Origin of the sequence: Sedimentibacter hydroxybenzoicus DSM 7310, assembly GCF_013403245.1 — a bacterium.
GTDB lineage: Bacteria > Bacillota > Clostridia > Tissierellales > Sedimentibacteraceae > Sedimentibacter > Sedimentibacter hydroxybenzoicus.
Genome location: NZ_JACBNQ010000017.1, coordinates 1 through 57,671, shown reverse-complemented (window position 1 = coordinate 57,671; position 57,671 = coordinate 1). Strand labels below are relative to the sequence as shown.

The window sequence follows — 57,671 nt, the reverse complement described above, 5'->3', positions numbered from 1 at the left end:
TCTACCGGTGGATTGGCAGCTCCCCAGAACAATCCCAGCTGTGCTGTCCAACGGCTTCCCGGGTTGTGATATTCAGCCCATGGCTGTGGAGTATTCGGAACCACATGCTGATTGTTGGCTCCTATAATATCACTCATCATATATTCATTTAATTTAAGCCATTCTTTAGCATTTTCATCTGCCAGGTGTACAGCTCTCTTTCCGATTATACCTATTGCCTTTAAATTTTTTGCACCTAATATTCCTCCATGTCCTCCGGCTGAGTGATTAACCGAATTAACTATTGATGCTAAATTCCTTTGTTTTTCACCTGCCTGACCTATTGCTGCAATACAGGCTTCCTTACCCATTATATCATTGATTGCCTTAGTGGTATCTACCGTGCCTTTTCCCCACAAGCTGCCTGCATCTTCAATAGACACTTTATCATCTTCTATTCTCACCCATACAGGAGATTTGGCTGCACCTTCAATTATAATTGCATCATATCCCGCAAACTTCATCCATGGTCCGAAATTTCCTCCCATATGACTGTCTGTGATAGCATGATATGGATTTGTAGGTGCTAATGATGTAATGTTTGTTCTTCCGCTGCATGGAGCCGCAGTACCGGTAAGAGGACCTACAGCAATTACAACCTTATTAGCCTCATCAAAAGCTTTTGTACCTTGAGGTACCTCATCAAATATAACTTTATATCCAAGTCCGGCTCCGCCTACTAAGTCTTTATATTTCATTGAGTCTTCAACTGTAATATTACCGGTAGTCAAATTAACCCTTAATAAATTCCCTATCCATCCTGTTACTTTAGCCATTATTCTTCCTCCAATCAAAATTTATTTAAATAATTATGATACTAAATAACCTTTTCTTCTAACTGTAGCTTCAAATTTTTCCCAAGGTATAACCCTTAATGCTCCTGTTATGCAATTATCCGCACAGGCACCGCACAAAATGCATTTTGTCGATTTATTGGTTTCGGAATCAATTGTAGGCATATTCCATGGACATGCCTGAGTACATGCTCCGCATCCGATGCAAAGATCATCATCCACAGTCCAGGCTTTTGTTGTTTCGCTTTGGTTTATAGCCTGCTTCGGACATGCAGCTGCGCATTTAGCATCCTCGCATTGATGACATGTTTCCGGTGTCATTAAAAAGTTTCCGAAATATCCGTTCTCATGGCGATAATTATCCGTTATTTCTTCCCCGTAATTAAAATTCCTTGCTATTTTTACTCTTGATATCAAAGGATGAATTTTTTCGTCATTTGTTACTGTACAGACCATTTCACACCTTTGGCAGCCTGTGCATCTGTTAGCTTCAGCAACAAGTAATCCTGCAGGAGTTACAAATGCCTGCACACTGTCAACCGGTTCGTCCTCATCCCCGGTAGTTTTCGAACAGCCTATCAGATTCAGGACTGAAGTCGTAACTGCAACTCCGGCAATACTTTTACCGCTCACCTTTAAAAATTCACGTCTTGTCCTTACTTTATTGATAAAATTATCAATTTCTCTTTCAAACATAATTATTCTCTCCCTTCAAAATAGATAATACAAAATTTTCAAATATTCCCTAATTGTCCTCAATTTTTTCGTCGGCAGAATTATCTGTCTTGTTTACACTACTTTTAAATTCACTAATAGATTTTCCAAGAGCCTTGCCTATTTCCGGTAATTTTGAGGGTCCAAAAATTACCAATGCTATCGCTAAAATTAAAATTAGTTCTCCTGGTCCAAATTTGCCCATTTTTATACCTTCCTTTCAAATTAATATATATTTTTTTTAATTTATGGGTTTTGTTCTGATTCTACTTCTATCCATTCGGCGATTGAACGCGCATGTGCTTTCTTCATAAACTCATCTGAGTACAAATATATGGCATCGTTAGATGCTTTGACCTCTTTAATATCCTCATATTCTTCTTTTCTTTTCAATTGATTATAAACTTTGAAAAACTCATCCTTAGACATATTAAAGGGAGCTTTTCTGAAAAGATTGACGCTGGTTGGTCTCGGATAAATTCTTGATTCTTGTCTGACCGTATCGACAATCATTTTAAAAAAGTCTTTTTCCTCTGCTGTTATCATAATATTGGCATAATTTGGGGTTATAAATTTTTCAGAATATAAATATATTTTTTCTTTTCCTTTATACATAATTATATCTGAAAAGTCTTCCCTTAGCCTGAGCTCTTCTATGGTTGGTATGATATCCTCCACCTCTACAGACAGTGGCTCCTCCAGCAGCTCCTCACCATTTACCAATTGCCCCTCAGAAGACTTGTCTCTTACAAAGTTACCGATCAAAGCAACTATATCTTTAACTTCTTCAGCTTCGTCTAAGCTAATAGGTTCCGCCTCATTACCATTCTCGCTATCCCCTGTTATATTAAACTCATAACTCATACAACTTATCCCTCCAAAATCATAATTGTTAATTATAAAACTAACAATTAAACGAATTGTAACATATTAATGCAGAATAATCAATACTTAGTATTTTATTCAATACATTTTTATGTAATCTAAGAAGTGTATATAACTAAAAATGAATAAATTTTTTAGTTAATTATTTTCGTTATACTTAGTAAAATATAACGAAAATCAAAAAACATCCGTAGATGTTTTCATACTTACATTATTAACAACAGTAAAGGTTCCACTTTAGCACTCCATTTCATATACAACTACATATGTATAAATATGCAGTTTCATTGATTGAGTATTTCCTCAGTTCAGAGATTTTTGACAGCTTTAATCCGCAATTGATATATCCAACACAATAATTGGCACATAAGCAGATGACCCAAATCTTTGATTTGGTGTCAGTCGCTTATACTGTAAGTGAAAAAATTAAGGATACAAACTGTTTTGTTTGTATCCTTATATATTTAGCTGGTTTCACTGATACCTTCATTTCTGCCTTCGTTAGAGCCTTCACTTTTTATTTTCCGAAGCAAATAAACATATTTTCTTTCCGCGGCTTCTATATTATATATGGCATAATCCACTAAATCCGGTTCACTAACATTTTCAAAAATGTTTTTAGCTTCTTCCCATTCCTTTTTTGCATTTTCTAAACTAGCATATAAATCTTTTTTTTCGTCGACATCCTTTTGTACTTTAAATAAATCTAATATACCTTTTACTTCCTTACCCGATACGCTGCTCATGGAAAAACCTCCTATCTATACTATTATAGACAGTTGATTTCCTTTTTATTCATGGTTATATAAATATTTCCGCTTCTTTTCTTTTTATAAATTGGACTTCCAATTCATATTTATGATTTAAATAATCCATATCATCAAAATATTTTGCTTCAGTTGGGCATTTCTTAATACATGCGCAGCACTTGATACAAATTCCGTTTAATACAGCCACATCTTTAAAATCAATACTTCCCATTGGACATGCCTCTGCACATATCTTACAGTCAATACAATTTTCATTTGTCTTTGGAGCAACTTTTCTAATATCAACAAAATTACCGCTTTTATCTTTAGGCCTATAATAATCTCTATAGGGGTTACTTCCTTTTACTTTAACATCATCAAAATTTCCTTTTGATATTTTATCGTATATTTGATCCGAAAAATTCTTAACTACTGACATGTCCTCATCATCAGGTCTTTCTTTTGCAAGAATTTTTGAAAATGAATGTTCTCCTATAAATGCTCCGGCTGCTATAACTCTGAATCCATTATCAGTAAGTATATCTCTTGATTCTATTAATGCGTCATCATAATTTCTATTGCCGTAAACTACTACGCAAACAGCCAAAGCTCCATTACCTTTGACATTATTTAAATATTTCAATAAGACATTGGGCACCCTTCCGGCAATAACGGGTACACCAAAAACAACAAGATTATCACTACTGAATGATTGCCCGGTCTGTCTGTTTTTAATATTGGTAAAATCAATATTCGTAATGTCTTGTTTTTCAAATTTATCTTTTAAGGTGTCTGCAATTTTTTTTACAATTTTTTCGGTGGTTCCTGTCGGACTGAAATGCATTGAACAAATGCTCATATCTTTACCCATCATACTAATTTAAACCCTCATATTCACTTCTAAGCATTGAATAAACCTTTTGGTCCAAAAATCCTCTTTCAGATTTGTAATTTTGTCTTAGCACTCCGTCACAATGAAGTCCTGCGTTTTCATAAAGCTTAATTCCGACAACGTTATCAGGATATACGTCCAACCAAAATTTATTAAATTTCAAATCTTCAAAAGTGTATCTTATCAATGCATCCAATACTTCCTTACCATATCCCTTACCTTTAACAGTAACAGCAATTCTTCTCAACTCAAATCTCTCAGATTTGTAATCTAAATAATTTAAAGCAAAGCCAACCGTTAAATTATCTTCCTTCCTTTTAAATATCAACAGCAAATAATCCTTGTCCATAATTTCATTTAAATGCTGTTCATATGTACCCTGCCATATAAAATTGCGATTATCCTCATGGTTTTCCATTTCCATTATATCTTTTATGTCTTCTTCTCTCGCCTCAATTAAATTTAAGTTAATAGTTTCTATCATACTCTTCCCCCATTATATTTGGTAATTTCATTATACATAGAAATTTTTCATCTTTCAACTTAAAGAATAAATCATCACAAATATGGAAAAAATATTTACAAAAAAGGAGGCAATATAATGAGTAAAGGTAATGGAAGAAAAAGCAATACAGGCAAAGGAAATGATATGGATAAGTTTGATGGTGCTTGTAATGGTATAACCAATGACTCTAATAAATTATATCCGAATACTTACCCGAGAAAGCCGAGCGCACTTGAAAGTAAAGCAGGAAATTTCAAATATACCAACCCAACAAACAAGGACATAAAAGAATTTAAAAACAAAATAAAATAATCAATCTATATAAAAACCACATGCAATTTGTATGTGGTTTTTTGTTACATTATTTATTCCCTTAGAATTTTAATAGTGATATAATAAATACAATTAACTAAACACAATACTAATTTAGTTTTTGATTTTAATGAATCTCAATATAATGTCAATGATATAGTTTACGGCTATACAGCAGAAAATATTACCTTAAATTGTTTTGCACGAAGAGTTTCAACCTCCATTTTTGACGTTATAGTTGACCCGGCATATATGTATGGGATGCCTGTTTATCATTCCGATTCATCTTCAGGTGAATATACTGTAAACTGCTTACTAAGGATACGGAAAGAGTGTTGACAAGGGCATTCTTGTTTGATAACAGAGAAAATAAAGATACTGAAATGGCTCAGATCTACGATACCCTCATGTCAAATATGAATATTATAAACACAGATTCAACCTTAGGAATAACCTTGCTGGATTTAGATTTTGATGAAACTCCCGAGCTCCTTGTGACCAGGTATTCAACAGATGTGGGTGTAAACTTTGGAAATGTCGATAACGAGGTTGCGGATGTTGATATTTACAGAATTGAAGATAATAAACTCATATATATAGATACACTTTATAACTATCATACAGTAATATATGACAGAACCATATACGAAATCATATAAATTTCCACTAACCGAACGCATGATGAGCTACAACATTGCCTACCTAGTTGATTCCTTTTATTTAGGTTCATATAATCCCAGTAAGCAGTATTTTGAATACAGATTTTTAGGTGATTATGCAAAGCCTGTTATATATCTGTATCCGACAGTTCAAACCGATGTATCTGTCAAAATCGAGCTTCAAGGTAGATTGACCTGCACATATCCTGAATATAACAACGGATGGAACGTCACTGCAAATCCCGACGGCACACTTATTAACAAGACCGACGGACGTGAATACTCATATTTGTATTGGGAAGGCAAGGGCAATGCAATTTGGGATTTATCAAAGGGCTTTGTAGTAAAGGGAGAAGATACGATTGAATTTTTACAGGAAAAGCTTGAATATCTCGGATTAACCACAAGAGAACTGAATGAATTTATTGTGTATTGGCTGCCGTTGATGAAGGAAAATAAGTATAACCTAATAACCTTCCAGACAACTGCATATGAAAATAATGCAAAACTTCACATTACACCAGAGCCTGACAATATTCTGAGAATTTTCATGGCATACAAAGCATTAGATAATTATATCGAAATTCCTGAACAGCAGCTCAGCACTTTTAACAGAAGCGGTTTTTCAGTTATTGAATGGGGCGGCACAGAAATAAAATAAAGCTAAAGGGGAGGGGCCTTAAAAGCCTCTCCCCTTAAATACTTCAATATATTATATCAATATAATAATCTATTAACTCATATATCCAATCTTTCAGATTACTGAACCTGAATCCTAATTTCTTCGCTTTACTTGTATTTATACTGTATTCCGGCTCACAATTATAAGGTGCCTTTTCACCGTCTTCCGATAAAACAGGTTCTTTGCCGGTTTTTTCTGTAACATACCCTAATATTTCTCCTATAGAAATAGTACAATAAGAGCTTCCGTTAATGGGGCCTGAATAATCTTTATCAGCGAGAAAAGCCATAAATTTACCGGCTTCATCCGACCTGATAAATCCCATCTGACAATCAATATTATCTATGTACATTGGTATTTCTTTTATAACATGCTCGACATAAAAATATAGTCTTTTTGTATAATCGCCTTTTCCGATAACAAATGGATATCTTACGGCAATTGCATTTATGTAATTGTAATTCTGCCATAGTGCATACTCTGCATGTCTTTTAGCTTCATCATACGTAAAATCTGTTCTCGAACACCAAATAAGCTTTTTATGCAATGTTTGAAACTCTTCCTCCATTGTATCCAAATGCTTTTCATAGACTGAAGTACTGGACATCATGATATACTTATTACAATTTATAACATCTAATATGTATTTTACGTCATTTGAACAATAAGCAAGATTATCATATACCACATCGAAATATTTTCCTGATAGCGAGTTTTTCACACTATCAGAATCTGTCCTGTCAAAAACAATTCTTGAAACCTTGTCTCCATAATTGTCTTTTGTAATACCTCTCGTTGCAATTGTTACATTGTGTCCCTGTGCCAGCAGCTCTTCGACAAGATAAATTCCGAAATATCTTGTTCCGCCAATTACCAAAATATTCATAAACATTCCCCCAAATTATATACCAACGGCTTTACTTCTTCTTTCCATAAGAACAACATCATGCCATATGCCATTTTCCATTTTTCCAAGCTTTTCTCTTATTCCAATTACTATGAAACCACACTTTTTATGTAATTCTATACTTGCAGTATTTTCTTTGATAATTCCAGATTGTAAAGTCCAAAAACCATTTTTCTCTGAAGCTGATATAAGTTTATTTAATAGTTCCGTTCCTATACCGTATCCACTATACAGCTTCTTTATATAAATGCTCACTTCCGCTACACCGGAATAAACAGGTCGTTTTGAAGTAGGGCTGAGAGCTGCCCATCCTAGTATCTCATTATTCAAAATTGCAACTAACCTGCATGAGCTGATATGGTCTTGATTCCACTTCTCCCAAGATGGTAAATCGAATTCACCTTGAAAGGTTGCTAATCCTGTTTTTATTCCTTCTAAATAAATATTTTTTACTTGCTCCCAATCAGATGATTCCATTTCCTTAATTTCATATTTCATAATTACCTCTGATTTTCCGTATCAGTTTTGTTCTGTTTATTACCATATTTCAGAATTAAAGATACCATAATTGCAGAAGCAATAAGAGATACTGTATTTGTTATAAGAAAAGCCTCACCACTGCCGTTTAACACAAGATTTATAGCATATATCTCCATTAACAGAATTCCGGTAAACATCATAGAAAATGTTTTTAAATTTAAATCCTTAGCGGATTTTGTCCTTAGTATCTGAATAATCTGAGGTATTTGTCCAAAGGACATAATTGCTCCCCCAATAAGCTGTAACGCGTCAAAAAACATATTAATTCCTCCTGATACTGCTGATATTACATTGCTATTGATTTTATTAAAGTGTTATCCAATATCTTTGAAAAATCTCACCATCACTTATATCCTCAGAATCAAGAATACCTCCGTTATTGATTACTGTCTTGGATGAGCCGATATTACTTTTAGAACAGGTTATCAATACCTTTGACAATCCTATTTTTTCACATTCTTTTAGGGCAAGTGACAGCATCAATGTGGAATAACCTTTTCTTCTTTCGCTTGGTCTTATCCCATAGCCGATATGTCCACCCCTATATGCTAACGCTTCATTCAATCTATGTCTTATATCTATGGCTCCGATTAATCTACCATCATTCACTAACCAATAAGTTGAGCTCTCAACAAATCCGTCAGGTAATCCGACTCCATTACTCCAACCGTTCAACTTATCTACCATCATGTCAAAATCCGTACTGTCAAGATTTAAAGTCCAAGGTATAAGCTCTTCCTCCGATTTTTCCCATTCAGAAAGCATATCTAAATATTCATCCTTATAATTAGTACAAGGTTTTATTAATATAACGCTTTTCTCCATATCGTTATCTCCATCATATAATTTCATTTAAATCTTCACTCTCCCTCATTAAATACTTCCAACAGTCAAGTTAATTTTTCCTGCTATTCTTTCTTCTTTTTATTTTCCGAAAATATAATAACCTCTCATTTGTTCTTATCATAAACCATTCTCAAGATGCACATGCTAATCCAATTAATTGTAATATATATACTAATTTTTTTCCACTAATAATTTTTCTGCCAGTAATACTAATAAGCAATTATGGTGAACTCCATCACCTTTTTTAATTTCAAAATAAAAAATGAATAATTTATAATAATATATATTATTAAAACTTTTTTAACTGTATTATAGTCTAAATAACGTAACACATTAAGATGTACATCAATATTAAGACAGGTGAAATTCGTGCGAATCAGTTCAAAATTAGAAAAACAATTAGAAGAATATGTTGTTGAAAACAAAGAAAAACATTACAGGATAGCATATAGTTATGTAAAAAATACTGATGATGCTTTGGATATTGTTCAAGAATCCATATTTAAAGCTTTAATATCTTTAAACACTTTAAAGAATCCTGAATTTATGAAAACTTGGTTTTATAGGATATTGGTAAACTGCTCATTGGATTGTATCAGGAAGCAAAAAAAGATAATAACTTTAGACAATGAAGTTTTATATTCTTATATCGATGAAGTCAATGATACATATACAGATATAGATTTACACAAGGCACTTGACGAGCTGCCTGACAGCTATCGCAGTATTATTATATTAAGATTTTTTGAGGATTTAAAAATAGAAGAAATTGCTGAAATTCTTAATGAAAATATTAATACTATCAAAACCAGATTATATAAATCACTGGATAAATTGCGAATTAAAATGAATGATTGATTTAGGAGGATTAGCAATGAATGATAAAAAAATAAATCAACTAAAAAATGAATACATGAGTATACCTATCCCTGCAGAATTAGAATTTAAAGTTAAAAAATCGTTAAAGGAAGGTAAAAAAGCTATGAACAAAAAAATTTATATTAAAAGATTATTGGCAACTGCAGCTTCGGCAGCCGTTATTGCAATATCTTTTACAGTAGGAATAAATACAAATGAAGCGTTGGCAGAAACCTTATCGGATATACCTGTTTTGGGTGGTATCGTAAAGGTCTTGACTTTTAAAGAATACAAATTCAGCGAAAAAACTTACGATGTCGATATCGAAACGCCGGCATTAGATGGATTGGAAAATAAAAGCTTGCAAAACAGCTTAAATGAAAAATATTTTAACGAAAATAAAGAATTGTATGAGCAATTTATAAATGATATGAAAAGCTTAGAAGAAAATGGCGGTGGGCATATGGGAGTATCAAGCGGATATGTCGTGAAAACCGATACAGATAAAATATTGTCCGTAGGTCGCTATATTGTAAATACAGTAGGTTCTTCATCAACTACATTTAGATATGATACAATAGACAAGAAAAATGAAATTTTAATCACTCTTCCAAGTCTTTTTAAAGATGAAAGCTATGTTGATATAATCAGCAGCAATATAAAAGAACAGATGGTGGAGCAGCATAATAAAGATGAGAACAAATTTTATTGGGTTGAAGGTATAGAAAATGAATTGGCAGAATTATTTGAAAAGATATCAATAAACCAATCCTTTTATATATCATCAAATGGAAAATTGATAATTTCTTTCGATAAATATGAAGTTGCTCCGGGTTATATGGGAGTAGTAGAATTTGAAATACCTACAGAGATATTGAAAAATATTTTAGTAAGCAATGAATATATTTATTAAATTTATACGTTGAACAAAAAACTGTTTCGAACTTATAATTATTAGGTTGAAACAGTTTTTTATATGCACTTTACTTCTTGTGAATCCTTCAATTATTTTCATAAACAGAAAAATCTCCTACAATAGCTGTTTTCATAATTATATTTCATAATTTCAAACTTTGCAAAATATTTGAAATTATTTTAACCTGCCAGCTGTCATTTGTTGTGCCACCAATAAATTCATATAAGCAGACGACCCAAATCTTTTGTCTTGGTGTCGGTCGCTTTTACTGTAAGTATAATAAAAGTTCTCAATTTGTAATAATGAGCTTACATCACCTTGAAAAAAGGTTTCATATTTAAATATCTCATTTTCATAAGTATAATCCGAAAATAAATTATCCTGACAATTCAACAAATGATTCCCTCTTGCTTCCTTCAGAAATTTATAGATTTCCCCGGATGATACCTTTTCATCCTGATTTACGTATCCTACATAATCACATGACCAAACAGGAGTATTACCACCTTTTTCATATACATACTCTACACCGCTATAAGGATTAACACCCCTGTAAGAGTCCGTAAATATCAAATCATCTATTTCTATTTTGAAATCCCAATCATATAATTCAGATTTAACATATGGGTTATATTCAGAATTCTTTTTTACATAGCATTCATATCTGCCTTTTATTAATGCTTTTATTAATTTAACCTCAGAAATCATAGCAATACCTCTCATTTATATCTTATCATAGACCATTATCAAAATGTACAAGTTAATTTCATTAATTTTAATACATATACTAATTTTTTTCCACTAATAGTTTTTCTGCCGAATAATGAATTCCGATTGCACCTAACGGTGCAGTAATTAGTATAGATAAAACTGCAATAGCTAAAATTACATCTCCTGACTCTACTCCCAATGATAATGGAACTGCGCCCATTGCTGCCTGAACAGTAGCCTTAGGTAAATATGCAATAACACAGAACAATCTTTCCTTCCAATTATATTCTGTTCCTGATAAGGAAATTATTACTCCTATTGAGCGACCTGTCAGCCCTATTAATATTATGACAATACCTATTCCACCTGCTTTTAATGCAACATTTACATCTACCAGTGCTCCTACCAATACAAACAGCAATACTTCCGCTAATACCCATATTTTATTGAACTTATCAGCCAGACGCTTGCCAATGTCAGATATTCTTTCAGCAATAACAAATCCGATTGCCATTACTCCTAACAGTGAAGCAATTTGCAGCTTAGTCTTTAATACAATTTCTAATTGATTAAGCAGTATGGAGAATCCAAGAACCAGCAGTACCTTTTTTGTATCACGGATGTGATATTTTTTAAAGATTACTATGAGCACAAATCCTATAATCACTCCGGTAACAATACCTAATATGATTGATACAGGTATACTTAACAATTGCACACCTATGTTGATGTTTGAACCGCTGTACAATCCTAAAAAAACACTGAATATTGTAATGGCAAAGACATCATCAATGGATGCCCCTGCCAATATCAAGGCGGGTATCCCCTTTTTAGTACCAAGATTATTTTCTATTAATCCAAGCATGGCCGGTACTACAACAGCAGGGGAAACAGCAGCAATAATGAAGCCCAGCATTCCACCCTGACTAAATGTAAATCCCAAAAAGTACATCGATGCAGCGGCAATAAACAAACCCTCTATGAGTCCTGGTATGCAGCTCATCTTCAATGCAGTTATACCAATCTTTTTTAAATCATCCTTATCAATTCCAAATCCCGCTCTTAATAAAATGATAATCAAAGCAATTCCCCTTAAATCTGCTGATATTTTAAGCATATCCTCCTGAAGCAGATTAAAACCATATGGTCCTATAAGAACCCCCAATATTAACATTCCTATCAACCCAGGCAATTTCAATTTCTCGAATATTTTTCTTGCCGGTAATCCCAATAATAAAATTACTGCTAAGCTTGCAGCCATAAAATCAACTCCTATGTCAGTCACAAAAAAACTCCCACAGAGATACACTGTATCCTGTAGGAGTCATTAGCACTATGCGATTATGGTGAACTCCATCACCCTTTATTTAGTTTTACTAATAGATTATAGTATGGAATATATTATATGTCAATGAAAATATACACCAATTTATAAATACATAATTTTTTCATAATTTGACACGAAATCATCTATTATCCCCCTTACAGGCGGGCTAATTTTATCAGGTATATCATCAAATCTAAAAAATTTTGCATCCTTTTTTCACCATCAGTTAAAAAAGTCAAGCTCTTTAAACTCAAACATATACTTCCCTCGCCACGCAATTCTTCATATTTTAAAAATTATTTTATTGATATAACAACAAATGCTTTTATAGTATGTTTATTATTATAGTTATCAAAAAAATAATAGTCTATTGGCTTTATTTCAACCTGTCTGAAATTTGAATATAAATCTTCCAATTCGCCAATTGTAGAATAATGATGAGGTATATTTTCTTCACCTTCAAAATTATTTATAAAAGTATCTTTTTCTATTTCTTGGCCCTTGCCATAATGTTCATCATATATTGAAACATAATCAATTATTACTATCCCATCAGGCTTTAATACTCTGTAAATTTCATCTACACTTTTACGGGAATCTTCAAATATTCCGTGCCCTGTAGTCCATACACATAAAATTCCATCAAAAAAGTTATTATTAAAGGATATATTTCTCATATCATGCTGCTTAAATTGAATATTATTTAAGTTGAGCTTTTCCGCCTTTGATTTAGTAACTTCTAATCCGATCTCCGAAATATCGGTAGCATAGACATTAAAACCTTGTTGAGCAAGATATATAGAATGCCTTCCCGTACCGCATCCCAAATCCATTATACGCTTACAGTTGTTGTTTTTAAAAATATCCGTTGCTGCTATTGCGGTTGGCAGTATATCAAATTGAACTTCTCCTTGATCCCTGTATATTTTATCCCACTCGTTTTCCCATTTAATATTCATTGTTTTCCCCCTAATTACATTGTCTCAATAAAACAATTATACCTTTACTAATTATACCACAATATTACATTAAATTCCAACCTGAAACTAAATCCCCCACCTTTATATCAGCGGGGGACATCTTTATTTCATAACCTTCATTCCGCCCATGTACGGCTGGAGTGCTGCAGGTATATTTACTGTACCGTCTTCATTAAGATTGTTTTCTAAAAACGCTATAAGCATTCTCGGAGGAGCCACAACAGTGTTGTTTAATGTATGGGCAAAGTACTTACCGTCTTCTCCGTTAACACGGATTTTTAAACGTCTTGCCTGAGCATCTCCCAGATTGGAGCAGCTTCCAACCTCGAAATATTTTTTCTGTCTCGGTGACCATGCTTCAACGTCCACCGATTTCACCTTCAAATCTGCTAAGTCTCCTGAACAACATTCAAGAGTTCTCACAGGTATATCCAGCGAGCGGAACAAATCAACCGTATTCTGCCAAAGCTTCTCATACCACATCATACTGTCCTCGGGCTTGCATACAACAATCATTTCCTGCTTTTCAAACTGATGTATCCTGTAAACTCCTCTTTCCTCAAGTCCGTGAGCTCCCTTTTCCTTTCTGAAGCACGGAGAGTAGCTTGTAAGCGTATGTGGCAGCGATTCTTCTGTCAGTATTGTATCTATAAACTTACCAATCATTGAATGTTCGCTTGTTCCGATGAGGTACAAATCCTCTCCCTCAATTTTATACATCATGGCATCCATTTCCGCAAAACTCATTACTCCCGTTACAACCTCGCTTCGAATCATGAAAGGAGGAACACAGTATGTAAAGCCTCTGTCTATCATGAAATCTCTCGCATATGATATAACCGCCGAGTGCAGTCTCGCAATATCTCCCATCAGGTAGTAGAATCCGTTGCCTGCTACCTTTCTGGCACTTTCTAAATCAATTCCGCTGAACTTTTCCATAAGGTCAATGTGGTACGGAATATCAAAGTCCGGAACCATAGGCTCACCATAGCGCTGAACCTCAACGTTTTCACTGTCATCCTTACCTAAAGGGACACTTGGATCTATTATGTTCGGAATAGTCATCATTATTTTTTTGATTTTTTCATCAAGCTCACTTTCTCTTGCTTCAAGAGCAGCAAGCCTCTCTGATTCCTCAGTAACCTTTTTCTTTAATTCCTCAGCCTCTTCTTTTTTGCCCTTAGCCATTAAGCCGCCAATTTCCTTTGATATTTTATTTCTGTCCGCTCTCAACGCATCTGCCTGCTGCTTTATTTCTCTGTTTTCAATGTCCAAAGCAATAACTTCATCCACTAACGGAAGTTTGCCGTCCTGAAATTTATTTTTGATATTCTGCTTAACTATTTCAGGGTTTTCCCTTACAAATTTTAAATCTAACATATGCCCTCCAATTATAAATAAAATAAAAAATCCTTCATCCATACAATAAATAATTATAATGGGACGAAAGATTCCGCGTTGCCACCCAAATTGCCGGTTTCCCGACCACTCGAAAGTAAATTAAAGATTACCATCCTCCGACTCATCGCCGGCAGCTCCTAAAGTGGAAGGACTGCGTCTTTCACCGGTTTGCACCAGACACCGACTCTCTTCTGAAATACAGCAATCGTAGCTTTAATCACAGCTGAAATACTCATTTTTGTTTATTATACAATATTTTAAATATATTGCAAGTGTTTTTTTAATTATCATTAAATTTGCAGCTTTTCTTTAATAATTTTTACTTGCTCTGCCGTGACAGGTTTTTCCATGTTCAGTACAATAATCTTATTATCAAAAAGCAAAATATACTCACCTGTGGGATTATCAACATAATATCGCTGATAAGCTTCTTTCGTTCCGAAAGCTTCATTGTCAACAGACTCAAAGCCGGTGTTGTCTCTCCACTCCGGAATTTTAAGCAGATGCTCCTTTGAAAGTTGATAAATAAAGTCAAATTGAGTCTCTAAAATCTCATATTCTATCTCCGGCGGAGAATTTTTCGCCGGGAGAGAATCCTGCCTGTAGACACTTTTGGAAAGAAATAATGTACTGTCTTTCTTTTCTTCATAAGAATAATAGTCATAGTCAATTTCGCCGTACAAATCCTCACATGTGAGTGGGATGTCATCGTTGTATAGTTTATACTCACGATTATGTGCTGCGTTAACAGGCCATGAAACAGTTCTATAATCAGAACCATTATCTGTATTAAATCCAAATTTCATAACGAAAATCATAATGAATGCAATATAAGCAAAAGTGACAATTGTAAGCAATGTAACAGATATTACCTTGTTTTTTACAGCTGATACTTTTTTTCTTTTCAGATACTTAATTGATGTCAAAAATACAAATGTCAAAATCGGCATCTGTGCAATAAAAAGCAAGATAATCCAGCCTGTTTCAAAAGCTATATGGAACAAAATGTACCCTGCAAACCCGAAAATAAAAATCATAAAAAGCGTATCGACAATTTTATGGATCGTATTATTGCTTTCAGCACACCCGCCGCCGTTGGCAATTGATCTCTCTGAACGTTTACACCATGCAAAGTAATCAAGCAATGAATACATCAGATAGATAGTACCTACAAGCATCATAGAAACAGAAAATAGACGACTTGTGTCTGACAAAAAATCTATGGGGTCACGTTGAAAAGAATTAAATTGCAAAAACATGTTTAAAATAAATATTAATATGATCATGAACATAGACGGAATAAAACTCTTTTTCATACATCTTTTTATATTATTAAATTTCTCTTTCTCATCTGTCTCGAATGGTATGGGGTTGTCAGCTTCGCTGCAAAATATTTGCATTTGATTTAATTGAGTCACAAAATTCCAACCGGCAGCTTTCGCATAATCAAAATATGTTTGCTGATTATCGGTTATGTCCGGATTAAAAACAGAACCCTCAGAAAAATATGTCACTGTGTATTTTAATTTCTTCGGCTCTCCTTTTCTGAACGTCCATAAAAGCGACCCGCATTCTTCAAGAAAAAGACCCTTAGCTGCTAACTTCTTCAATTTATTTTCCGTATCTTCATAACGATCAAATCTAAAATTTATTATTCTTTTAGTTGTACCCTTCATTGCTGCCACCACCTTTTACCAATATTTCATAGTCTTCTTTTAATTTATTCAATCGCTCATATTCCTTTTCAAGCATTTCCGTACCAAGCTTTGTTATGACATAGCTTTTCTTTCTGTTTTCTATCTTAGTTTCAATAATAATTTTTTCTTTTACAAAGTTATCCAATAGGCTGTACAAGGTTCCGGGTCCGATGATAACCCTTCCAGTTGTCAGCTCCTCAACCCTTTTCATAATATCAACGCCACAGTTCTCATGCGTTAAGCAAATAAGGATATAAAACATTTGCTCTGTTAAGGTCTGATATTTTTCCCGTGCCATCCAATCACCTCACAAACATCGATATTCGATATTATATGCATAGTAACATCGAATATCGATATTGTCAAGAATAAACAGTTTCATTTGCAATAAAAACAGACTCTTTCAAGTCTGCATGTAATTTATTTCTATTATTCTATTGAAATATCTCTGACAGCTTTATTTTTAATTCCTCAAACGTTTCTGATTTCACTATATCATTTTTGGAATACATTGTAGGCTCTGAATAAATTCCATTTTCCTTTAATATAAATATTTGCACCGTACTATTCTGCGGTGATACTATCCAATACTCTTTTATCCCTGCATTCATATAGATTCCCATTTTTTTAATAAAATCGACCGATGCCGTAGCCGGTGATAAAACCTCTACAACTAAAGCAGGGACACCATTATAGCTTTGCTCTCCTAATCCTTTCTTATCACATATAACAGTCAGATCAGGCTGTACTCTGTGAGTTTTTTCATCATCCTTAAGTACAACATCAAAGGGAGCAACATAATGCCTGCATTTTTTCCCTTTAAAGTAAATACCAAATTCTGTAGAAAGATTTGTTACAACAGTCTGATGAATTACAGAAGGGGCTGATAACAGATATATCCTGCCGTCAATAAACTCCAGATTTTCATTGCTTTGTTCGTCTATATCTAAAAATTCTTCATACGTACGCTCTTTTTCTAATGGAATCATATATTCACCTCATTACTTTATCTTAACTATATCTTTGTTGAAAAAAGCAGGAATATTGGTGTTATTTCAATATGCTCCTGCCTATGTGACATTATTAATTTTTAATCATTATTTCAATAATTATATCAAATATACTAAATTAAGGCAAATAAATTTTGCGTGATTATTTCAAGTCTGTATGTAATTTCAGCAAAACTTTTAAAAGGAATTGTAACAATTCATGTATTGAGGAATATAATAACAACAATATCCTTTAACGACTAAAATATCGCATATATATTCAAAATGAGATCGTGGATTTTTGAGTTTTTCTTCATAATCTGCACCTTCATTTTATAACAGCATGATATTTGTTGAAATAATCGCATTTTTCAAATGTAAATATATGCATTGTAAATGTATGTAAATGCAATGTCTTATTTCAGTGCAGGAATAATAATATAATACGGTTCGTTATTTATAGCCCAATTATTGTACATTGCCTCAGCATCATTTAAAGTGTATTTTCTTAACAAAAGTCTCTCTATTTCAATCGTTTGTGTACTATTTAATCTCATATCATCTCCCAAGTATACCATCTATTATACACGTAATCCCTCTTTTACAGACTCCATTCATATATGCATTTTTGCCTTTCGCCCCTTTGGTACATCTCATTGTGTGGCGGCAAATTAACTATACCTTTAAATTCAAGACCTGCTTTTTCACAGGTTTTACGCGATGGAATATTGTCCGGATTACATGTTATTATAATTTTATTCATACCATGTGCAATTGCAACGTCCTTTATAATTTTGCAAGCCTTTAAAGCATAATTATTTCCTCTGTATGCTTCATTAATGAAGTAACCAATATTACCCGCATAATATAAGCTTTCACTGCAACCAATCCGAATGGAAATAACTCCTATACCATCATCCGAATCATGCAGGGTAATTCTATATTTATATGCAGGAGCATATCCTTTCTTCTCATCAGATGATATTTTTGCTTCTATTTTTAAGTCTATTTCACCATCAGTTAAAAAGTTAAGTTCTTTAAACTCAAACATATTTCCTCCTCCATACAATCAATGTCTCGTTTAACCATTTTATCACAATCCATATTAATATCTATAATCTGGTACGTTAAACGCCTTTCCGTTTCTTGTTATTTCAAGAATGCCGCCACTTGACCATTCAGGTCTTCTAAATACAGGTTCTCCGTTAGCATCTACTTCATCACGCAGGACTACATATTTGTAATTAATGCCATACTTGTCTTGTATATTTGCATATACCATCAATACTTCATTGGCTCCCAGCTTAACTTCATCAATGATATCCTTGTATATATAATTGGTTGTTTCGTCTTCATCATCAATTTGAGATATGTCAACTTCATCCTCTCTCAATATGCTTCCGTTTATATCATATACAATGCTCATCTTTTCAGGCATGTTGTCATTTATATTAGTAATTCTGAATTCAAACCTTCCACCCTTGTATATATGTTTGCCATTAATATATTGTGTACTTCCATTATGGTATCCTTCTACTTTCAGCAGGAACTTATTATATAAATCATAATATTCCTCTAAACTTTCTGTTTTCTGAATTCCATCCTGACTGATAACTACTTTTGGCTGGAACGTTTCGAATATGTCTGCATCAATGGTTGCTTCAAAAGATGTACCCTTTTTAATTAATGTAAAGCTTTCATCGTTTAATTGGATATTTACTGTAAGTCCTTCTGAATATTCTTTGGGCACAACAGTAATTTTAACCGGTACTGTCAGGCTTTCTTCATTTAAGCTTTCACCAAATTCTATTTTGTAGCTGTCAAGCAAGCTGCTCTGTTTTTCAAGAATTGAATTAATATTAGAGTAAATATTTGATATTTCACTGTTGTTTCTATTTATCCCTGACACAATTTGCAGATAATAATTATCCATTGTCCTTTCAAGGCTGCTTATTTTGAATATGCTGAATACATTTACTATTATTAATGTTATTATTATATAATTTGAATATTTTTTCATTTCTACCCCTTTTCTTGTCATGATTATGGATGTCTTATTATCAATTAATTTAATTTGTAAAAAAAGCAGGTGTATTTAAACCTGCTGTAAATATTTATTGAAGCTACATCTCTCTTCTGCCTTCCATTGCACGCATCAGGGTTACCTCGTCTGCGTATTCTATGTCGCCGCCTACAGGTATGCCGTGAGCTATACGTGTTGTCTTGATACCCATTGGCTTTATGAGCCGTGATATGTATACGGCTGTTGCTTCACCTTCAATGGTCGGATTGGTTGCAAGTATCACTTCTGTCACATCTGCATTCAATCTGCTGATTAAGCTTTTTATATTAATTTCATCAGGACCTATGCCGTCAAGGGGTGATATCGTACCGTGGAGAACATGGTATACACCTTTAAACTCTTTGGTACGTTCCATTGCAGATATATCTCGTACATCCTCCACTACACAGATGGTAGAATGGTCGCGTTTAAAGCTGCTGCAGATACTGCATATGTCTCCTTCTGCTAAATTGCCACAGGTCGTACAATGCTTCGTATACTTTTTGGCATTTACAATAGCCTTTGCAAGCTCCACCACATCATTGCCCTTCATGTCCAAAATATGAAATGCAAGTCGTTGAGCCGATTTTCTTCCTATTCCCGGGAGCTTGGCAAGCTCTTCTATCAATTTAGTTATTGGCGGTGTATATTGCTCCATTAGAATAACCCCGGTATATTTACTCCACCAGTTACTTTTTTCATTTCGGTTTCCATCATTTCATCTGCTTTTCTGAATGCTTCGTTAACAGCAGCAACTATCATATCTTCAAGCATTTCAACATCATCCTTATCTACAACCTCAGGATCTATTTTAACTTGTAACAAATCTTTTTTACCGGTTACCCTGACCATAACAGCTCCACCACCGGAAGTAGCTTCAACCTCTTTTTGTTCAAGCTCTTTTTGCATATCTTCCATTTGTTTCTGCATTTTCTGAACCTGTTTCATCATATTGTTCATATTTCCGCCTCCGGGCATTCCCATCGGCATACGTCTACCTTTACTCATTTCAATCCTCCTGCTTAAATTCAACTATATCACCAAATTCATTTTTCAAATCTTCATATATATCTTCGATATTTTTCTTTGGTTTCATAGACTTTTCTTCTTTTTCTTTTTTTATTATAAATTCAATTTCACATTCATCATTTAAAAAACTTTGTAAAACTTCTTTAAATTTCTGTTTGTTTTTAGGTTGATTTGCCGCATTAATGTGAAAAGTGAATTTCGGATCAAATTCAAATATTGCTTTCTTGTTTAGAACCTCAGTTAATTTTGATTCTCTGATAATTGCCTGAAGTCCCGCATTTTCACTTCTTATTTGCTTAAGTATATTCTGCCAGCCGTTTATGATTCCATTATAGATTGCTTCATCACTTTTATTTTCATATGATTTTATCGGTACTTGCTCTTCAGCATCCTGTTGATTTTCATTCTGCTTAACACTTTTGAACGATTCCTCTTGCTTTTTCGGTTCCGTAAAAGTCGTCTTTGGCTCTGTATATGCTTGTTTTTTTACGGGTGTCTTTATCACTGCAGTACTTGTATTAAAGCTGCCGCTTTTTATATTATTTTCAAGCTCCTGAATTCTATCTATAAGTGCTTCAATACTTGTGTCGTTTATAGGATGCAAAAGCTTTATGAGCTTTGTTTCTAAAAGTACTCTCGGGTTTAGTGATCTTTTGCATTCTAATTGAGCGATGGACAGATCTTCTATAAATTTAACTATTGTATCCACAGATACCCTGTCACTTAAACTTTTCAGTTCATCTGCTTCATCTTCAGATATACGTATTAAATTGTCCGATGAATTTGTTGTTTTAATTATCAGCAGATTTCTAAAAGTTATTATTAACTCATCAAGAAAAAATGAAATTTCTTTGCCTGAATTCAATATATCATCAACCAATACCATGGTGCTTTTTATATCTCTGTTTATAATGAATTCGGCTGCCTCAAGCACAACCTGATAATTAACCGTACCCAATAAATTTATTACTGTTTCATAATCTATTATTTCTTCATTAAATGACATGCATCTGTCGAGAATGCTCTGGGCATCTCTCATGGCACCTTCTGAATTTGCAGCTATCAGCTTTAATGCCTTTTCTTCATATTTGATGCCTAATTCATTGCATATTTTAATCATATTGTCTACAATTACCGAGGATTTAATTCTTTTCAAGTCAAATCTCTGGCATCTTGACAAAATTGTAGCCGGTATTTTTTGCGGCTCTGTCGTAGCAAGTATAAATAATAAATGCTCAGGCGGTTCCTCCAAGGTTTTAAGAAGCGCGTTAAAAGCACCTTTTGAAAGCATGTGAACCTCGTCTATTATGTATACCTTGTACTTGCTCTTAACAGGCATGAATTTAACCTTGTCTCTCAGCTCACGTATGTCATCAACACCATTGTTCGAAGCAGCATCCATTTCAATAACATCCATGTTTGTTTCATCCAATATGCTTTTGCATATTTCACATTCGTTGCACGGATTGCCGTCATGATTGTTAGTACAGTTTACTGCTCTTGAGAATATCTTTGCAGTCGATGTTTTTCCTGTTCCTCTGATGCCGCTGAAAAGATAGGCATGGGCAATATTGTCCGTTAATATCTGATTTTTGAGTGTCTTAGTAACGTGCTCCTGACCTAGAACATCATCAAATATTTGGGGACGAAATTTTCTGTATATGGCTTGATGAGACATTTTTAACCACCTGCCCTCATGGTAATTTTTTTTAATTATATCATATCTGAGCCGAGTGCAGCGCAAGCTCGCTTGCATTGCCGAGGCGATGGTATGATATACGTAGTATAGCATAAAAAAATACAATGCACAACACATTGTATTTGCGAAAATTTCTTTAACAAATAGTTTTTATCGTTGTTTGCCGGTTTATAATTTATCAGTATAGTATCTTATTGTGCTGTATAACATATATATTGTTGATGCCACAATTGCGGCTAAACTCATTAATAAAAATACTTTATCCATAAAAAACCTCAATCTTTTTGATTAGTTACATTTTTAGACGTAATTTTCTTTATTTTTGTTCCGATACTCATATATATTTTCATAAATACAAGCCTCATCAATTAACCGGAAAATTTTCAACCGCCTGAATATATGTATTCAGATATATTTCAATATATACATAATATTTTTTAATAGTTAATGAAATTTATCTTTGGCTGTGATAAAATTTTATTAAGATTATTGGAATCATTTAACGTCTATACTTAGGGAGTTGAAAATGGATATAAAACAAATAAGAGATATAACGGTTATAAGTTTTGATGAAAACAGATATTTAGGCATTGCTTGTGATTCATGCGGAGGGATCGGTCTTAAGGAGCACGATGTCGTTAAGGTTGCACCTCAAGTAACTGCTTATCATACAGGTAAGGTTGTACTTGCGGAATTAATGAGCCTTGGATTTAAGCCTATGATTATGGCTGACGGTCTCGCGGTAGAAATGAATGATACAGGTAAGCAGCTGATAGATGGTTTTAACGAAGTATTGTCAAAGCTTAAAACTACCAAGGTACATTTAACCGGCAGCACCGAAGAAAACATTAAAACGGTCCAAACTTCTATGGGCGTTACATGCATTGGTATGTGCGACAAGGACAAACTAAAATACAAAAAAACAAACAAAAACGATATATGCTTAACAATTGGAATGCCTCTTGTTGGAAATGAAGTTATAAATAATCCGGATAAGGTTTTGGATATTGATGATTTTGAGAAATTGTATCTTTGTGATTTCATTAAGGAAATATTACCTGTGGGATCAAGGGGAATAAAGGCAGAATTAAATGATTTATGCAATTATAACGAAATAGCCATTAATCTGAATGAGGACATAAACATAGATTTAAAAAAATCCGGCGGTCCTTCCTGCAGTGCTCTGGTTACAATTGAAGAAAAGCATATTGACATAATTAGAACTTTAGTTAACAAACCTGTTGAAAGTATGGGAAGGTTTTATTGAAAATATAAGAGCAATAAAAAAGCGAATTCTTTGACAAGTGCAAGGGATTCGCCTGAATGTGTATGATTTAATTATTATTATCCATACCATATTTCTTTTTAAATCTGTCAACTCTACCGCCTTTATCAACAAACTTCTGTTTGCCTGTAAAGAAAGGATGGCACTCTGAACAAATTTCAACTTTGATTTCGTCTAACACTGAACCTGTTTCAAAAGTATTTCCACATGCGCATCTAACCGTAACAGTTTTATAATTTGGATGTATACCTTCTTTCATCCTTTTCACCTCTTTCTGTTCTCTATATTAATTAAATATTAATTAGCAAATTACCTTGAGTATTATAACACAGTCAAAAATATATTACAATGTTTTTTTGCTTGTTTTAATAATTCCTGTCATGTAAATCATCTTTTATTTTATCTATGTTGCTTAATTGTGCCGCAGCAGTCTTAATAAAGCCTTCGTTCGTTTTATTTTTTAATAAACCGTCAATTAATCTTTCTGTGACATCTGCGACAGAGTAATTGCTGAGTGCCTTTCGAAGCTGCCATATAGTTTGAAGTTCTTCGGGATTTAACAGCAACTCTTCTCTTCTTGTTCCTGATTTGTTTATATCAATTGCAGGGAATATTCTCTTTTCTGAAAGCTTTCTGTCAAGGTGTATTTCCATGTTTCCGGTACCCTTGAATTCTTCGAATATCATATCATCCATACGACTCCCCGTTTCAATAAGAGCACTCGCAAGTATGGTCAAGCTGCCGCCATGTTCTATATTTCGCGCCGCGCCGAAAAATCTCTTTGGTCCGTATAAAGCTCCGGGATCCAATCCACCCGACAATGTTCTTCCGGTAGGAGTTATAGTAAGATTGTATGCTCTCGCCAATCTGGTAATGCTGTCTAATAATATAACTACATCCTTACCGTGCTCAACTAAACGCTTTGCTCTTTCCAGAACCATCTCAGCAACCTTAATATGATTTTTAGGAAGTTCGTCAAATGTAGAATAAACAACGTCTCCCTTTACATTTCTTTTCATATCCGTAACTTCTTCGGGACGTTCATCTATTAAAAGCATGATAATCTGTACATCAGGATAATTATCTGCTATGCTGTTGGCTATATTTTTAAGGATTGTTGTCTTTCCTGCCTTAGGCGGTGCAACAATCATACCTCTTTGTCCTTTTCCTATGGGTGCTACTAAATCAATTAATCTCATTGTTATATCTTTAAATGAGCTTTCTAATCTTAATCTTTTATCCGGGTATATCGGAGTGAGTGAATCGAAGTCTTTCCTGTTACGTGCGGATTCGGGGTTATCATCATTGACTTGCTTAACATACAACAACGCCTTAAATTTTTCGCCTTGCTTGGGAGGTCTTGTAATACCTGTAATTTTATCTCCCGTTTGCATATGGAATCTTCTGATTTGAGACGGAGATATATAGACATCATCTTCGCTTGTAAGATAATTATTAGTTCTTAAAAATCCATAACCATCAGGATGAGTTTCTAAAATTCCTTCGACCTTTAAAGCTTCATCACCGCTAAGTTCAATTTCTTCAACTATTTTTTCCGGTAAATTTGTAGTATTAACTTCTTTATTTGTATCAGCCTCGGATTCACTTTCAAATTCCACTAAATTTTTTGCTTTTTCGGAAAGCTTTATACCTTCCTTTGAAGTTTCACTTGAAATATCTTTCGTTTCTTTTGCCATATCTTCAAAATCACTTAATTTAATAAGCAATTCTTCCTTTTTATACTTATAGGCATCACGTATGCCTCTTGATTTAGCCAGTTCTTTAAGCTCATTAAGTTTCATACCGGCTAATTGGTTTTTATCCATAAAAACCTCCGTTTCTGTTTAAATTTTATCATTTATGGAATAAACAAGATAAGTGTTTGATAGGTGTTACAATAATATCATTTAATTATTAATAAGTCAAGGTGCAATACGAAATTTCACAGTGTCGCAGTGTTAATGTTTTAACATATGTGCTTGTATTCACATAAATATTGTTATATAATTAACATATAAAAATTGATAAAGAGGTTAAAAATGACTGATTTAAAAATTTGTGTAGGCAGCGCATGTCATTTAAAAGGTTCCAATGATGTTATCGAAATATTTAAATATTGCGTCCAAAGCAGGGGCGTTTTGGACAAAGTTACAATTAAGGCGGCCTTTTGCCTCGGACATTGTACAGAAGCTGTTTCTGTAAGCTACAATGACAAGATTTATTCAATCAACATAGAAAATGCTGAAAAGTTTTTTGATGATGTAGTTATGAAAACTATAAGGAGCTAATATGAGAATTCTTGATTTTTACCCTGCTAATTGCAAAAATTGCTATAAATGCGTAAGAAACTGTTCTGTTAAGGCTATAAAGATGATAGATGACCAAGCACAAATTGTTGAAGAAAAATGTATCGCCTGCGGTAACTGTTTCTTAGTTTGTCCTCAAAATGCAAGAAATATTCATAGCGATCTGGACAATGTAACACAGGCATTAAAAAGAGGCAAAAAGATAATTATTTCAATTGCGCCCTCCTATCTTGGTGTTTACGAAGAACCATATAAATTAATAACTGTCCTGAAGCATCTAGGAGCCTCAGCAGTCGAGGAAACCTCAATAGGCGCAGCTAAAGTTACCGAGCTCTATAAGGAATTTGTAAAAGAAACTAATATTAAAAATGTAATCACTACCTGTTGCCCCACTGTAAATATGATGGTTCAGACATACTATCCCGATTTAATAAAATATCTGATTCCAATAGATTCTCCCATGATTGCCCACTGCAAAATGATTAGAAAAAAATATGGGAGTGAAGCTTTTATTGTTTTTCTCGGTCCCTGCATATCCAAAAAATGTGAGGCATACGGCTATCAGCTGTCTGGTATACTTGACGGAGTTATATCTTTTGAAGAGCTTGACAAGCTATTGGAGTTAAGAAATATCGATATATCGACCTTTGAAGAATCTTATCCTGATGTTGAGGGTAATTATACAGGCAAAAAGTATCCCTTGGATAATGGTGTTTTGTCAGGTATGAAGGAAGTTGTACAAGAAAATAATTTTACCCCTCTTTCCATATCAGGTATTGATAATTTAAGAGGAGCCTTTGACGCATTATTATCCGGTGATTTATCCGATGTGATAATTGAAGCAAACAGCTGTGATGGCGGCTGTCTCGGAGGCCCTGCCATACCTAAGAAAAGCAAAAATGTTCATGTAAGAAAAACGAAGGTGAAAACAAAGGTGCAGTCCTTCAAAAATAAAGAATATACTAATTATTCTCAGGATAAAACGATAAGTTATGTAAGAAACTTTAGAAATAAGCATTATGAATTTTTATCGTATACAGAAGAGGATATAAAGAACATATTAGAAATTACAGGAAAGCATGGCAAAGCAGATGAGCTTAACTGCGGCGCCTGCGGGTATGACACATGCAGAGAAAAAGCAATTTCCGTTCTTGAAGGACTTTCACATCCTCAAATGTGCATGCCTTATATGAGGAGTGAAGCAGAAAAAATTTCGAATATTTACTTTGAATATTCACCGAGTATCATTTTAATTGTCGATTTGGACTTAAATATATTGGATTTGAATCCGGCGGGAGAAAAAGCATTTAATATTAACATTAATAATATCAGGAAAAAACCTCTGTCTTCTATTATGCCCGTTGATGATTTTAAATCTGTGATTGAAACTGAATCAAATATGGTAGGAAGAAAGCTTAATCTTGAAAACTACGGATTAATAGTATTTCAGCGAATTATTTATCTGCCGAAAAATAAGATTTTGTTCGGCATACTTAATGATATATCCATGGAGGAAATGAAGAAAGAGCAAATTATTAATTTCAAACTCAATACCTTGGAAACGGCTGATAAGGTTATTGAAAAGCAAATGAGAGTGGCTCAGGAAATTGCCGGACTTTTGGGAGAAACCACGGCGGAAACAAAGACAGCTTTATTAAAATTAAAAAAAGTAGTGTTAGAGGAAAATGAGAGTAATGGATAATTTTTTTGATATTAATTATAAAAGCATAAATAAACATAATGAAGAGCTGTGCGGCGATAAGGTTGAATACATTTATGATGATGACGGATGTATTATTGTTATATCGGATGGATTAGGAAGCGGCGTAAAAGCAAACATTCTTGCAACGATGACCACAAAAATTGCTGTGACTATGCTGAAAAATAATGCATCCATTGATGATACAATTGAAACAATAATTAATACGCTACCCGAATGCAAAGTCAGAAAGCTTGCTTATTCAACCTTTACTATAATTAAAATTGACAAGGAAAATAATGCTTACATTGCGGAATATGATAATCCCCCTTACTTTTATTATTCTCATAAAAGAATTATACCTGTTGAAAAAAAGGAAAGAATAATAGGCAGTAAAAAAATATATGAATCAAATATAAAATTAGACATAGGAGACACCATCTGTGTTGTAAGTGATGGAGCAGTACATGCCGGTATCGGTCAACTGCTCAATTTAGGCTGGTCAAGAGATGAAATCAATGAATATTTACGGGAATTGAATAATGTAAACAAGTCATCACAGCTTATTAACGGCAACTTTATAGGAGTGTGCAACAATTTGTACAATAATGAGCCCGGGGATGATACAACAATTTTAACAATTAAAGTTCGAAAGCCGGAAGTTATAGATGTTTTCATAGGCCCTCCCGCAGATAAATCTTTGGACAGTCAGCTTGCCGATATAATGAAAAACAGTGAAAATATGAAAATAATCTGTGGCGGAACAACTGCTTTAATTGCCGAAAGAGAACTAGACAAACAATTGGAAGTTGATCTGGATTCCATGAAAGATGATGTTCCTCCCATTGCATACATGGATGGATTTGATCTTGTCACAGAAGGAGTATTGACTCTTGGAAAAGCCTTGGAAAATATCAAAAGCCTCAGCAAATCAAGCTATGAAAGTGTAGTAAGAAACAATAGCTACGATGGGGCAACATTGCTTACATATATGCTGACAGACATAGGAACCCATATTAATTTTTATATAGGCAGAGCCGTTAACCCTGCCCATCAAAATCCTAATTTCCCTATGGGTTACAATATTAAGCAAAATATAGTTGATAACTTAATCGATGAACTAAAGAAAGCTGGAAAACAGGTGGATGTGTTGTTTTTTTAATTACTTCACATATGCATATTTTGGTTTTTTGTCTAATACATGTGTTGTATCTATGAAACGGATAGTTCCCGACTTTGAACGTGTAACCATGGATGAAGTTCTTGCTCTGTTGTTTGCCATGTATCTCACACCCTTTAGCAATTCTCCGTCCGATACTCCGGTAGCTGCAAAGATGATGTCATTACCCCTTGCTAAATCCTCCATGGTAAGAACCCTGCTCCAATCTGCGTCGCCTGCCATCTCCTTGCATCTTCTTTTTTCTTCATCATTTTCCGGTCTTAAAATTCCCTGGAACTCTCCTCCCAGACACTTAAGTGCTGCTGCCGAAATAACACCCTCCGGAGCTCCGCCTTTTCCTATAAACATATCCACTCCCGATTCACTGAAGCAGGTAGCTATGGCTGCTGCAACATCACCGTCACCGAACAGCTTGATTCTTGCGCCGATGCTTCTTGCTCTGTTTATTATATCGCTGTGCCTTTCTCTGTCCTGAATTATAACCGTCACTTCAGTTATATCCTTACACAGCGCTTTAGCTACATTATAAAGATTTTTTTCTATGGAAGCAGTTATATCAATGCATCCTGCTGCTTTGGGTCCCACTGCTATCTTATCCATGTACATATCAGGTGCATGCAAAAGACATCCCTTAGGAGCAACCGCAACGACAGCTAACGCTCCCGGCAAGCCCTTCGCCACTAACTTTGTACCGTCTAAAGGATCTACTGCTATATCTATTTCAGGTGCTCCATCTTCCCATGTACCTATTTTTTCACCGATGTAGAGCATCGGCGCTTCGTCCAATTCTCCTTCGCCTATAACTACGGTTCCTGCTATATCAAGAACCTGAAACATGCTTCTCATTCCGTCAACCGCAGCTTGATCCGCTATTTCTTTATTTCCTCTTCCCATGTATTTTCCGCAGCCTAAGGCGGCAGCTTCTGTTACCCTTACTATGTTAAGCGCTAATTCTCTATCCATTCTTTATCTCCCGTTTTATTTTAATTATCTCATAAACTTATGCTATATATTTCTACTATAAAGTTATACTATAAATGAAGAATTTTTACCACCCTATTTACAAATTTTTTTTAATTTTCGATGATGGACCCTATACCTTCATTATCACAATGAGTTTGCAATTGCATAAAAAATATGACATAATTAAAGTATATAAGAAAGGAATGGTGATACTTATGAAAATGCTTATTGGAGGACAAAAAAGAGATTCTATTGACGGAAAGGTTATAAATATATTTAATCCTGCCAATGGAGAGTTGATTGATACAGTTCCGAATTCATCAACGAAGGATCTTGACCTGTTACTTGAGCACTCATTAAAAGGAAAAAAGCTCTGGGGAGGTACACCTCTTCATGAACGCTCAAAAATCTTGTTAAATTTTATTGATAAATTCAGCTTACATATTGACGAACTGGCAGAACTTTTATGCAGGGAAACCGGAAAAAACATTAAAGAGGCGAAATTAGAGGTTGGTCTTGTTCCTGTTATATTCAGACGCTTCCTTGAAGGTGCAAACCATATGTATGGTATAACATTACCCGACAGCCAGCCCGGAGGAGAAAGAGACCTAATATTTACACGCAGGGAACCACTGGGAACAATTCTTTGTATCATCCCGTTTAATTTTCCTGCTTCAACCTATGCATACAAGGTCGCTCCGGCTCTTGCAACCGGGAACTCTGTCATTGTAAAGCCGCCTTCAGACAATCCTCTCACGCTTATAAGAATGTCCGAGCTTCTGACAGAATGCGGTGTACCGGGAGATGCTCTGCAAATTGTAACGGGAAGCGGATCTGTTGTAGGGAAATACCTTGTAGGCAGCCCTCATATTGATGCTGTAAGCCTCACAGGCAGCACAGAAGTAGGTGTGGAGACGGCAAAGCAGGCTGCATCAAACCTTCACCGTGTATTTCTTGAGCTTGGCGGCAATGATGCAATGATTGTTTACGAAGACGGAGATATAAATCTTGCTGTTCAGGAAGCGATAATGGCAAGGACTACAAACTGCGGACAAATATGCATAGCTACAAAACGATTTATCGTCCAGAATTCAATTAAGGATGAATTCACAAGAAAGCTTGTTGATAAGCTTAACAGCCTGAAAATCGGCGATCCTATGGACCCATCCTGCGATATGGGCTGCCTCATTAACGAAGCTGCAGCACTCAAAATTAAGGAACAGATTGAACACACACTTAAGCAGGGTGCAAAATGCGTACTGGGCGGAAACATAATAAATAAAGCATTTTTTGAACCAACAGTACTTGCCGATGTAGACGCAAGCATGGATATTGCACAAGATATGGAGGTATTTGGTCCTGTATTTCCTGTGATAGGTTTTGATACACTTGAAGAAGCTGTTGAAATACATAACGCTTCTGTTTACGGTCTCAACGGAGGCATAATTACCAAAGACACCGGCAAGGCCATGAAGACAGCATATCAGCTTGAATGCGGCACTGTTGTTCTGAACGGCAACGGCAGATACAGACATCCTGATATCGCATTCGGAGGATACAAGATGAGCGGAATCGGCAGAGAGGGTGTAAGCTCAACACTAGAGGAGCTCACGCAAGTAAAAACAATCGTAATGAAGGGAATATTGGGTTGATTGTAATTGACTATATCAGCCAAATACTGTAAAATAATAGTAGGCAAAAAATGATTAATAGGAGGTTACTATGGAAAAATTAATAATTACTGCTTGCCTTACGGGAGCAGAGGTAACAAGAGAACAACAGCCAAATCTTCCGCTTACACCTGATGAAATTGCGGAAGCAGCATATGAATGCTATTTAGCAGGCTGCTCAATGGTGCATGTACATGCAAGAGACAAGGATGGAAATCCTACTCAGGACTATGAAGTTTACAAACAAATCAAAGAAAAAATCGAAGCTAAGTGCAACATCATATTCCAGCCATCCACAGGCGGAGCTACATGGCATACTCCGCAGCAAAGAATGCAGCCGATTGAATTGAGTCCTGAAATGGCTACCTTAAGTATGGGAACCTGTAACTTTGCGGATGATGTTTTCATGAATACTGAGGAAAATATCAAAATATTTGCAAACAGAATGAATGAGCTTGGAGTTAAGCCGGAATTGGAATGCTTTGAAAAAGGCATGATTGATACAGCTCTGAGATTTGCTAAAAAGGGGATAATAAACACACCTATGCATTTTGATTTTGTTCTTGGAGTACCCGGTGCAATGGGCGGAGAATTAAGAGATTTACTTTACATGGTTGAATCAATTCCTGCCGGCTCAACATGGACTGTAGCAGGCGTTGGAAGATACCAGCTTCCGTTAAACATGGCTGCTATAATGCTGGGCGGTCATGTAAGAACAGGATTTGAAGACAATATTTATTATTCTAAAGGAGTTCTGGCAAAATCAAATGCCCAATTAGTTGAAAGATTGGCACGTCTTTCAAGAGAATTCGGCCGTGAAGTGGCGACTCCGGACGAAGCAAGAGTAATTTTAGGACTGAAGAAATAATTAAATAATTTTAAAGTAAGATGTGCTCCCTTCAAGATAGATAGTTAGAAATTGTCTATCCTGAAGGGAGCACATCGATGTAATTCAATAGTACTATGAAATACTTAAACTTTGGCAAAACCTTTTTCTATATCTTCAATTATATCCTCTAAATCTTCTATTCCAACAGATAATCTAACAAGTCCATCCGTTATTCCACCTTTGAGTCTTTCTTCTTTTGGGACAGCAGCATGAGTCATTGAAGCCGGATGCTGTATGAGTGAATCTACGCCTCCAAGGCTTACTGCAAGTGATATTATTTTTAAATTATTCAATAATTTTTCTCCTGCTTCAAATCCACCTTTTAACTCAAATGCAATCATCCCGCCAAAATCGTCCATTTGCTTTTTGGCAAGTTCATGCTGAGGAAAGGATTCAAGTCCTGGATAATACACAACTGCCACTTTAGGATTAGCTTCCAAATATTTTGCAACAGCCATAGCATTAGAACAATGTCTGTCCATTCTTAATCCTAATGTCTTCAATCCTCTTGAAACTAACCATGCATCAAATGGTGAGCCTGTACCGCCTAAATTCACTAAATATGGATTATTGATTTTATTGATATACTCTTTTTTTCCAGTGATAACTCCTCCGACTACATCTCCGTGCCCATTTATATATTTTGTAACACTATAAACTGCAACATCTGCACCGAGTGTCATAGGTCTTTGAAGATATGGTGTTAAAAATGTATTGTCTACTATAAGCACCGCTCCATTCTCATGAGTTATTTCTGCTACCTTTTTTATATCAATCAATTCAAGTGTAGGATTAGCCGGTGTCTCTATATATACAACCTTTGTATTGGTTTTAAATGCTTTTCTAAACAATTCATAATCATTTACTTTAACATAATCTGCTTCAATTCCATATGATGTTATCACTTTATCAATAACCCCAACAGTACCTCCATAAATACAGTCTGAGGATATTAAATGATCTCCGGATTTCATAAGTCCTAAAAGCGCTGTAGATACAGCCGACATGCCTGTGCTTGTATAAAGTCCCATATCTGTTTCATCTAAAGCCGCCATTCTTCTAGCAATCTCATGAGTATTCGGATTCCCTAATCTTGTGTATTTATACCCATCATCTCTACCAGCAAACCTATCTCCGCCTTGCGCGCAATCATCAAATATAAATGTAGAAGTTTGATATATTGGTGTAATATGTGCACCAAATTGTTTGTCACGAACTTCTCCAAAGTGTATTGTCTTTGTATTAAATTTCATATTTCTGCTCCTTGTAAATTTTCAACAGCTGTTTTTAACCTATGCATTCCTTCTACAAGCATTGATCTCGGACACGCTATATTAATTCTCATGAATCCGTTGCCCGCTTCTCCGAACCATCGTCCACTATCTAATGCTATCTTTGCTTTGTTGAAGAATAGATCATCAATACCATCATCATCCAATCCTAATCCTCTGCAATCCAGCCACATAAGATAGGTAGCCTCCATTTTATAAGGAATGATTCCTTTTATATTCTCACATATAAAGTTATAAACATAATTCATATTTTCTTCAAGAAAATCAACCAAATTATCTACATACTCTGCACCTTGTTCATAAACAACTTGTGTAACTTCTCTGCTGAATATATTGGAACGGTTTAGATCCAACAATCCCAATTCTTTTCTGTATGCATCCATTCGTTCCCTATCCCAAATGATACAATATGCTGAGTGTAGACCTGCTATGTTAAATGTCTTGCTAGGTGCTGTACAGACAATAGAATTATCTTTATATTTTTTTTCTAAATTTGCCACAGAGATATGTTTGTTACCTTTAAAAACCAAATCAAAATGTATTTCATCAGAAACCAGTAACACATTATTTGCAAGACATATATCAGAGACTTTAATGAGTTCTTCTTTAGTCCAAATTCTTCCCACTGGATTATGTGGACTGCATAAAATCATCATTGTGCAATCTGGATCTTTCGCCTTTTCTTCGAGATCCTCAAAATCCATCATATACTTACCATGGTCGAATTTTAACGTATTATCACTTATAACTCTGTTATTGCCTTCTATGATATTTTTGAACGGATAGTAAACCGGAGATTGCATGATTATTTTATCCATGGGTTTAGTAAATTTACGAATCATTATATTAAGTAAAAACACCACTCCCGGCCCGTATTCAATGTCATCTCTTGATACCTCTATATCATGCCTGATTTTTAACCAGCTTATGATTGCATCGTAGAACTCCGGCATTCTTTTTGTATAACCAAACACGCCATGTTGTGCTCTTTTCACTAAAGCTTCTATCATAAAGTCAGGACATTTCAAATCCATGTCTGCTACCCAAAATGGCAAAAGATCTTTATGTCCAAATTTGAGATCCATTTCTTCGTATTTCACCGAACATGTGTTGCTTCTATCAATTGTCAAATCTAAATTATACATACTACCTCCTCCTAATTGGTGACATTCCTCCTGTCCTACAAAGACTTGCCCTGTGAAAAAGAGGTGTGTCACCCTTCCTTAAACATACTAAATAGTAACCTCTACTTCTATATTTTGTTCATCATATATTTTATCAACCCAGTTTTTGCCTTCAACTCTTTTAGTAACCATCATTGCTGCTACGGCATCACCAGTTGCATTAATCATTGTAGCTATGGCATCAGTCAACAAACCAATAGTAACTATTATAGGTATTACTTCTGTATTAAATCCATAGAACCCTACGATAATTAAGGACCCCATCATTCCACCACCAGGAATTCCACTCATTACTACTCCACTCATTACCGATAATGCAATTGCAGTAGCCCATACTCCTAATCCTGAAAATTGCATATTGAAAATTCCAAATAAAAAAGCAATTTTCATCAGTGTGGTCAGTGCTGTACCATCCATATGTATTGTTGCCCCCAATGGCAATACAATATCTGCTATATCATCAGGTACACCCATTTTTTTAGTTCCTGCTAAATTTGTAGGTAATGTGGCTATAGAACTTTGCGTCGCTAATGATGTTATAACAGCCGGAAAAATATATTTGTAAAATAGTTTAACACCTTTAACCCCGCCTGCATAATAAGCATATGCAGTAAATGCTAATAAGAAATAGAATATGCAGATAGGAAAGAACATTACTACTGCTTTAGTATATGCTCCTAAAAGCTCCGATCCATAGGTTCCAATCAAAGATGCGAAATATGCACCCAAGCCAACCGGAGCATAAAGCATAATAATATTTATCATTTTCATTAATGCATCAGAGCAAATATCAAGTACATCAACCACAGGATTATTAATTAGGCCTCTTTTCTTGCTTACATAGCTAATACAATAGCCAAATGTCATTGCAAAAATTATGAGAGGTAACATTGCATTTCTTGATAATATCAAGTTAAAGTCACTTACAGAAAGTGCCTTTACTACTTGATCCAACATGTTCATTTGTGATGATTCTTCATAAACACCCATATCGATGCTTACTCCTTCAGCAGGAGGAATAGCTGTCACTACAGCAATAATAAATATAGAAGCTATAATTCCTGTTATAAAGAATATTGCTATAGTGTTACTAAGTATCTTGCCAAGTCGTTTCATGTTTGACATTTTTGCTATGGAACTTGATAGGCTAAAAAACACAAGCGGTACTACAGCTGTAAACATAAAATTTAAAAATATTTGACCAAATGGCTCCAGCACTTTTGCCTTTTCACCATATACCAAACCTATAATACAACCGATTGTAATACCAATAATCAGAAATATCATTGATTTATAAGATTTTAATACAGATTTTGCGGTAATTTTAGACATAAGACCTCCTAATAATATTATATTTTTTTCTAACTGAATTTCACTAACTTTTCCTCCTCATATACATAATAGCAAATTATATGCCAATTATTTAATTATAATATAGTGAATTAAGACACAGTAATCATAAGGACTTTTTAATATTTATATTTTTTAACATCTCCACAAAAAGGGTTATATGGTGACTATGTCACCATATAACCCTTTTTGTTCATACTCCTTATTCCGTGCTTTCAAGTAACTCTATACCTTTTTTAGTTATTGTACTACCACCACGTCCGACAGCTACGTTAATATATCCACAACTACTTAAATTCGTTAAAATTCTTCTTACATCATATTCGCTTAAAAATATGTTGTTCTCAAAGGCTTTCTTGGATATGCTTTTTCTTCCAAGCTTCACTCTATCTTTAAATGCATTGTAATACTGACTCAAGACAAAGCTTTCATTACTTGTTAAATTTAATAAAGTGATAACATTTTCTTTGTTTACAGTTCCTTTTATAAAAGTCTTCATATGATATGGTAAATGATCCAAAGTAATAATTTTGACTCCAATATTATCAAAATATTCCACGCAGTTTCGAAGTTCTCTGATGTTGCCCGGCCAAATATAATTTCTCATAAAGTTTATTACTTCTGTAGATAATTCAAATCTACAGCCATTCATTTCCTTAAAATAATCAAACAATACACTAATGTCTTCAACCCTTTCTCCAAGAGATGGTATGTTAATAGGCAAGACATTCAATCTAAAATATAAATCTTTTCTAAAAAGGCCCTTTTCCACCTGTTCATATAAATTCTTGTTTGTAGCTGCAATTATTCGCACATTGACTTTTATTATCATACTTCCGCCCACACGCATAACCTCTTTCTCCTGTATTACTCTTAGCAGTCTAACTTGTAAGTCTATTGGCATTTCACCAATTTCATCAAGAAAAAGAGTACCATTGTTTGCAAGTTCAAAAATGCCTATTTTACCACCCTTTAAAGCTCCTGAAAAAGCTCCACTTTCATATCCAAAAAGTTCACTTTCCAATAAACTAGGAGATAGCGCGGCGCAATTAATGGCCACAAACTGTTTATCTTTTATAGACGAAGCATTATGAATAGCCTGAGCAACCAGTTCTTTGCCTGTTCCGCTTTCTCCCGTAATTAAAACCCCCGATTTAGATTTTCCCATGCGAATGACTAATTTTCTAACCTCTTCAATTTCTTTGCTTTTACCAATTATATTTGTAACATCATATTTAGCTATATGTCCTTTATTTGCCAGTTGCAGCCTCAACATATTTTGTGCGTTTTCCTGGGATTCAAAGCTTTCTATAATAACATACGCACCATTATCTAATCCGTCTTTTTCATTTAAACCAGAAACAGGAAATATGGACATTGTAATATTGTTTTCATTTATTTTAACTAACTTATTAATGATTTGTTTTTTTGTCTTTAAAAACTGTTCAAACTCAATCTCAGGTAATACTTCTGTAATATGTTTACCAATGTATGCAGTGCTTTTACCAATAAGTTTTCTGGCATTTTCATTAAAGCTTTCAATAACAGCATCCTCACTCACGCCAATAACACCCTTGTTCATAATAGATAACAAGGTGTTGAACTGATTTTTTAGTGTTCTTGATTTACTAATCAAAAATTCAAACCCTTCATCTGACGAAACAAGTTCATCAAAATAATCAAGTATCCTTCTGTCTGTAAGTACATTTTCCATTTGAAGCTTTATAGCGATATCAACCAAAGTATTCTTATCTATAGCTCTATGTCCCAAATCTATCACTGTTTCTACTCCATCCGGAACATATCTCTTTTCACCGGTTGTAATAGCTGTCTTTAAATCAGGTACTGCCTTCATATTCGGAAATACAGGTACCAGTTCATAATCATCAAAACCAAGTTGATAAAGTAAGGCTATTGTCTCAATACACATTTCAAAACTCAGGTTTACCAACATCACTTTATTATCAATAACGTTATCCTTTAGCATATTATAACCTTTTTTTGAAAGAGTTAGTTTTGCTATGACAACGGGAATATTCTTATCTATATCTTTTCTAATAACTTCATATTGGGAATAAGTGCTTATGAGTAAAACATCAATATTATTAATATCTTTTACATTATTTATATCAAAAGAATAATTGAATACCTCTATATCATCATTAAAAACCTTAAGTAATTGTCTTTTGTATTCACTACCAACATCTTTACTCGAAGTAACAATACCAAGCCTTTTTTTCATAATTATATTCAATCCTTTCGTTACACTCAAGGCACAAAACGCAATGAACATTACCTTCTTAGTTTAAATATTTGTATATAACCAAGAAGGAGTAGTTCAAATTTCATAAAAGTTTTTTAACTATTGTTTAAGACTTACTTTCCAATGTTATCAATAGCTTAAATTGCTAATTTAGTTCTAACGCAAGTTCCACCAGCTTAACTATTAAATCCTTGTATTCTATACCTATTTTTCTGAGCATGGACGGGTATCTGCTTAAATCAGTCAGACCGGGTATAGTGTTAATTTCATTCAATATTATTCTGTTGTCTGTGGTTACAAACATATCAACTCTTGCCAAGCCTTTGCAGCCAAGCGCCTTGTAGGTCTTTTCGGCTATTATTTTAGCTTTTACTTTTAATTCATCGCTGATTCGTGCGGGACAATGAATTTTAGAATTATGCTGACTGTATTTTTCAACATAATCGAAAAAATCATTCTTAGTTTCTATTTCATCCACTTCTCCGATTATTAAATCTTCGTTTCCCACAACTGCACAGCCTATTTCAAAGCCGTCTATTCCCTTCTCAATAACAACCTTATTGTCAAATTGAAACGCTTCCATTATTCCTCTTTCAAACTCATCATAGTTTCTTATTTTGCTTATTCCTATGGAAGAGCCGTTATTTGCCGGTTTAATAAATATTGGAATTGAAAACTTTTCAACAACTTCATCATATAAATTTTTGATATTTAATTTGCTGCTGTTTGTGGCCGCAACGTATGGAGCTGTTTTTATACCTGCAGCTTCACAAATAATATGTGTAAATTCCTTATCCATACAAACTGCCGAAGAAGTCATGTCACATCCTACAAACGGTATGTCTGTCATCTGGCAAAGACCCTGAATAGTTCCGTCCTCTCCGTTCCTGCCATGAAGCACCGGAAATATACAGTCAATTTCTATTCTTTCAAATGTATTATCTTTTTCATTAAGCTTTATAAAGCCCTTGAAATCATCTCCCATATTCAACAGCACAGGACTTAATTTTTCTTTATGCCATGTGTCATCATTTATCTTATCGGCACTTCCTTCATACAATAACCATTTTCCTTCCTGAGTTATTCCAATAAATATTGTATCAAACAATTCCTCGGGTACATTATTAATTATAGCTGCAGCGGAATGCAGCGAAACTGAATACTCATCGGATTTGCCCCCAAACAATATTGCCAATTTACTTTTCATCTTTTTCCTCCAAATCCTTTAGTGTATTTGCTATATATTCAAGCTTTAAAAACCTGGAACCTTTAATCATTATAGAGCAGTTTTCATTTATATATTTCTTTAAATATTCTGTTGCTTCTTCCTTAGTATCAAATTCCACGATGCTTTTTATACCTGTATTTTCTCTCGCACCCTTCGCCATATTTTTTGCTTCCTGGCCGATTGTTACTAACTCATCTATATTAAATGAACTCAAATCTTTTCCGACATTGTAGTGCATGTCGTAGCTCATTTCCCTGTATCCTAACATGTCCCCCAGGACAACAATCCGTTTATCTGCTTTAAACATTTCAAAAATATTTAAAGCGGCATTTATGCTTACCGGATTAGATTTATAGCAATCGTTGAGAATTGTACAATTTTTTATGCTAATTATTTCATTTCTCAAGCCCGTTTTTTCTATTTTCAGCAGTCCTTGACGAATTTCTTCAGGATTCATTCCAAGCTCTTTTGCTGCAAGTATACCTGCCATTGTATTTAACGCCTGATGCTTCCCGAGTATATCAACGTGAAGCTCGTCAAATTCTTCATCGCTTACCCTTAATGTTATACCGTCTAAGTCCTCATGAAACTCTCTCAAATATAAGGTATTGGTATCATTCAATCCGAATGTTTCTTTTCTTATGCTTTCTTTTACAGCTGCTTTATTTACAGTATCTTCTATTAAAGGATCATCTCCAAAATATATAAACAATCCATCTTCCTTAATAGCGTTTACAATATCAAGCTTTTCCTTTGCTATTTCCTCTATGGAAGGGAAATTGTCTATATGCACAAGTCCGACACTCGTTATAATTCCGATGTCCGGCTGAACCAGTCTTGTTAAAAAGTCAATTTCTCCCTTTTTCTCCATACCCATTTCTATTACAGCAACCTCACAGTCTTCATCAAGGCTAAGCAATGTATACGGCACACCTATTTCCGTATTATAATTTCCCGTGGTTTTTTGAGTTTTAAACTTTTGGGCCAATATGCTTGCCGTGATATCCTTGGTGGATGTCTTTCCGTTACTGCCGGTAACCCCAACTATCTTAGCCTTCAATGTATTTCTGTAAAACAATGATAACTCCTGCAAAGCTTTTACAGTATCATCAACCAGAATAACGGCAATATCAGTAGGAGGATCAGGTTCATCCTTATTCCAGAGCGTTGCTATAGCTCCACCCTTTATTGCATCCTTTACATAACTGTGACCGTTTGTCGTAGCTCCCTTTATAGGAACAAATAAATTGTTCTCGGAAACCTTTCTTGAATCTATGCTAACACCTCTTATGTACTTATCCACATCGACAAAATCCATATATCCCGCATTTAAAATATCCGCAGCTTCTTTTATTCTTATTTTCATATTATTCACCCGCTTTTGTAAAAAAGTTTATTAACTTATTATATTGCAATTAACACGTATTATCAATAATAAAAAGGAAAATGTTTTAATCATATACTCACCGCGTGAGCAATTTTAACTAAAGGATAGGACTTGCTGCAAAAATTATTAAAAAAAGTTAACAATATTTTTTTAATAAAAGTGATATGGGTAGATAGAAAGGTTGAAAAATGTTGCCTCTTATTGTAGAATTTAAATATAGTACTAATTTTACTAAAATCTTTATTTGGGGATATATATGAGAGAAAAAGTTTTAGTTATAATATTTGTGGTTGCTATTTTTTTACTTATCTATATCGCGTATAGTCCAATGTATATAAATACATCACTTAAAGGGTTATACATCGATCGTAATAATTTAGACTTTAATGAGCAAGTTAATGTCGTTATTGATGGTGTTGTAAAGAAGAATTTTCTACTTCAGCCCGAATCTTTTTATGGTACAATATCTATAAATGATAGTATACTTGAATTACCGCAAAAAGTAATATTTGATAAAGTGCGTAAAACAATACGATTAACTTTAGATAAAGAGAGTAAGAATATTTTATGGAATTTTAATGATAAAAGCAATCTGTTTGATGAATTTGAAAACAATGTATATTTTATGATTTATTTAGATAAGAAATTATCAAAAATTACTTTTGTGCCTTTCTTTTATAGTGGAAATGGATCTTCAAGTTACAGAATTTCAGCACCTTGCGAAGATAGAGAAGATGTTTTAAATTTATCAAGTTTTTTAAATAGTGGAGGTATAGAGTAAGTAAATTCGATTTAATACAGATTATTCTTGCCTTTTCTTCTGTCGATTTTTATATATATAATAATTAGTTACTATTGACCTCCAAAATACCTACAACAAAAAATTAGCAAATATCGGGGCAAGTACCACGGTTATTAGACCGGCTACAGCAATTGAGAGACTGCTCATTGCTCCCTCTATCTCTCCTAATTCCAGGGCTCTTGCTGTTCCTACAGCATGTGATGCAGTACCAAGCGCCAATCCCACAGATATAGGATCTTTAATTCTGAACAGCTTACATACACTTTCACCTATCACGTTACCTGATATACCCGTAAGTGATATAGACACAACCGTTATGGTCGGTATGCCCCCTATTTCTCCTGATACGGCAAGCCCTATTGCTGTAGTGATAGATTTAGGCAGCAGTGAAGCATATATTTCGTGGGTAAATTTGAACATTAAAGACAGGGCAAAAATACCTATAAGGTTTGAGAATGAGCCTGCCAAAATACCTGCCATAATTGCCTTGAAATTTTTCTTCAGCAAGTCAAGCTGATGATATAAAGGAATTGCCAAACATACAGTTGCAGGTGTCAACAAAAAGTTTATATATTCGCCGCCTTGATTATAGGTGTCATAGTCTATATCAAAGGTAGTTAATATTACTATAACAATTATTATAGCAATCAACAAAGGGTTCAAAATATTATATTTGAATTTTTTCTTTACCATTAAACCTATGATATATGATATTAAGCTTATAGCAACACCAAAATAAACCGAATTATTTATAACCTCTCTCATTTGTCTTCACCCCTGTTCCTGCTGATTATAAAATCAGCCATTTTGCCTGTTGTAACCATAACCAGAATCGTCGTAAACAAAACTACAAATACTATGGGTATTACAACATTTGTAATACTGCTCCATATTTTGATTAATCCGACAGCCGAGGGTATAAACATAACGGGCATTATTTCAAGCAAAAAATTTCCCGCTTCTTTAACCTGCTCTAATTTTAAAATTTTTGTTTGCAGACAGATAAGCATTATCAAAAGTCCATATATACTGGATGGGATGGGGAGGGAAATAAATTTATGCAAAGATTCTCCCAAAAATGTTATTAAAAGTATTATTGCAAATTGTTTAATATGTTTCATTATTGCCTCTTTCTAGTCCTTATAAATAGTCCTTAACATTATATCATACCTGAGCCGAGTACAGCGCAAGCTCGCTTGCATTGTCAAGGCGATGGTATGATATATGCATTATACCATAATGTCATTAGATTTATATACATTGTTTTTTTCCTGTCTAACTTTTCAAAAAAGACAAAAAGAGACAGTCCTGATTAAAACTGTCCCAATAACAATTTTTAATTCAATTATATAACCTATATATCAGAATAATCCCGGAACAAGAGCACTTGCTATATAAGCGACAATAAAGGCAACTACACAGTATACTGCAAATGGAATTAAAGTTGTCCTTATAATTTTACCTTCTCTACCCAGCAAACCAACTGTTGTACTTGCAGCCACAACATTATGGACACAAATCATATTGCCTGCAGCTCCACCTAAAGACTGCAGACCAAGTGTGATTAATCTTGACAATCCTACCTGACTTGCAACATTGTATTGGAAAGCTGAAAACAGTATGTTAGATGTTGTATTACTGCCTGCCATATAAGCTCCCAAGCCTCCTATGAAAGGTGCAAATACCAGCCATACTCCTTGGAATAATTCAGCAACTGCAGTTGACATAGAGTTTAACATACCAATCAATCCGGAGTTGTTATTACCCGAGTTTAACATGATCTGAACCATTGATATTGCAAATACAAGAGAAATTGCTGCAGGTATAACCTGCTTAAATGAATGTGTCCATGTTTTTTTGACGACATCAGATTTCATACCGTGAAGGAGAATGGTGATAATTGAAACTATTATGAATATTGAACCCGGTACGTATAAATATTGAAATGAGAAATTTAATGTTGTTCCCATAATACCCGTAACATTTATAGATAGTCCGGTCAATATGTTTTTAAGTCCAAAGGAAGAAACTCTGCTTATTACCAGTATCAATGAAACCAGTAGGTATGGCAGCCATGCTTTAAACAAGCTCATTGGTTTTTCAATCTCCGACTCTGTTAAAGCAACTTCTTTGTTAGATCTCCATTTGCTGTCCCACTGATCCTGAGATTCAAAATCCCAAATATTTTTCGGACATAGAAAACCTTTTCTCGCTGCCGATACAACAATAACCAGTGAGATTAATGAACCGAGCAAAGAAGGTAATTCAGGTCCAAAGAATATTGCAATTAAAAGATAAGGTATTACAAAAGACATTCCGGCAAATATTGCAAACGGTGCAACCTCAAATGCTTCCTTAAAAGATTTGTTTTTACCAAATAACTTTGTAAGTACCATTACTAGTATTAATGGAATAAATATACCCATTACTGAATGAGGAATTGCAGCCCATATTCCTGCATTATGCAAAAATTCTGCTGATGTCATTCCTGCCGCTTCTATTTCTGCTATAGTTTCGGGATTTAATAAGGTAGAGGTTCCTCCTAAAATAGGTGTACCAACAGCTCCAAAAGTAACAGGTGTGCTATTGGAAATTAAAGCAACTATTGCAGCTGCTAATGGCGGAAATCCTAACCCCACAAGCAACGGTCCGGCCAAAGCAGCCGGTGTTCCGAATCCTGCAGCGCCCTCAATAAATGATCCAAACAGAAAGGCTACAATTATTGCTTGTATTCTTTTGTCAGGAGATATACCATAAAAACCACTGCTTATTACTTTCATGGCTCCGCTGTTTCCAAGGGTATTCATCAGCAAAATAGCACCAAATACTATAACCAAAATATTAAAGGCACTAAGGGCACCAAAAACAGTAGCACCTGCCACCCAATCAAGCGGCATCTTCCATACACTAAAAGCTAATATTACTGCTGACAGCCATGCCAAAGGCATAACTCTTTTTGCAGGCCAATCAAATCCAACCATTAACGCAATTGTAATTACAATAGGTATTGCTCCAACTAACGCATATACGTACATTTATTACCCTCCTTTTTATATTTGCAACAGTTAAATAGCCTAAGCTATTTAACTGTACAACTTCACTCTGAAATTTGAGCCTATTTTACCGGGATTCATTATTTCATTTGGGTCAAAAGCTAATTTAATTCCTCTAAAAAGCTTCATACCTGCTTCTCCGAATTCTTCTTCTAAATACGGTAATTTGGCAAATCCAACACCGTGTTCACCCGATACTGCTCCGCCCATTTCAAAAGCCTTGCCGTACATTTTTTCAAATACACACGCAGCTTTCTTATTCCATGTTTCTTCATCCATTTCATCTCTTAAAATATAGACGTGGAGGTTACCGTCTCCGGCATGACCAAAACTACTGATTCTTAAATCAAACTCCTTCTGTAATTCATTAGTATATATAATAAAGTCTGCTACTCGATTTCTAGGAACCACAACATCACATTCATCCATTTGAGTAGTAGAAGCCTTAATTGCTTCCAGGAAAGCCCCTCTTGCAGACCAGATTGAATCATGTCTTTCATCTGTATCAGAAATAAGGACATCCAACGCACCGCAATTTAAGCAGATTTCTGCGACCTTCTCGTATGCTGCTTCTATTTCATCCTTTGAGTTTCCGTCAAATTGCAACAACAGGTATGCATCGGATGAATTGTCCGGAAATTTCTTTCCCAAAAACTCTTCAGCTGCTAATATAACATTTCCCTGCATAAATTCTATGGCTGTAGGTATATTCTTCGACTTAATAACCTCAGGTACAGTCTTAATTGCCGAAGTTAAGTCTTTAAAAGGAATCAGCAAGCTTAATTTATACTTTGGTTTCGGCAGTAACTTTAAAATCAGCTTGCTTACTACTCCAAGAGTACCTTCAGACCCGACAACAAAATCTTTTAAGCTGTATCCCGAGCTGTTCTTAACGATTTTGCCTCCGAAATTCATTATCTCTCCATCGGGCAAAACAAACTCCATGCCCCTTACATAATCTCTGGTTACACCATACTTCACAGCTCTCATACCGCCTGCGTTTGTAGATATATTACCTCCGATTGAAGCACTTTTTTCACCGGGATCCGGAGGATAAAACAAATCATTAGATTCAACAAAGGCGGTTAACTCCATAAGTAAGACGCCTGGCTCAACTGTAACTGTAAGATTTTCTTCATCTATCTCAAGTATTTTATTCATTTTTTCCGTACTGATCATAATACCGCCGCATAAAGGAACGGCTCCTCCCACAAGGCCTGTACCCTGACCTCTTGTAGTTACCGGTATTAATTTTTCATTGGCATACTTTAATATTTTTGAAATTTCTTCAGCATTAACAGGATGCATCAATACATCAGGATACCTTTCTATCCCTGCCAGTTCATCTCTGCTGTAATCGTGATGTATATTCTCCTGACCTATATGAATCCTGTCTTCGTCTACTATTGATTTTAAAAATTCAATATCTGAAGTATCGATTTTCTTATATTTATTCATGATGTTTGACATGCTATTCCTCCTCCCAGAACACTAACTTTATCCATAGCATTTATTTTTTCAATCAATTGAGGTACAATTTCATATATATCACCGATAACTGAATAATTGGCAACATTGAATATTGGCGCTTTTGGATCTGTGTTTATGGCAATAATTTGTTCAGAACCCTTCATTCCTGCTATAAATTGAACTGACCCGCTTACTCCACACGTAATGATTAGTTTCGGCTTTACGGTTCTTCCGGATAATCCGATTTGTGATTTTGGATCTGTCCATCCGGCTTCAATCAATGGTCTGGTACTTGCTACCATGCCGCCTAATTTGTCAGCAAGCTCTTTTATCATAGCCAAGTCTTCTTCCTTTTTAACTCCGTTACCTGCTACTACTAAAACATCCGCATCCTCTATATATTTTGCTTTAGGCTTTTCTTTTCTGTCTAAAATGCTGATGCCTGAAGCAAGCAATTCTACCGGTATATCACAACAGACTATATGTCCCTTTGCTTCTTCTGCTCTGTCTATTGCAGAAAATATCTTATATCTGACGGTTGCAAACTGAGGTCTGTTATTTGGTGTTTTAATTTTAGCCATGATGTTTCCACCAAATGCAGGTCTTATTTGTATTAAATCAGTATTTTCTTCAATTTCCAAGCTTGTGCAGTCTGCGGTCAGGCCTGTACTGAATCTTGCTGCAACCCTCGGAGCTAAGCTTCTGCCAACCGTTGTTCCCCCTACCAATACTACTGAAGGGCTGTTGTTATTTATAAAGTCTTCAAATACTGCGGCATAAGGCTCGATTCTATAATCTTCCAGTTCCTTGTTATCATAAACAAAGACTTTATCTGCACCAAAGTGTAAAAGTTCCTCTGCAGCTTCTTTAATATTGTATCCTGCAAATAAGCAAAGGACTTCGTGCCCGATTTTATCAGCTAATTCCCTTGCCTTGCCTAATAACTCCAAAGTGACAGGATGTACATTGCCGCATGTATGTTCAACATACACTACTACTCCATTCCAAAGAGACTTGTCTATCTCAGTCTGTTCCTCTTCAATAAATGTAAATATTTCAGGTTTTTGTTTTGCACATATTTTACACATCTTACATGCGCTGTTAATGTCCAGCTTTCCATTCTTATATTCAATTGCATTAAAAGGGCAGATTTTTACAATTTCCTCGCCTTTAATTTCATTGATTTTTATATTTTGATTAATATCTATTCTAGCCATTGCATACCTCCTATCTAAGATAAAATTTTAAGTTCTGATATCTTTTCTGCTATCCTTGTTGATAATTCTTCAGATGAACCTTTCCATATTTCTGTACTATCATTAGCCACAGGCGGGAAAATTTTTACAACTCTGGTCGGAGACCCATTGGAACCATACTTCTGTTCATCTGTATCTTCAAAATCTTCAACACCGAGTGTCACAATATCTCTATCCTTTGTAGCCTTTTTCAATCTATAGGATGGTAATCTAGGCTGATTCAAGTCTTTCTCAACTGAAATTAAGCAAGGCAGCTTAATTTTAATAGTTTGAATCATAGTAGGCATATCTACATCAACAATTATGAAATCATTATTTATCTCTATAATTTTCAGCACATTATTAGTATGTGGAATATCCAGTAATTCTGCAATTGCTGCTCCTACCTGAGCCGTATCTCCGTCAGTTGTTTGTTTACCGCATATAATTAAATCTGTTTCTCCAATCTTTTTTATGCCTTCAGATAACGCTTTTGAAGTAGCTAAAACATCAGAACCTGCACATTTTCTGTCAGTAATCAGATATCCGTTATCTGCACCCATTGTGTAAGCTTCTTTCAAAATTGACACTGCTTGATTTGGTCCCATGGTCATTACGTTTACAGTAGACTGAGTTCTTTCTTTAAGTCTTATGGCTTCTTCAATTGCATACAAATCATATGGATTAATTTTTGAATCCACACCATCGCGTTTCAAATTTCCGGTTTTTTCATCAATTTCTACTTCTGATGTACTCGGTACTTGCTTAATACAAACTGTTATATTCATTTAGACCTCCATACTTAATAATCAAATTCGTTAAAACGTATTTACAGCTTTTATTTTTTTACCTTTTAAATGTTTTGTAATTAAAATAATGTTTGGAAACGATTTCTGTTAATAATTATATGTTGTACTAAAAAAAAGATAAATGGTCTAAAAACCATTTATCTTTCCCATCATATGTTCTACGTAACACATAATCTTATTTATGAAACATATTTTTTTAGTATGAAAGCTATCCTCAAAGCCATAAAATGTCTAAGGTTTCGCATATCATATCCTGTTTTTTCATGTAGTTTGTTAATTTTATACTGAAGTGTATTTTTGTGAATAAATAATTCTTGAGAGATTAATTTTAAGGAACCGTTATGATTTTCATACAACTCTATAATCTTTCCCATATCTTTTATTTCTGAAGCTCCTAATTTAGAAAACAGCTTTTCTACATATTCATCCATAACTGTTGAAGGCATCTTGCTAAGAATAATCTCAATATCAAAGTCTTCATAGTATGTAACGTTTTCCTTTGTAACGATACTAGACCACTTTAATGCATCCATTGCCTTTAGATATGATATTCTAAGTCTGGATATTTCGGTTTGCTTATCTCCTATACCGAATCTCATGTTCAAGTTAATCTTATTCTTTATTTCGTTTTTTACTTTGATAATAAGTTCATTACAATAGCCCGTTGAATCACTCTCTAAAATCATTACTATATTATTCCCGGTCAGAGAAATAATTGTCTTGCTGCCTTTAAGAGTAGCTCTAAATATTCTGAACACATCATCTATGTTTCTTACTATCTTGCTTTCATTCCCTATGATAGTTGAAATAATAACAAAACGAGGGATTTTATTCTTAATTCCAAATAAATTCTCATATCTTGCAATATAATTCTGATCTATATTTGTTTCGCTGAACAACAAAGATTCCAAAATCATTCTATCCTTTTTAATCTCGCTGTTTTCAATATCCTTGGCATAACCGTCTTTGATAAAAATTTCAGTCAGTCTTTTTATAATTTTAACATACTTTATAACCTCATCACTGTTACCCGTAATGCCTATAACTCCAATTATAGTTTCATCTAACCTGACCGGCATGTTAATCCCCTTTTTTGCACCAATATATTCTTGATCACTGTAAATCATTAAATCCCTGCCGGTTTCAACTACCTTTTTACCACCATAATGCACATTCCCTATGCGGCTGGTAACAGTGCTTGCCTTGATAATCCCATCTGTATTCATAAAAATTAAATCCTGATCAACGATTTCCTTCATCTCACATAAAATATTTTGTAAATACTTTTCTGAAATATAAAAATTATTGCTTAACATATGTTCACCTTCCAAATTAATTTTGGTGTTTTACTTCAATTACCCAAGCATTTAATTTATGAAATCATTTCCGGAAAAAGAATATAAGAATTATAACATAGCATGTGTCAATAGTAAATAATCAACAGATAAAAAAATTTTTTCTGATTTTACATACAAAATGAGCGATTAAGCCTATATTTGCTTAATCGCCCCGTTTTAATTATTTTTTTGTTTTACTAATTTATACAATATATTCCAGCGCGATAATCGACAAATCCCTACTTGGTAATTGTTGCAGTAGAATAATCATACTCCTGTTCATATCCTATAACATATCCAAGCTTCTCAAAATCTCTTATCTTAACCATAGTAGCTGAATCAATCAGGGTACCTGTCATGTCTATTTTCTCGGTTCCTCTCACAACATATGCTTTTTTATTTGCATCATCCCACTGAACTTCCTCTCCGAAAGCTTCTCCTATATACCTTAACGGTAAATAAGCTCTGTTTTCTATAATTGCAAATTGCACATATTCATATTCTGCTGCTCCATCCAATCTGATTTTACCTACGAATACCTGAGTGTCATTGCTGTTCCAACTTAGCTCAACAGTATTAACAGGATTATATTTGTTTTCCAATACACCGTAGAGTTCTTCAAGTTCTTCTACAGATATTGTTTTTTCTGTAACAGAAGCGTTGTTAACTGTCTTTGACGTAATTTCAGATTCAGATTTGATATTTCCAAAAATAATACTCTCATATATCAATTCTCCCTCTATACTCTGTCCATATACTCTGCCTTTTTTGTATATTTCATTTTTAATGTAGCTTCTGTCAAGCATACCTGCATATAATCTTTGTTCACCTGTTTCAAAAAATTCAGCAATTTCATCTATTGTATCATAGAAATCTTCTCTCATTCCTTCAAGCTCTGCTATTATTTCTTCAGTTTCCACAGTGCCTTCCATTCCCTTAATTTCTACAGCGGCATATATATTTTCAAGATATTTGATTGTTTCGTCAAATACCAACTCCTTGTTTTCGCTTACATACTTAACAAGTCTTTCAACAAATTCAACTGCATTTTCAGCAGTAAGCTCCATCGAATAGCCGTTGCTTGTCTTTTTTATAAGCTTGGAATCAAATCCCTTGAATGCATTGGTTAAATATTCCTTAGCACTTTCAAGCAACACCGTGTAGTTTTCCTTGTACGAAACGCTTCCGTAAATATCATCCATTTCTGCAACAACTATATATTCTGTATCTTTCAGCTCCTCAAGCATCTTTTCAGCAACAAGCCCATTGTAACCGTAGAATCCAAAATCCTCCTGAAGCTTTGAGACCTCTGCTATTATATTTTTTGAAACATAGATTTTATTATCTGCCATTATCATTTTAACAGGCTCTGAATTTCCTTTTCCGTCAACCTTAATCTTAACATCCATATTCAGATACATTGCATTAATGTCATCTATATTTGCCTCTCCACTGATTTCAACATCGATTTTAGAGTTCTTTTCTCCTCCTGTAATCAGTTTGGATATTTCCATTTGTGTTGAATTTTTAAATTCATACTGCGTAAGCTTGTTTATTTCACTTGACATATTTAAATAACCAAGCTCATTTACGGTACATCCCGTAAGCACTGAAAACAACATAAGTACTGCAATAAATAAACTTATTTTTCTTTTAACCATAATCAGTCTCCTTATTCAAGCAATATATTTCTTCCATTATTTTACCACTAATTGTGATTGGGGGATATTACAGATATAATACAAAAACAGTTCCCTATTTATGTCGTCCTAAGGCTTTAGCGCGAAGAAAAAAAATATGGCAGTTCTTTATAGAACTGCCACAGTTTTTTTATTTTAGTATTTCATATCAGCCATTCTTACATAGCTGTCATATCTGTCTTTTGCATCTTTTTCTGCTCTTGCATATAATTCTTCAGCTATTTCAGGGAATGAACTGCTCAATGAAGCATATCTCACTTCACCTTCAAGGAATTCCTTGAATGATGCACTTGGAGCTTTAGAATCTAACACAAATGGATTCTTGCCTTCTTCTTTAAGAAGCGGGTTGAATCTGTATAAATGCCAGTATCCTGCTTCAACTGCAAGTTTTTCTCTTTCAACAGTCTTACCCATACCTGCTTTAATACCATGGTTGATACATGGTGCATAAGCTATAATCAATGATGGTCCATCATAGTTTTCAGCTTCTTTTACTGCTTTTAAGAATTGATTCATGTTAGCACCGATAGCAACCTGTGCTACGTATACGTAACCATAAGTTGAAGCTATCAAGCCAAGATCTTTTTTCTTAATTTTCTTTCCTGATGCAGCAAATTTAGCTATGGAAGCAGTCGGAGTTGCTTTTGAACTCTGTCCGCCGGTATTTGAATAAACTTCTGTATCAAGTACCAATACATTTACGTCTTCGCCTGATGCCAATACGTGGTCTAATCCGCCGTATCCGATATCATATGCCCAGCCGTCACCACCGATTATCCATTGTGATTTCTTAACAAGATAATCTTTCTTATCTAATATATTTTTAATATCTTTTGCACATGCTTCGCATGGAGTGAATCCTTCTAAAGCTGCTAAAACTTTTTCTGAAGCTGCTCTTGATTCTTCACCGTTGTTCTTGGTTGCTTCCCAAGCAGCAAAAGCATCTTTTAATTCTTGTGGTATATCTTTTTCCATTAAATTGTTGATAGATATCTGAATGCTGTCTCTCATCTGTCTTACTGCAGTTGCCATACCGAATCCATATTCTGCATTGTCTTCAAACAATGAGTTAGCCCATGACGGACCTCTTCCGCAAGCATCCTTTGTGTATGGTGTTGCAGGTGCTGAAGCTCCCCAAATTGATGAGCATCCTGTAGCATTTGCAATCATCATTCTATCGCCGTATAATTGAGTTATTGCCTTAACATAAGCTGTTTCTCCGCAACCTGCGCAAGCTCCTGAGAACTCGAAGTATGGTTTGCAGAACTGGCTGCCTTTAACAGATACTTTATCCATTAAGCTATCTTTGATAGAAACTTTTTCTGTAGCATATTTCCAGTTTGGAACTCCTGCCCCAACTTCTTCTGCAATTGGATTCATCACTAAAGCTTTGTTATTTTTCCTTCCTGGGCAGATATCAGCACAGTTTCCGCATCCTGTACAATCTAACGGGCTTATAACCAATCTGTATTCTAATCCTTCTAATCCTTTGCCTATTGCTTTAATAGTTCCAAAAGATTCAGGTGCGTTATTCTTTTCTTCTTCATTTAACAATGTAGGTCTGATTACTGCATGAGGACATACAAAAGCACATTGGTTACATTGAATACAATTTTCAGGTAACCATTTTGGAACCTCAACAGCTATTCCCCTCTTTTCAAATGCGGAAGTTCCTGCTGGGAATGTTCCGTCTTCGATGCCGTCGAATGTACTTACAGGTAAGCTATCGCCTTCTTGTCTGTTCATAACGTCAACTACATTTTTAATGAAATCAGGTTTTTCTTCTTCTGTAAATGGTACCGCAAGTCCGCTGTTTGCACTTACTTCATCTTTAGCATTTTTCCAGCTTTCAGGAACCTGCACTTTTACTAATTCTGATATACCTTTTTGTACTGCTTGTTGGTTCATTTCAACTATTGCATCACCTTTTCTGCCATAGGATTTAACAATAGCAGCATTTAAATATTCTACTGCATCTTCTACAGGTATAACATCGGCTAATTTGAAGAACGCTGACTGAATTATCATGTTTGTTCTGTTGCCAAGTCCTAATTCCTGAGCAATTTTTGTAGCATTTATTATATAGAAGTTAATATCTTTTTCAGCTAAATATTTTTTATATTTTGCAGGTAAATTTGTCTCTAATTCATCTGTTGACCAAATTGTATTTAGCAGGAATGTTCCGCCTTTTTTTAGTCCTGTCAACACATCGTATTTATCTACATAAGATTGTTGTGACAATGATACAAAGTCAGCTTCATCAATTAAATAAGTCGATCTTATAGGAGATTTACCGAATCTTAAGTGAGATACCGTAACACCGCCGGATTTTTTAGAGTCATATGAGAAATATCCTTGAGCATACATGTTAGTATGGTCACCGATAATTTTTATGGCGTCTTTGTTAGCTCCAACTGTACCGTCCGAGCCAAGTCCCCAGAATTTACATCTACGTGTGCCTTCACCTGATGTATTAACAAGTTCAGGAGTTTCTAATGATGCAAATGTTACATCATCAACTATACCTATAGTAAAACCGTTCTTTGGATTTTCTTCCTTTAAGTTGTTATAAACAGCAAATATCTGAGCCGGTGTAGTGTCTTTTGAACCTAAACCATATCTTCCGCCAACTATAACCGGTTGTTCCTTTTTATCATAGAATAAAGATTTAACGTCTAAGAATAATGGTTCAGCAATTGAGCCGGGCTCTTTACATCTGTCAAGTACCGCTATTTTCTTAACTGTTTTTGGCAATACATCAAAGAAATATTTTGAAGAGAAAGGTCTGTATAAGTGAACGATTACTATACCAACTTTTTCACCTTTTGCAGTTAGGAAGTCTATAACTTCTTTTGCAGTTTCTGTAACTGATCCCATTGCAACTATAATATTTTCAGCATCAGGTGCTCCATAATAGTTAAATGGTTTGTATTCTCTTCCTGTTATCTTTTCCATTTCCTTCATATAGTCATTAACCATATCAGGAACTGCTTCATAGTATTTGTTGGAAGCTTCCCTTGCCTGGAAGAATATATCAGGGTTTTGTGCTGTTCCTCTTGTAACAGGATGCTCAGGATTCAATGCTCTTGCTCTGAATTCATTGATTGCATCCATATCAACTAATTTTGCAAAATCATCATAATCTATTACTTCAATTTTTTGAACCTCATGTGATGTTCTGAATCCATCAAAGAAATGTACGAACGGAACTCTTGTTTTAAGTGTAGCTAAATGAGCAACACCGCCTATATCCATAACTTCCTGAACGCTGCTTGATGCAAGTAAGGCAAATCCTGTTTGTCTTGCAGCCATTACGTCTGAATGGTCACCGAATATTGATAACGCGTGACCGGCAATTGCTCTTGCGGAAACGTGAAATACTGCAGGTAACAATTCCCCTGCTATTTTATACATGTTTGGAATCATTAATAATAATCCCTGTGAAGCAGTATAAGTAGTTGTTAACGCTCCTGCCTGCAATGAGCCGTGAACTGCTCCTGCTGCTCCACCTTCTGATTGCATCTCTACAACTTTAACTGTTTGGCCAAAAATATTCTTTTGTCCGTTGGCTGCCCATTCATCTGCAAGCTCAGCCATGTTAGAAGAAGGTGTTATAGGAAATATTGCGGCAACATCAGTAAACGCATATGAGACATACGCTGCAGCGGTATTTCCGTCCATAGTTTTCATAACTTTTGACATTTATGTATCCTCCTATTTAATAATTAATTAAATATAATGTAACCATTAATAAGTATTGTATAAAAAAATCAATACACAAAATGATTATATCGCAAAGAAACTATAAATGCAACAATAAAAATTGCATTAATTATTAATGCAATTCCCAATATATTCTTTTATTAAAGAAACGTTTTTCCTATAATGCTTATCATTGTAAGGATGATATAAAATTGTTATAAAAGTATAAATTTTGACAATATTGTAAATATTCAAAATTTATTATAAATCATTAATTGTATAAACCTCTGAATTTTCTGTTGTAAGTTTCAAGAGGATTATAACCCAACAGCTTCTGTCTGTAGTTTTTAGCCGCTACTTCTACTATTGCCGAAGTGTTTCTTCCGGGTCTTACAGGAATGACAACAGTAGGAATTTTTATACCCAATATATCTGTATAATCTTCATCTGTGCCGATACGGTCATACTCCTTATTTTGATCCCATTCTTCTAATTCTATTACCAGTTCAACAAATTGTTCAATTCTTATGGAGCCCACACCAAACAAATGCTTAATATCCAAAATTCCTATACCCCTGATTTCCATCAGATGCTGAGTAAGCTCAGGGCACGTTGCCTTTAAATTATTATCAAGTTTTTTGATTATAACGGCATCATCCGCTACTAACCTATGTCCTCTGTTAATAAGCTCAAGTGAAGTTTCGCTTTTACCTATGCCGCTTTTACCTTTTATTAAAACACCTACTCCATATACTTCCAGACATACACCGTGCAATGTTGTTTCTTCAGCTAATTCCTCTTCCAAAAAGTTAATCAATATGTTTACTAACTTATCGGTCTTTTGATTAGATTTAAAAACCGGTCTTTTATATTTCTTTGCATAGTAAATTAACAACTCATCAATTGCCATGTCGTTAGCAACAATCAAAGCCGGTATAGGATAACTAAAAAATTTATCTAACCTCTGTTTCCTGATATCTTCGTCTAAAGTACTTAAATAGAACATTTCAGCCCTACCCATTACTTGAACTCTCTCAAAAGAAAACCAATCAAAATATCCCGCCATCTGAAGACCGGGTCTTATAATTTCCGGAGTATAAATTCTTGACTGAACATCCGCAGGATAAAAAATCGGTTCTAAATCTATATAACTGACTAAATCCTCAAGTTTTACATATTGCATGATACTACCATCCTCTAAATATTGTTCAATATTTCATTTTTCTCATTATTTGACGTCGTTGTTTTTAGTTTTGTTCCTGAAATAATTATAAACTGACTCCGCTGCTTTTATATTCATTCCGTCAATATCAGCTAATTCTTCTACACTTTTATTTTTTATATTTTCAACAGAACCGAATTCTTTCAATAGATTTATTTTTCTTTTCTCTCCAATATTTTCAATATTATCAAGCTCTGATTTAAACAAAGTTTTATCCCTTAGGTTACGGTGATATTCTATGGCAAATCTGTGTGCTTCCTCTTGTATCCTGTAAATTAAACGATATACTTTGTCCGTCTTTTTAAATTCAATTTCTTTATTTTGATAAATTAAGCCCCTTGTGGTATGCTTGTCATCCTTTATCATTCCACAAACAGGAATATTTAATCCAAAATTATAAATAACTTCTTCAGCAATATTTGTTTGTCCTTTACCACCATCAATCAATATTAAATCAGGCATTTTATTAAAGCCCTTTAAATCTCCTTGGTCTAAGCCTCTGTTAATTCGCCTTTCCAATACTTCTTCCATACTTTTGTAATCATTTGGACCGTTTACTGTCTTTATTCTGAAGCGTCTGTAATTGCTTTTGCTTGGAACTCCTCTTTCAAAAACAACCATGGACCCAACTGATTCTACCCCCTGTATATTGGATATATCATATGCTTCGATTCTTATAGGAACTTCATTTAAATTCAGCAAATCCTTAAGCTCGTTAACAGCTTCAAGACTTTCATCTAAATTTCTCTTGATTCTCTGGCTTCCTTTTTCTAATATTTCAAGGGCATTTTTCTTAATCATTTTTATAAGCATACTTTTATCGCCTTTTGCAGGAACTTTAACAGAAACTTTGTTGCCTCTTTTTTCGGACAGCAGCTTTTCAAACAACTCTCTGTCTTCAATATCGGTCTCTATGTAAATTTCTTTAGGTACATATACTGTACCGGTATAGAATTGAGATAAAAATGAACTTATAATTTCTTCTCTGGTTTCATTCTCTATATTTGTCAACAAATAATGTTCATTTCCTATTATTTTGCCGTTACGTATAAAGAAAATCTGAATACACGCCTCTTCTATTCCTATTGCACTTCCTATGACATCCTGATCAATAGCTGTATTTGCGGAAACGATTTTCTGTTTTTCGGATATTATTTTTAAGGAGCTTATTTGATCTCTGTATTTAGCAGCCTCTTCAAAATCTAATTTTTCTGAAGCCAACTTCATCTTTACGGTTAATGACTTCATCAGCTCTTCCTCGCCGCCGGACAAAAAACTTATAGCTTTATTAACTTCCTCACGATACTCCTTATAGTCAATATTGCCCATACACGGTGCCGTACATCTGTTAATGTGATAATTCAAGCAAGGACGTTGGTTTTTCTTTGTACCGTCAAGTTTCAGAGAACACTTCCTAAGCTTGTATAAGTTTCCGATAATATCAATAAATTC

General features: G+C 34.5%; 56 protein-coding genes and 1 riboswitch (1 of these 57 running past the window's edge). Of the genes, 12 read left to right on the top strand and 44 right to left on the bottom strand.

All coding sequences use genetic code 11. From position 1 onward, the window contains the following. From HZF24_RS13350 to HZF24_RS13320, 7 genes are all read right to left on the bottom strand, one after another. Positions 1–815: the beginning of an aldehyde ferredoxin oxidoreductase gene (locus HZF24_RS13350; RefSeq protein WP_179238835.1), read on the bottom strand. 1,288 nt of this gene lie to the left of the window's left edge; 815 of the gene's 2,103 nt are visible here — the first part of the coding sequence; it begins with the start codon at positions 813–815; the stop codon falls past the left edge of the window. 33 nt (positions 816–848) lie between these two features. Beyond that, the gene (locus HZF24_RS13345; RefSeq protein ID WP_179238834.1) at positions 849–1,529 is read right to left on the bottom strand and encodes a ferredoxin-like protein; all 681 of its coding nucleotides are present in this window, start codon (positions 1,527–1,529) and stop codon (positions 849–851) included. Positions 1,530–1,578: 49 nt separating this feature from the next. After that, positions 1,579–1,752, bottom strand: coding sequence for a twin-arginine translocase TatA/TatE family subunit (locus HZF24_RS13340; RefSeq protein WP_179238833.1), 174 nt, complete (start codon positions 1,750–1,752; stop codon positions 1,579–1,581). A 41-nt stretch (positions 1,753–1,793) separates the two neighbouring features. Continuing rightward, positions 1,794–2,411 (bottom strand): hypothetical protein, encoded by a 618-nt coding sequence (locus HZF24_RS13335; protein ID WP_179238832.1) that lies wholly within the window; start codon positions 2,409–2,411, stop codon positions 1,794–1,796. Between the two features lie 485 nt (positions 2,412–2,896). Beyond that, a complete protein-coding gene (locus tag HZF24_RS13330; protein WP_179238831.1) occupies positions 2,897–3,178 on the bottom strand; it encodes a YaaL family protein in 282 nt (93 codons plus the stop codon). Positions 3,179–3,233: 55 nt separating this feature from the next. Continuing rightward, complete coding sequence (locus HZF24_RS13325; RefSeq protein ID WP_179238830.1) at positions 3,234–4,055, bottom strand: EFR1 family ferrodoxin; 822 nt, start codon at positions 4,053–4,055, stop codon at positions 3,234–3,236. Between the two features lies 1 nt (position 4,056). Continuing rightward, positions 4,057–4,557 carry a GNAT family N-acetyltransferase gene (locus HZF24_RS13320; protein ID WP_179238829.1) on the bottom strand — a complete coding sequence of 167 codons (501 nt, stop codon included), beginning with the start codon at positions 4,555–4,557 and terminating at the stop codon, positions 4,057–4,059. 117 nt (positions 4,558–4,674) lie between these two features. Here HZF24_RS13320 and HZF24_RS13315 point away from each other — a divergent pair, with 117 nt between their 5' ends. The 3 genes from HZF24_RS13315 (at position 4,675) to HZF24_RS13305 (ending at position 6,210) form a co-directional block, all read left to right on the top strand. After that, entirely contained in the window at positions 4,675–4,890 is a 216-nt protein-coding gene (locus HZF24_RS13315) for a hypothetical protein (RefSeq protein ID WP_179238828.1), read from the top strand. Between the two features lie 350 nt (positions 4,891–5,240). Beyond that, complete coding sequence (locus HZF24_RS13310) at positions 5,241–5,549, top strand: hypothetical protein (RefSeq protein ID WP_179238827.1); 309 nt, start codon at positions 5,241–5,243, stop codon at positions 5,547–5,549. 22 nt (positions 5,550–5,571) lie between these two features. Then, positions 5,572–6,210 carry a hypothetical protein gene (locus HZF24_RS13305; RefSeq protein ID WP_246346146.1) on the top strand — a complete coding sequence of 213 codons (639 nt, stop codon included), beginning with the start codon at positions 5,572–5,574 and terminating at the stop codon, positions 6,208–6,210. 43 nt (positions 6,211–6,253) lie between these two features. On the opposite strand, the gene HZF24_RS13300 is transcribed toward HZF24_RS13305, so the two are convergent. From HZF24_RS13300 to HZF24_RS13285, 4 genes are read right to left on the bottom strand one after another with little or no spacing between them, the layout of a single operon-like run. Beyond that, the gene (locus HZF24_RS13300) at positions 6,254–7,117 is read right to left on the bottom strand and encodes an NAD-dependent epimerase/dehydratase family protein (RefSeq protein WP_246346145.1); all 864 of its coding nucleotides are present in this window, start codon (positions 7,115–7,117) and stop codon (positions 6,254–6,256) included. Between the two features lie 15 nt (positions 7,118–7,132). Next, positions 7,133–7,636 (bottom strand): GNAT family N-acetyltransferase, encoded by a 504-nt coding sequence (locus tag HZF24_RS13295; RefSeq protein ID WP_179238825.1) that lies wholly within the window; start codon positions 7,634–7,636, stop codon positions 7,133–7,135. A 2-nt stretch (positions 7,637–7,638) separates the two neighbouring features. Beyond that, complete coding sequence (locus tag HZF24_RS13290; RefSeq protein ID WP_179238824.1) at positions 7,639–7,938, bottom strand: SemiSWEET family sugar transporter; 300 nt, start codon at positions 7,936–7,938, stop codon at positions 7,639–7,641. A gap of 46 nt (positions 7,939–7,984) precedes the next feature. Then, a complete protein-coding gene (locus HZF24_RS13285) occupies positions 7,985–8,530 on the bottom strand; it encodes a GNAT family N-acetyltransferase (protein ID WP_246346143.1) in 546 nt (181 codons plus the stop codon). A gap of 369 nt (positions 8,531–8,899) precedes the next feature. Here HZF24_RS13285 and HZF24_RS13280 point away from each other — a divergent pair, with 369 nt between their 5' ends. Both HZF24_RS13280 and HZF24_RS13275 read left to right on the top strand, forming a co-directional pair. Then, on the top strand, positions 8,900–9,382 hold the full coding sequence (locus HZF24_RS13280; RefSeq protein WP_407695753.1) for a sigma-70 family RNA polymerase sigma factor: 483 nt from the start codon (positions 8,900–8,902) through the stop codon (positions 9,380–9,382). 16 nt (positions 9,383–9,398) lie between these two features. Next, positions 9,399–10,295 carry an RsiV family protein gene (locus HZF24_RS13275; protein WP_179238822.1) on the top strand — a complete coding sequence of 299 codons (897 nt, stop codon included), beginning with the start codon at positions 9,399–9,401 and terminating at the stop codon, positions 10,293–10,295. Positions 10,296–10,472: 177 nt separating this feature from the next. On the opposite strand, the gene HZF24_RS13270 is transcribed toward HZF24_RS13275, so the two are convergent. From HZF24_RS13270 to dnaX, 13 genes are all read right to left on the bottom strand, one after another. Then, entirely contained in the window at positions 10,473–11,006 is a 534-nt protein-coding gene (locus HZF24_RS13270; protein WP_179238821.1) for a DUF5680 domain-containing protein, read from the bottom strand. 79 nt (positions 11,007–11,085) lie between these two features. After that, complete coding sequence (locus tag HZF24_RS13265) at positions 11,086–12,270, bottom strand: cation:proton antiporter (protein ID WP_179238859.1); 1,185 nt, start codon at positions 12,268–12,270, stop codon at positions 11,086–11,088. 50 nt (positions 12,271–12,320) lie between these two features. Then, positions 12,321–12,379, bottom strand: a riboswitch (Fluoride riboswitch). Between the two features lie 253 nt (positions 12,380–12,632). Beyond that, positions 12,633–13,295, bottom strand: coding sequence for a class I SAM-dependent methyltransferase (locus HZF24_RS13260; RefSeq protein WP_179238820.1), 663 nt, complete (start codon positions 13,293–13,295; stop codon positions 12,633–12,635). 123 nt (positions 13,296–13,418) lie between these two features. Beyond that, on the bottom strand, positions 13,419–14,696 hold the full coding sequence (gene serS, locus HZF24_RS13255) for a serine--tRNA ligase (RefSeq protein WP_179238819.1): 1,278 nt from the start codon (positions 14,694–14,696) through the stop codon (positions 13,419–13,421). 311 nt (positions 14,697–15,007) lie between these two features. Then, positions 15,008–16,393 carry a DUF2812 domain-containing protein gene (locus HZF24_RS13250; protein ID WP_179238818.1) on the bottom strand — a complete coding sequence of 462 codons (1,386 nt, stop codon included), beginning with the start codon at positions 16,391–16,393 and terminating at the stop codon, positions 15,008–15,010. Next, positions 16,377–16,712, bottom strand: a complete 336-nt coding sequence (locus tag HZF24_RS13245; RefSeq protein WP_179238817.1) for a PadR family transcriptional regulator — start codon at positions 16,710–16,712, stop codon at positions 16,377–16,379. The genes HZF24_RS13250 and HZF24_RS13245 overlap by 17 nt, the downstream gene beginning before the upstream one ends. 136 nt (positions 16,713–16,848) lie before the next feature. After that, complete coding sequence (locus tag HZF24_RS13240; RefSeq protein ID WP_179238816.1) at positions 16,849–17,403, bottom strand: Uma2 family endonuclease; 555 nt, start codon at positions 17,401–17,403, stop codon at positions 16,849–16,851. Positions 17,404–17,819: 416 nt separating this feature from the next. Beyond that, positions 17,820–17,960 (bottom strand): hypothetical protein, encoded by a 141-nt coding sequence (locus HZF24_RS13235; protein ID WP_179238815.1) that lies wholly within the window; start codon positions 17,958–17,960, stop codon positions 17,820–17,822. A 44-nt stretch (positions 17,961–18,004) separates the two neighbouring features. After that, a complete protein-coding gene (locus HZF24_RS13230; protein ID WP_179238814.1) occupies positions 18,005–18,454 on the bottom strand; it encodes a GNAT family N-acetyltransferase in 450 nt (149 codons plus the stop codon). Between the two features lie 54 nt (positions 18,455–18,508). After that, the gene (locus tag HZF24_RS13225) at positions 18,509–19,423 is read right to left on the bottom strand and encodes a hypothetical protein (RefSeq protein ID WP_179238813.1); all 915 of its coding nucleotides are present in this window, start codon (positions 19,421–19,423) and stop codon (positions 18,509–18,511) included. A 103-nt stretch (positions 19,424–19,526) separates the two neighbouring features. Continuing rightward, entirely contained in the window at positions 19,527–20,123 is a 597-nt protein-coding gene (recR, locus tag HZF24_RS13220) for a recombination mediator RecR (RefSeq protein WP_179238812.1), read from the bottom strand. Continuing rightward, positions 20,123–20,473 (bottom strand): YbaB/EbfC family nucleoid-associated protein, encoded by a 351-nt coding sequence (locus tag HZF24_RS13215; protein WP_179238811.1) that lies wholly within the window; start codon positions 20,471–20,473, stop codon positions 20,123–20,125. The genes recR and HZF24_RS13215 overlap by 1 nt, the downstream gene beginning before the upstream one ends. Position 20,474: 1 nt before the next feature. Next, positions 20,475–22,172, bottom strand: a complete 1,698-nt coding sequence (gene dnaX / locus HZF24_RS13210; RefSeq protein ID WP_179238810.1) for a DNA polymerase III subunit gamma/tau — start codon at positions 22,170–22,172, stop codon at positions 20,475–20,477. 547 nt (positions 22,173–22,719) lie between these two features. On the opposite strand from dnaX, the gene HZF24_RS13205 reads away from it, so the two are divergent. Further along, a complete protein-coding gene (locus HZF24_RS13205; RefSeq protein ID WP_179238809.1) occupies positions 22,720–23,460 on the top strand; it encodes a selenophosphate synthase in 741 nt (246 codons plus the stop codon). Positions 23,461–23,527: 67 nt separating this feature from the next. On the opposite strand, the gene rpmE is transcribed toward HZF24_RS13205, so the two are convergent. Beyond that, positions 23,528–23,737 (bottom strand): 50S ribosomal protein L31, encoded by a 210-nt coding sequence (gene rpmE / locus HZF24_RS13200; RefSeq protein ID WP_179238808.1) that lies wholly within the window; start codon positions 23,735–23,737, stop codon positions 23,528–23,530. A 106-nt stretch (positions 23,738–23,843) separates the two neighbouring features. Beyond that, positions 23,844–25,304, bottom strand: coding sequence for a transcription termination factor Rho (gene rho, locus HZF24_RS13195; RefSeq protein ID WP_179238807.1), 1,461 nt, complete (start codon positions 25,302–25,304; stop codon positions 23,844–23,846). A 213-nt stretch (positions 25,305–25,517) separates the two neighbouring features. Between rho and HZF24_RS13190 the strand changes: the two genes are divergently transcribed. Genes HZF24_RS13190 through HZF24_RS13180 form a run of 3 tightly spaced genes read left to right on the top strand, consistent with a single transcriptional unit; the run spans position 25,518 to position 28,645 of the window. Further along, on the top strand, positions 25,518–25,766 hold the full coding sequence (locus HZF24_RS13190) for an NAD(P)H-dependent oxidoreductase subunit E (RefSeq protein WP_179238806.1): 249 nt from the start codon (positions 25,518–25,520) through the stop codon (positions 25,764–25,766). A 1-nt stretch (position 25,767) separates the two neighbouring features. Continuing rightward, on the top strand, positions 25,768–27,486 hold the full coding sequence (locus HZF24_RS13185) for a [Fe-Fe] hydrogenase large subunit C-terminal domain-containing protein (RefSeq protein WP_179238805.1): 1,719 nt from the start codon (positions 25,768–25,770) through the stop codon (positions 27,484–27,486). Continuing rightward, a complete protein-coding gene (locus tag HZF24_RS13180) occupies positions 27,479–28,645 on the top strand; it encodes a SpoIIE family protein phosphatase (protein ID WP_179238804.1) in 1,167 nt (388 codons plus the stop codon). The genes HZF24_RS13185 and HZF24_RS13180 overlap by 8 nt, the downstream gene beginning before the upstream one ends. Here the strand turns inward: HZF24_RS13180 and glpX are convergent, their stop codons facing one another. Continuing rightward, positions 28,646–29,626, bottom strand: a complete 981-nt coding sequence (gene glpX / locus HZF24_RS13175; protein WP_179238803.1) for a class II fructose-bisphosphatase — start codon at positions 29,624–29,626, stop codon at positions 28,646–28,648. A gap of 215 nt (positions 29,627–29,841) precedes the next feature. Here glpX and HZF24_RS13170 point away from each other — a divergent pair, with 215 nt between their 5' ends. Then, positions 29,842–31,278, top strand: a complete 1,437-nt coding sequence (locus HZF24_RS13170; RefSeq protein WP_179238802.1) for an aldehyde dehydrogenase family protein — start codon at positions 29,842–29,844, stop codon at positions 31,276–31,278. Between the two features lie 70 nt (positions 31,279–31,348). Further along, positions 31,349–32,164, top strand: a complete 816-nt coding sequence (kce, locus tag HZF24_RS13165) for a 3-keto-5-aminohexanoate cleavage enzyme (protein WP_179238801.1) — start codon at positions 31,349–31,351, stop codon at positions 32,162–32,164. A 104-nt stretch (positions 32,165–32,268) separates the two neighbouring features. Here kce and HZF24_RS13160 read toward each other — a convergent pair whose 3' ends face one another. The 6 genes from HZF24_RS13160 to HZF24_RS13135 all read right to left on the bottom strand — a co-directional run bounded on the left by HZF24_RS13160 (position 32,269) and on the right by HZF24_RS13135 (position 40,868). Beyond that, positions 32,269–33,438, bottom strand: coding sequence for a trans-sulfuration enzyme family protein (locus HZF24_RS13160; RefSeq protein ID WP_179238800.1), 1,170 nt, complete (start codon positions 33,436–33,438; stop codon positions 32,269–32,271). Further along, positions 33,435–34,622 (bottom strand): MalY/PatB family protein, encoded by a 1,188-nt coding sequence (locus HZF24_RS13155; protein ID WP_179238799.1) that lies wholly within the window; start codon positions 34,620–34,622, stop codon positions 33,435–33,437. Before HZF24_RS13155 ends, HZF24_RS13160 begins: the two co-directional genes overlap by 4 nt. Before the next feature lie 87 nt (positions 34,623–34,709). Then, positions 34,710–35,993 carry a dicarboxylate/amino acid:cation symporter gene (locus HZF24_RS13150; protein ID WP_179238798.1) on the bottom strand — a complete coding sequence of 428 codons (1,284 nt, stop codon included), beginning with the start codon at positions 35,991–35,993 and terminating at the stop codon, positions 34,710–34,712. A gap of 220 nt (positions 35,994–36,213) precedes the next feature. Continuing rightward, positions 36,214–38,253 carry a sigma-54 interaction domain-containing protein gene (locus HZF24_RS13145; RefSeq protein WP_179238797.1) on the bottom strand — a complete coding sequence of 680 codons (2,040 nt, stop codon included), beginning with the start codon at positions 38,251–38,253 and terminating at the stop codon, positions 36,214–36,216. A 166-nt stretch (positions 38,254–38,419) separates the two neighbouring features. Further along, positions 38,420–39,481, bottom strand: a complete 1,062-nt coding sequence (locus HZF24_RS13140; protein ID WP_179238796.1) for a D-alanine--D-alanine ligase family protein — start codon at positions 39,479–39,481, stop codon at positions 38,420–38,422. Then, positions 39,471–40,868 (bottom strand): UDP-N-acetylmuramoyl-tripeptide--D-alanyl-D-alanine ligase, encoded by a 1,398-nt coding sequence (locus tag HZF24_RS13135; RefSeq protein WP_179238795.1) that lies wholly within the window; start codon positions 40,866–40,868, stop codon positions 39,471–39,473. Before HZF24_RS13135 ends, HZF24_RS13140 begins: the two co-directional genes overlap by 11 nt. Positions 40,869–41,145: 277 nt before the next feature. On the opposite strand from HZF24_RS13135, the gene HZF24_RS13130 reads away from it, so the two are divergent. Further along, positions 41,146–41,670, top strand: a complete 525-nt coding sequence (locus tag HZF24_RS13130) for a hypothetical protein (RefSeq protein WP_179238794.1) — start codon at positions 41,146–41,148, stop codon at positions 41,668–41,670. 90 nt (positions 41,671–41,760) lie between these two features. On the opposite strand, the gene HZF24_RS13125 is transcribed toward HZF24_RS13130, so the two are convergent. The 11 genes from HZF24_RS13125 to uvrC all read right to left on the bottom strand — a co-directional run. Further along, complete coding sequence (locus HZF24_RS13125; RefSeq protein WP_179238793.1) at positions 41,761–42,456, bottom strand: LrgB family protein; 696 nt, start codon at positions 42,454–42,456, stop codon at positions 41,761–41,763. Then, entirely contained in the window at positions 42,453–42,812 is a 360-nt protein-coding gene (locus HZF24_RS13120) for a CidA/LrgA family protein (RefSeq protein ID WP_179238792.1), read from the bottom strand. Before HZF24_RS13120 ends, HZF24_RS13125 begins: the two co-directional genes overlap by 4 nt. A gap of 240 nt (positions 42,813–43,052) precedes the next feature. Continuing rightward, entirely contained in the window at positions 43,053–44,726 is a 1,674-nt protein-coding gene (locus HZF24_RS13115) for an L-lactate permease (RefSeq protein WP_179238791.1), read from the bottom strand. Between the two features lie 48 nt (positions 44,727–44,774). Next, the gene (locus HZF24_RS13110; RefSeq protein WP_179238790.1) at positions 44,775–46,214 is read right to left on the bottom strand and encodes an FAD-binding oxidoreductase; all 1,440 of its coding nucleotides are present in this window, start codon (positions 46,212–46,214) and stop codon (positions 44,775–44,777) included. After that, positions 46,199–47,431 carry an electron transfer flavoprotein subunit alpha/FixB family protein gene (locus HZF24_RS13105; protein WP_179238789.1) on the bottom strand — a complete coding sequence of 411 codons (1,233 nt, stop codon included), beginning with the start codon at positions 47,429–47,431 and terminating at the stop codon, positions 46,199–46,201. Before HZF24_RS13105 ends, HZF24_RS13110 begins: the two co-directional genes overlap by 16 nt. Before the next feature lie 14 nt (positions 47,432–47,445). Beyond that, positions 47,446–48,237 (bottom strand): electron transfer flavoprotein subunit beta/FixA family protein, encoded by a 792-nt coding sequence (locus HZF24_RS13100; RefSeq protein WP_179238788.1) that lies wholly within the window; start codon positions 48,235–48,237, stop codon positions 47,446–47,448. Positions 48,238–48,437: 200 nt separating this feature from the next. Beyond that, a complete protein-coding gene (locus HZF24_RS13095) occupies positions 48,438–49,574 on the bottom strand; it encodes a CdaR family transcriptional regulator (protein WP_179238787.1) in 1,137 nt (378 codons plus the stop codon). A 260-nt stretch (positions 49,575–49,834) separates the two neighbouring features. Continuing rightward, the gene (locus tag HZF24_RS13090; protein ID WP_179238786.1) at positions 49,835–51,256 is read right to left on the bottom strand and encodes a stalk domain-containing protein; all 1,422 of its coding nucleotides are present in this window, start codon (positions 51,254–51,256) and stop codon (positions 49,835–49,837) included. Positions 51,257–51,430: 174 nt separating this feature from the next. Beyond that, entirely contained in the window at positions 51,431–54,997 is a 3,567-nt protein-coding gene (gene nifJ, locus HZF24_RS13085) for a pyruvate:ferredoxin (flavodoxin) oxidoreductase (protein WP_179238785.1), read from the bottom strand. A gap of 271 nt (positions 54,998–55,268) precedes the next feature. After that, on the bottom strand, positions 55,269–56,180 hold the full coding sequence (hprK, locus tag HZF24_RS13080; RefSeq protein WP_179238784.1) for an HPr(Ser) kinase/phosphatase: 912 nt from the start codon (positions 56,178–56,180) through the stop codon (positions 55,269–55,271). A 45-nt stretch (positions 56,181–56,225) separates the two neighbouring features. After that, positions 56,226–57,671, bottom strand: a 1,446-nt coding sequence (gene uvrC, locus HZF24_RS13075) for an excinuclease ABC subunit UvrC (protein ID WP_179238783.1), incomplete at its 5' end; no start/stop codon positions are given.

What these genes read in the sequence shown, in the direction of transcription:
- HZF24_RS13275 (WP_179238822.1), top strand. Translation starts at nt 9,399, where the DNA reads ATGAATGATAAAAAAATAAATCAACTAAAAAATGAATACATGAGTATA.
- HZF24_RS13300 (WP_246346145.1), bottom strand. Translation starts at nt 7,117, where the DNA reads ATGAATATTTTGGTAATTGGCGGAACAAGATATTTCGGAATTTATCTT.
- HZF24_RS13180 (WP_179238804.1), top strand. Translation starts at nt 27,479, where the DNA reads ATGGATAATTTTTTTGATATTAATTATAAAAGCATAAATAAACATAAT.
- HZF24_RS13250 (WP_179238818.1), bottom strand. Translation starts at nt 16,393, where the DNA reads ATGAAGGGTACAACTAAAAGAATAATAAATTTTAGATTTGATCGTTAT.
- HZF24_RS13305 (WP_246346146.1), top strand. Translation starts at nt 5,572, where the DNA reads ATGAGCTACAACATTGCCTACCTAGTTGATTCCTTTTATTTAGGTTCA.
- HZF24_RS13140 (WP_179238796.1), bottom strand. Translation starts at nt 39,481, where the DNA reads ATGAAAAGTAAATTGGCAATATTGTTTGGGGGCAAATCCGATGAGTAT.
- HZF24_RS13150 (WP_179238798.1), bottom strand. Translation starts at nt 35,993, where the DNA reads ATGTCTAAAATTACCGCAAAATCTGTATTAAAATCTTATAAATCAATG.
- rho (WP_179238807.1), bottom strand. Translation starts at nt 25,304, where the DNA reads ATGGATAAAAACCAATTAGCCGGTATGAAACTTAATGAGCTTAAAGAA.
- glpX (WP_179238803.1), bottom strand. Translation starts at nt 29,626, where the DNA reads ATGGATAGAGAATTAGCGCTTAACATAGTAAGGGTAACAGAAGCTGCC.
- HZF24_RS13240 (WP_179238816.1), bottom strand. Translation starts at nt 17,403, where the DNA reads ATGATTCCATTAGAAAAAGAGCGTACGTATGAAGAATTTTTAGATATA.
- HZF24_RS13160 (WP_179238800.1), bottom strand. Translation starts at nt 33,438, where the DNA reads ATGAAATTTAATACAAAGACAATACACTTTGGAGAAGTTCGTGACAAA.
- HZF24_RS13170 (WP_179238802.1), top strand. Translation starts at nt 29,842, where the DNA reads ATGAAAATGCTTATTGGAGGACAAAAAAGAGATTCTATTGACGGAAAG.
- HZF24_RS13185 (WP_179238805.1), top strand. Translation starts at nt 25,768, where the DNA reads ATGAGAATTCTTGATTTTTACCCTGCTAATTGCAAAAATTGCTATAAA.
- HZF24_RS13335 (WP_179238832.1), bottom strand. Translation starts at nt 2,411, where the DNA reads ATGAGTTATGAGTTTAATATAACAGGGGATAGCGAGAATGGTAATGAG.
- HZF24_RS13230 (WP_179238814.1), bottom strand. Translation starts at nt 18,454, where the DNA reads ATGTTTGAGTTTAAAGAACTTAACTTTTTAACTGATGGTGAAATAGAC.
- HZF24_RS13095 (WP_179238787.1), bottom strand. Translation starts at nt 49,574, where the DNA reads ATGTTAAGCAATAATTTTTATATTTCAGAAAAGTATTTACAAAATATT.
- HZF24_RS13325 (WP_179238830.1), bottom strand. Translation starts at nt 4,055, where the DNA reads ATGATGGGTAAAGATATGAGCATTTGTTCAATGCATTTCAGTCCGACA.
- HZF24_RS13245 (WP_179238817.1), bottom strand. Translation starts at nt 16,712, where the DNA reads ATGGCACGGGAAAAATATCAGACCTTAACAGAGCAAATGTTTTATATC.
- kce (WP_179238801.1), top strand. Translation starts at nt 31,349, where the DNA reads ATGGAAAAATTAATAATTACTGCTTGCCTTACGGGAGCAGAGGTAACA.
- HZF24_RS13100 (WP_179238788.1), bottom strand. Translation starts at nt 48,237, where the DNA reads ATGAATATAACAGTTTGTATTAAGCAAGTACCGAGTACATCAGAAGTA.
- HZF24_RS13115 (WP_179238791.1), bottom strand. Translation starts at nt 44,726, where the DNA reads ATGTACGTATATGCGTTAGTTGGAGCAATACCTATTGTAATTACAATT.
- HZF24_RS13130 (WP_179238794.1), top strand. Translation starts at nt 41,146, where the DNA reads ATGAGAGAAAAAGTTTTAGTTATAATATTTGTGGTTGCTATTTTTTTA.
- HZF24_RS13315 (WP_179238828.1), top strand. Translation starts at nt 4,675, where the DNA reads ATGAGTAAAGGTAATGGAAGAAAAAGCAATACAGGCAAAGGAAATGAT.
- HZF24_RS13330 (WP_179238831.1), bottom strand. Translation starts at nt 3,178, where the DNA reads ATGAGCAGCGTATCGGGTAAGGAAGTAAAAGGTATATTAGATTTATTT.
- HZF24_RS13155 (WP_179238799.1), bottom strand. Translation starts at nt 34,622, where the DNA reads ATGTATAATTTAGATTTGACAATTGATAGAAGCAACACATGTTCGGTG.
- HZF24_RS13105 (WP_179238789.1), bottom strand. Translation starts at nt 47,431, where the DNA reads ATGGCTAGAATAGATATTAATCAAAATATAAAAATCAATGAAATTAAA.
- HZF24_RS13145 (WP_179238797.1), bottom strand. Translation starts at nt 38,253, where the DNA reads ATGAAAAAAAGGCTTGGTATTGTTACTTCGAGTAAAGATGTTGGTAGT.
- HZF24_RS13190 (WP_179238806.1), top strand. Translation starts at nt 25,518, where the DNA reads ATGACTGATTTAAAAATTTGTGTAGGCAGCGCATGTCATTTAAAAGGT.
- HZF24_RS13285 (WP_246346143.1), bottom strand. Translation starts at nt 8,530, where the DNA reads ATGAAATTATATGATGGAGATAACGATATGGAGAAAAGCGTTATATTA.
- HZF24_RS13120 (WP_179238792.1), bottom strand. Translation starts at nt 42,812, where the DNA reads ATGAAACATATTAAACAATTTGCAATAATACTTTTAATAACATTTTTG.
- HZF24_RS13205 (WP_179238809.1), top strand. Translation starts at nt 22,720, where the DNA reads ATGGATATAAAACAAATAAGAGATATAACGGTTATAAGTTTTGATGAA.
- HZF24_RS13110 (WP_179238790.1), bottom strand. Translation starts at nt 46,214, where the DNA reads ATGTCAAACATCATGAATAAATATAAGAAAATCGATACTTCAGATATT.
- HZF24_RS13225 (WP_179238813.1), bottom strand. Translation starts at nt 19,423, where the DNA reads ATGAAAAAATATTCAAATTATATAATAATAACATTAATAATAGTAAAT.
- nifJ (WP_179238785.1), bottom strand. Translation starts at nt 54,997, where the DNA reads ATGTCAAAAGTTATGAAAACTATGGACGGAAATACCGCTGCAGCGTAT.
- HZF24_RS13345 (WP_179238834.1), bottom strand. Translation starts at nt 1,529, where the DNA reads ATGTTTGAAAGAGAAATTGATAATTTTATCAATAAAGTAAGGACAAGA.
- HZF24_RS13340 (WP_179238833.1), bottom strand. Translation starts at nt 1,752, where the DNA reads ATGGGCAAATTTGGACCAGGAGAACTAATTTTAATTTTAGCGATAGCA.
- HZF24_RS13270 (WP_179238821.1), bottom strand. Translation starts at nt 11,006, where the DNA reads ATGATTTCTGAGGTTAAATTAATAAAAGCATTAATAAAAGGCAGATAT.
- HZF24_RS13295 (WP_179238825.1), bottom strand. Translation starts at nt 7,636, where the DNA reads ATGAAATATGAAATTAAGGAAATGGAATCATCTGATTGGGAGCAAGTA.
- rpmE (WP_179238808.1), bottom strand. Translation starts at nt 23,737, where the DNA reads ATGAAAGAAGGTATACATCCAAATTATAAAACTGTTACGGTTAGATGC.
- HZF24_RS13260 (WP_179238820.1), bottom strand. Translation starts at nt 13,295, where the DNA reads ATGAATATTAAATGGGAAAACGAGTGGGATAAAATATACAGGGATCAA.
- HZF24_RS13135 (WP_179238795.1), bottom strand. Translation starts at nt 40,868, where the DNA reads ATGAAAATAAGAATAAAAGAAGCTGCGGATATTTTAAATGCGGGATAT.
- dnaX (WP_179238810.1), bottom strand. Translation starts at nt 22,172, where the DNA reads ATGTCTCATCAAGCCATATACAGAAAATTTCGTCCCCAAATATTTGAT.
- HZF24_RS13215 (WP_179238811.1), bottom strand. Translation starts at nt 20,473, where the DNA reads ATGAGTAAAGGTAGACGTATGCCGATGGGAATGCCCGGAGGCGGAAAT.
- HZF24_RS13125 (WP_179238793.1), bottom strand. Translation starts at nt 42,456, where the DNA reads ATGAGAGAGGTTATAAATAATTCGGTTTATTTTGGTGTTGCTATAAGC.
- serS (WP_179238819.1), bottom strand. Translation starts at nt 14,696, where the DNA reads ATGTTAGATTTAAAATTTGTAAGGGAAAACCCTGAAATAGTTAAGCAG.
- HZF24_RS13090 (WP_179238786.1), bottom strand. Translation starts at nt 51,256, where the DNA reads ATGGTTAAAAGAAAAATAAGTTTATTTATTGCAGTACTTATGTTGTTT.
- HZF24_RS13290 (WP_179238824.1), bottom strand. Translation starts at nt 7,938, where the DNA reads ATGTTTTTTGACGCGTTACAGCTTATTGGGGGAGCAATTATGTCCTTT.
- HZF24_RS13265 (WP_179238859.1), bottom strand. Translation starts at nt 12,270, where the DNA reads ATGGCTGCAAGCTTAGCAGTAATTTTATTATTGGGATTACCGGCAAGA.
- recR (WP_179238812.1), bottom strand. Translation starts at nt 20,123, where the DNA reads ATGGAGCAATATACACCGCCAATAACTAAATTGATAGAAGAGCTTGCC.
- HZF24_RS13235 (WP_179238815.1), bottom strand. Translation starts at nt 17,960, where the DNA reads ATGAGATTAAATAGTACACAAACGATTGAAATAGAGAGACTTTTGTTA.
- hprK (WP_179238784.1), bottom strand. Translation starts at nt 56,180, where the DNA reads ATGCAATATGTAAAACTTGAGGATTTAGTCAGTTATATAGATTTAGAA.
- HZF24_RS13320 (WP_179238829.1), bottom strand. Translation starts at nt 4,557, where the DNA reads ATGATAGAAACTATTAACTTAAATTTAATTGAGGCGAGAGAAGAAGAC.